General features: G+C 57.0%; 47 protein-coding genes and 1 pseudogene (1 of these 48 running past the window's edge). 23 read left to right on the top strand and 25 right to left on the bottom strand.

Annotation, left to right across the window (positions count from 1 at the left end; translation table 11 throughout):
• From JKL45_RS13340 to JKL45_RS13330, 3 genes are all read left to right on the top strand, one after another.
• A protein-coding gene (locus JKL45_RS13340; protein WP_201861603.1) for a hypothetical protein crosses the window boundary here: on the top strand, nt 1-417 show its 3' portion. The gene continues 87 nt to the left of window position 1, outside the view; 417 of the gene's 504 nt are visible here — the last part of the coding sequence; the start codon falls outside the window, past its left edge; the stop codon is at nt 415-417.
• Nucleotides 418-478: 61 nt separating this feature from the next.
• Nucleotides 479-910, top strand: a complete 432-nt coding sequence (locus JKL45_RS13335; protein WP_201861602.1) for an NUDIX hydrolase — start codon at nt 479-481, stop codon at nt 908-910.
• A gap of 319 nt (nt 911-1229) precedes the next feature.
• Nucleotides 1230-1937: an outer membrane protein gene (locus tag JKL45_RS13330; protein WP_201861601.1), complete on the top strand. Its 708-nt coding sequence runs from the start codon at nt 1230-1232 to the stop codon at nt 1935-1937.
• 80 nt (nt 1938-2017) lie between these two features.
• On the opposite strand, the gene JKL45_RS13325 is transcribed toward JKL45_RS13330, so the two are convergent.
• Complete coding sequence (locus tag JKL45_RS13325) at nt 2018-2239, bottom strand: hypothetical protein (RefSeq protein ID WP_201861600.1); 222 nt, start codon at nt 2237-2239, stop codon at nt 2018-2020.
• A gap of 364 nt (nt 2240-2603) precedes the next feature.
• On the opposite strand from JKL45_RS13325, the gene JKL45_RS13320 reads away from it, so the two are divergent.
• The 5 genes from JKL45_RS13320 to JKL45_RS30490 all read left to right on the top strand — a co-directional run bounded on the left by JKL45_RS13320 (nt 2604) and on the right by JKL45_RS30490 (nt 6973).
• Entirely contained in the window at nt 2604-2777 is a 174-nt protein-coding gene (locus tag JKL45_RS13320; RefSeq protein WP_201861599.1) for a hypothetical protein, read from the top strand.
• Nucleotides 2778-2992: 215 nt separating this feature from the next.
• Nucleotides 2993-3301, top strand: coding sequence for a hypothetical protein (locus JKL45_RS13315; RefSeq protein ID WP_201861598.1), 309 nt, complete (start codon nt 2993-2995; stop codon nt 3299-3301).
• A 383-nt stretch (nt 3302-3684) separates the two neighbouring features.
• Nucleotides 3685-4524 carry a phasin family protein gene (locus JKL45_RS13310; RefSeq protein ID WP_201861597.1) on the top strand — a complete coding sequence of 280 codons (840 nt, stop codon included), beginning with the start codon at nt 3685-3687 and terminating at the stop codon, nt 4522-4524.
• Nucleotides 4525-4694: 170 nt separating this feature from the next.
• Complete coding sequence (locus tag JKL45_RS13305; protein WP_201861596.1) at nt 4695-4946, top strand: hypothetical protein; 252 nt, start codon at nt 4695-4697, stop codon at nt 4944-4946.
• Nucleotides 4947-5677: 731 nt separating this feature from the next.
• Nucleotides 5678-6973, top strand: a complete 1296-nt coding sequence (locus JKL45_RS30490; protein ID WP_201861595.1) for a polysaccharide lyase family 7 protein — start codon at nt 5678-5680, stop codon at nt 6971-6973.
• 129 nt (nt 6974-7102) lie between these two features.
• Here the strand turns inward: JKL45_RS30490 and rarD are convergent, their stop codons facing one another.
• Nucleotides 7103-8011 (bottom strand): EamA family transporter RarD, encoded by a 909-nt coding sequence (gene rarD / locus JKL45_RS13295; protein ID WP_210345759.1) that lies wholly within the window; start codon nt 8009-8011, stop codon nt 7103-7105.
• Nucleotides 8012-8744: 733 nt separating this feature from the next.
• Here rarD and JKL45_RS13290 point away from each other — a divergent pair.
• The 5 genes from JKL45_RS13290 (at nt 8745) to JKL45_RS13270 (ending at nt 15631) form a co-directional block, all read left to right on the top strand.
• Entirely contained in the window at nt 8745-11804 is a 3060-nt protein-coding gene (locus tag JKL45_RS13290) for an ATP-binding protein (protein WP_281401763.1), read from the top strand.
• 109 nt (nt 11805-11913) lie between these two features.
• Nucleotides 11914-13023, top strand: coding sequence for a YcaO-like family protein (locus tag JKL45_RS13285; protein WP_201861593.1), 1110 nt, complete (start codon nt 11914-11916; stop codon nt 13021-13023).
• Nucleotides 13016-13801, top strand: coding sequence for a TfuA-like protein (locus JKL45_RS13280; RefSeq protein ID WP_201861592.1), 786 nt, complete (start codon nt 13016-13018; stop codon nt 13799-13801). Before JKL45_RS13285 ends, JKL45_RS13280 begins: the two co-directional genes overlap by 8 nt.
• A 54-nt stretch (nt 13802-13855) precedes the next feature.
• Nucleotides 13856-15055, top strand: a complete 1200-nt coding sequence (locus JKL45_RS13275) for a gluzincin family metallopeptidase (protein WP_201861591.1) — start codon at nt 13856-13858, stop codon at nt 15053-15055.
• Nucleotides 15056-15088: 33 nt separating this feature from the next.
• The gene (locus JKL45_RS13270; protein ID WP_201861590.1) at nt 15089-15631 is read left to right on the top strand and encodes a hypothetical protein; all 543 of its coding nucleotides are present in this window, start codon (nt 15089-15091) and stop codon (nt 15629-15631) included.
• 280 nt (nt 15632-15911) lie between these two features.
• Here JKL45_RS13270 and JKL45_RS13265 read toward each other — a convergent pair whose 3' ends face one another.
• The gene (locus JKL45_RS13265; RefSeq protein ID WP_201861589.1) at nt 15912-16355 is read right to left on the bottom strand and encodes a hypothetical protein; all 444 of its coding nucleotides are present in this window, start codon (nt 16353-16355) and stop codon (nt 15912-15914) included.
• Between the two features lie 326 nt (nt 16356-16681).
• Here JKL45_RS13265 and JKL45_RS13260 point away from each other — a divergent pair, with 326 nt between their 5' ends.
• A complete protein-coding gene (locus JKL45_RS13260; RefSeq protein ID WP_201861588.1) occupies nt 16682-17851 on the top strand; it encodes a tyrosine-type recombinase/integrase in 1170 nt (389 codons plus the stop codon).
• Between the two features lie 40 nt (nt 17852-17891).
• Here the strand turns inward: JKL45_RS13260 and JKL45_RS13255 are convergent, their stop codons facing one another.
• The 9 genes from JKL45_RS13255 to JKL45_RS13215 form a co-directional block, all read right to left on the bottom strand.
• On the bottom strand, nt 17892-20081 hold the full coding sequence (locus JKL45_RS13255; RefSeq protein WP_201861587.1) for a xanthine dehydrogenase family protein molybdopterin-binding subunit: 2190 nt from the start codon (nt 20079-20081) through the stop codon (nt 17892-17894).
• Nucleotides 20075-21052, bottom strand: coding sequence for an FAD binding domain-containing protein (locus tag JKL45_RS13250; protein ID WP_201861586.1), 978 nt, complete (start codon nt 21050-21052; stop codon nt 20075-20077). The genes JKL45_RS13255 and JKL45_RS13250 overlap by 7 nt, the downstream gene beginning before the upstream one ends.
• Entirely contained in the window at nt 21039-21497 is a 459-nt protein-coding gene (locus tag JKL45_RS13245; RefSeq protein ID WP_376771032.1) for a (2Fe-2S)-binding protein, read from the bottom strand. Before JKL45_RS13245 ends, JKL45_RS13250 begins: the two co-directional genes overlap by 14 nt.
• Nucleotides 21498-21741: 244 nt before the next feature.
• Nucleotides 21742-21996 carry a hypothetical protein gene (locus JKL45_RS13240; protein WP_201861584.1) on the bottom strand — a complete coding sequence of 85 codons (255 nt, stop codon included), beginning with the start codon at nt 21994-21996 and terminating at the stop codon, nt 21742-21744.
• A gap of 164 nt (nt 21997-22160) precedes the next feature.
• The gene (locus JKL45_RS13235) at nt 22161-23201 is read right to left on the bottom strand and encodes an ABC transporter ATP-binding protein (RefSeq protein WP_376771031.1); all 1041 of its coding nucleotides are present in this window, start codon (nt 23199-23201) and stop codon (nt 22161-22163) included.
• A 1-nt stretch (nt 23202) separates the two neighbouring features.
• On the bottom strand, nt 23203-24192 hold the full coding sequence (locus JKL45_RS13230; protein ID WP_376771034.1) for an ABC transporter ATP-binding protein: 990 nt from the start codon (nt 24190-24192) through the stop codon (nt 23203-23205).
• The gene (locus JKL45_RS13225) at nt 24192-25004 is read right to left on the bottom strand and encodes an ABC transporter permease (protein ID WP_201861716.1); all 813 of its coding nucleotides are present in this window, start codon (nt 25002-25004) and stop codon (nt 24192-24194) included. Before JKL45_RS13225 ends, JKL45_RS13230 begins: the two co-directional genes overlap by 1 nt.
• Nucleotides 25005-25029: 25 nt before the next feature.
• Nucleotides 25030-26028: an ABC transporter permease gene (locus JKL45_RS13220; protein WP_201861582.1), complete on the bottom strand. Its 999-nt coding sequence runs from the start codon at nt 26026-26028 to the stop codon at nt 25030-25032.
• A gap of 73 nt (nt 26029-26101) precedes the next feature.
• Nucleotides 26102-27715, bottom strand: a complete 1614-nt coding sequence (locus JKL45_RS13215) for an ABC transporter substrate-binding protein (protein WP_201861581.1) — start codon at nt 27713-27715, stop codon at nt 26102-26104.
• 339 nt (nt 27716-28054) lie between these two features.
• Here JKL45_RS13215 and JKL45_RS13210 point away from each other — a divergent pair, with 339 nt between their 5' ends.
• The 6 genes and pseudogenes from JKL45_RS13210 to JKL45_RS13190 form a co-directional block, all read left to right on the top strand.
• Complete coding sequence (locus JKL45_RS13210) at nt 28055-28648, top strand: helix-turn-helix domain-containing protein (protein ID WP_201861580.1); 594 nt, start codon at nt 28055-28057, stop codon at nt 28646-28648.
• Nucleotides 28649-29187: 539 nt separating this feature from the next.
• On the top strand, nt 29188-30006 hold the full coding sequence (locus tag JKL45_RS13205; protein ID WP_201861579.1) for a hypothetical protein: 819 nt from the start codon (nt 29188-29190) through the stop codon (nt 30004-30006).
• 118 nt (nt 30007-30124) lie between these two features.
• Nucleotides 30125-30346, top strand: a complete 222-nt coding sequence (locus tag JKL45_RS31115) for a helix-turn-helix transcriptional regulator (RefSeq protein WP_512699577.1) — start codon at nt 30125-30127, stop codon at nt 30344-30346.
• Nucleotides 30347-31057: 711 nt separating this feature from the next.
• Nucleotides 31058-32464, top strand: a complete 1407-nt coding sequence (locus JKL45_RS13200) for a primase-helicase family protein (protein WP_201861578.1) — start codon at nt 31058-31060, stop codon at nt 32462-32464.
• 2645 nt (nt 32465-35109) lie between these two features.
• Nucleotides 35110-38004: a UvrD-helicase domain-containing protein gene (locus tag JKL45_RS13195; RefSeq protein WP_201861577.1), complete on the top strand. Its 2895-nt coding sequence runs from the start codon at nt 35110-35112 to the stop codon at nt 38002-38004.
• Between the two features lie 200 nt (nt 38005-38204).
• A pseudogene (locus JKL45_RS13190) lies at nt 38205-38351 on the top strand (integrase core domain-containing protein); the annotation flags it as partial.
• 183 nt (nt 38352-38534) lie between these two features.
• On the opposite strand, the gene JKL45_RS13185 reads toward JKL45_RS13190, so the two are convergent.
• The 10 genes from JKL45_RS13185 to JKL45_RS13140 form a co-directional block, all read right to left on the bottom strand.
• Nucleotides 38535-39779, bottom strand: coding sequence for a CaiB/BaiF CoA transferase family protein (locus JKL45_RS13185; protein WP_201861576.1), 1245 nt, complete (start codon nt 39777-39779; stop codon nt 38535-38537).
• A 292-nt stretch (nt 39780-40071) separates the two neighbouring features.
• A complete protein-coding gene (leuD, locus tag JKL45_RS13180) occupies nt 40072-40746 on the bottom strand; it encodes a 3-isopropylmalate dehydratase small subunit (protein WP_201861575.1) in 675 nt (224 codons plus the stop codon).
• Entirely contained in the window at nt 40727-42115 is a 1389-nt protein-coding gene (leuC, locus tag JKL45_RS13175) for a 3-isopropylmalate dehydratase large subunit (RefSeq protein WP_201861574.1), read from the bottom strand. The genes leuD and leuC overlap by 20 nt, the downstream gene beginning before the upstream one ends.
• Before the next feature lie 189 nt (nt 42116-42304).
• Nucleotides 42305-43225 carry a polysaccharide deacetylase family protein gene (locus JKL45_RS13170; protein WP_201861573.1) on the bottom strand — a complete coding sequence of 307 codons (921 nt, stop codon included), beginning with the start codon at nt 43223-43225 and terminating at the stop codon, nt 42305-42307.
• A complete protein-coding gene (locus JKL45_RS13165; protein WP_201861572.1) occupies nt 43209-44138 on the bottom strand; it encodes a polysaccharide deacetylase family protein in 930 nt (309 codons plus the stop codon). The genes JKL45_RS13170 and JKL45_RS13165 overlap by 17 nt, the downstream gene beginning before the upstream one ends.
• 8 nt (nt 44139-44146) lie before the next feature.
• Nucleotides 44147-44824, bottom strand: coding sequence for an isochorismatase family protein (locus JKL45_RS13160; RefSeq protein ID WP_201861571.1), 678 nt, complete (start codon nt 44822-44824; stop codon nt 44147-44149).
• A 143-nt stretch (nt 44825-44967) separates the two neighbouring features.
• Entirely contained in the window at nt 44968-45669 is a 702-nt protein-coding gene (locus JKL45_RS13155; protein WP_376771033.1) for an ABC transporter ATP-binding protein, read from the bottom strand.
• Between the two features lie 11 nt (nt 45670-45680).
• Nucleotides 45681-46430, bottom strand: a complete 750-nt coding sequence (locus tag JKL45_RS13150; RefSeq protein WP_201861569.1) for an ABC transporter ATP-binding protein — start codon at nt 46428-46430, stop codon at nt 45681-45683.
• 4 nt (nt 46431-46434) lie between these two features.
• The gene (locus JKL45_RS13145) at nt 46435-47394 is read right to left on the bottom strand and encodes a branched-chain amino acid ABC transporter permease (RefSeq protein ID WP_201861568.1); all 960 of its coding nucleotides are present in this window, start codon (nt 47392-47394) and stop codon (nt 46435-46437) included.
• Nucleotides 47395-47404: 10 nt separating this feature from the next.
• A complete protein-coding gene (locus JKL45_RS13140) occupies nt 47405-48277 on the bottom strand; it encodes a branched-chain amino acid ABC transporter permease (RefSeq protein WP_201861567.1) in 873 nt (290 codons plus the stop codon).
• A 298-nt stretch (nt 48278-48575) separates the two neighbouring features.
• Here JKL45_RS13140 and JKL45_RS13135 point away from each other — a divergent pair, with 298 nt between their 5' ends.
• The 3 genes from JKL45_RS13135 (at nt 48576) to JKL45_RS13125 (ending at nt 51683) form a co-directional block, all read left to right on the top strand.
• A complete protein-coding gene (locus JKL45_RS13135) occupies nt 48576-49454 on the top strand; it encodes an isocitrate lyase/PEP mutase family protein (RefSeq protein ID WP_201861566.1) in 879 nt (292 codons plus the stop codon).
• A gap of 34 nt (nt 49455-49488) precedes the next feature.
• Complete coding sequence (locus tag JKL45_RS13130; RefSeq protein WP_201861565.1) at nt 49489-50721, top strand: ABC transporter substrate-binding protein; 1233 nt, start codon at nt 49489-49491, stop codon at nt 50719-50721.
• Nucleotides 50722-50846: 125 nt separating this feature from the next.
• Nucleotides 50847-51683 (top strand): IclR family transcriptional regulator, encoded by an 837-nt coding sequence (locus JKL45_RS13125; RefSeq protein ID WP_312896958.1) that lies wholly within the window; start codon nt 50847-50849, stop codon nt 51681-51683.
• Nucleotides 51684-51774: 91 nt separating this feature from the next.
• Here JKL45_RS13125 and JKL45_RS13120 read toward each other — a convergent pair whose 3' ends face one another.
• The 3 genes from JKL45_RS13120 to JKL45_RS13110 form a co-directional block, all read right to left on the bottom strand.
• Nucleotides 51775-54186, bottom strand: coding sequence for a hypothetical protein (locus JKL45_RS13120; RefSeq protein WP_201861564.1), 2412 nt, complete (start codon nt 54184-54186; stop codon nt 51775-51777).
• Nucleotides 54186-55268 carry a DUF2357 domain-containing protein gene (locus tag JKL45_RS13115; protein WP_201861563.1) on the bottom strand — a complete coding sequence of 361 codons (1083 nt, stop codon included), beginning with the start codon at nt 55266-55268 and terminating at the stop codon, nt 54186-54188. Before JKL45_RS13115 ends, JKL45_RS13120 begins: the two co-directional genes overlap by 1 nt.
• Nucleotides 55269-55775: 507 nt before the next feature.
• On the bottom strand, nt 55776-57671 hold a 1896-nt coding region (locus tag JKL45_RS13110; protein WP_210345758.1), incomplete at its 5' end, for a DUF8727 domain-containing protein.

Genomic DNA, 57671 nt, shown 5'->3' with positions numbered 1-57671 from the left:
GCTCCAGCCGCCGCGGTCTTGGAAGCGGTTCCGGCTGCCAAGCCTGCAAGGCAGGCGAAGGCCGTCGAGGTGAAGCCTGCCTCGGCTGAGGCTCTCTTCTCCTCGGCACAAAAGCAGAGCGACGCCTTCCGTCAAGCCGTCGGCGAGGCTGTGACGGTGTCCGCAAAAGGTGCCCTGGAGGTCAATGGCAAGATCATCGATGCCCTGACCATCCAAAGCAGCACGGCTCTCGACCTCTGGCGCTCGGCGATCAGCCCTGCCCCGTTGCCCGAGGCCCTCAAGGCGCATAGCCAAGCGACGCGTCTGGCCTACGAGGCCGCTTCCGCCCAGTGGAAGGACATCGCAGAGTCGACGGCGCTCTGGTTTACCAAGAGCCTGGAGCCTCTGCACTCGGCCTTCCAGCGGCCAGGGCGCTGAGCGGACTATTCCTCCGCATGATCATGCGTTAAGGCTCGGCCACATCGGCCGAGCCTTTTTCATGTCTTCATCTCCCACTCCAGCCGTCATTGCCGTCGTCATCCATGAGGAGCGAACCCTGCTGGTCCGCCGGGCCAATCCGCCCGATGCCGGACTGTGGGGCTTCCCCGGTGGAAAAATCGAATTCGGCGAGACGGTCCGCGCGGCAGCCATCCGGGAGTTGCTGGAAGAGACGGGCGTCCATGCGGAAGCCCAGGACGTCATCACCACGCTCGACATCCTGGTGCCGGATCCTTCCGGCGTGGTTCACCAGCACTACATCCTGATCGCCGTTCGTTGCCGGTGGATCTCCGGCGAGCCTATCGCGGGCGACGACGCACTTGAGGCCGGCTGGTTTCCAGTGATCGACCTTGAACATGACAGGCTTGCCATGAGCGCCGATGTGGACACGATCGTTCGGCGCGCTCAGGCGCTGGAGTCGAATTCGCTCTAAGGGTCTTCTGACTGTCGAACCGACGATCTCAGCTTTGGAGAAAAAGGCCTCACCCTTAAGGGGATGAGGCCAAGTTTTTGTCTCTTAACCTGAGGCTGGAAGGCCCGACGTTACGGTCCGATTTGCACATAATCGCCAGCCGATCTCAACCCGCACCCCCGCATCATGGTTGATGAAAAGTAAACGTTCACGAAGCATCAAGCATGTTTCAAACGGTTACATCCAAACATATTGCAACATTCTCTCATATTCTCTTATGAACCAAGCGACGGGCACTTCATGCCTAGCGATTTCTGGCTCACAAGTACGGAATACAATCATGCGTAAATCTGCTCTTGGACTGCTCGCTGCCACAGCGGCTCTCGGCCTTGCGGCTTCGAATGCCCAGGCGGCCGATCTTCCGTCCCGCTACTCCCCTGCCGCTTCCTACAATGCGCTCCCGGTTTTCACCTGGACCGGCTTCTATGCGGGCCTGAACGCCGGCTATGGCTGGAACATGGGCGATAGCCGCTTCTACGATCCGACCTTCGGCAGCATTCCCGGTCGGCGGCACAGTGGCTTCGTGGGCGGCGCACAGGGCGGGTACAATTATCAGTTCGGCATGTTCGTGGCTGGCGTGGAGACGGATCTCCAATATGCTGCTGTCGGCAACAAGGGTGCCTCCTACGGCACGACCTATTACCCGGGCGACTCGGGTGGCTTCTTCGGCACCATCCGCGCCCGCGCCGGCGTGGCCTTCGACCGCGCCCTGGTCTATGGCACAGGCGGTTTCGCCTATGGCGATGTCGGCGGCAACAGAGGCTACGACCCGGTTCTCGGGCATCATTCAGGCGATGAGGTCAACTGGGGCTGGACCATCGGCGGCGGTGTCGAATACGCGATCACCAACAATTTCACCGCCAAGGTCGAAGGCCTCTATGTGGATATCGATACCAAGGACAATTTCGACCAAGGCGGTCGCGTGAGCGTCAACCGCGATGCCGAGTTCGGCGTGCTGCGTGCGGGCGTGAACTACAAGTTCAACTGACCGTCCGACATTTCCGAAAACACGAAGGCCCGGTGCAGCAGCACTGGGCCTTTTCTTTTTTCTGTTGACCGGAAAGTGCGTCAGGGATCGTTGACGGCCCGAGGTGCTTGGAGCGTCTCTGTCTCACTGCGCTTGAGAGCAAGCAGCCGCTTGGCGGCGATCCCGCCCGGATCGGATGAGTAGAGCCTGTCGCTGAGCACTTCGATCTGCCAACGCTGCAATTCGAGCAATGCCCTCAAGGACCTCACCCGATGCTGGAGATCAAGAGCATCCCTCAAGGGATCAGGGTGGTGGCCTGTCATGGAACCATGACTGCCAGTGTTGCGATGAATCATGTCTGAACGCGCAATAGGGTGAACATCAATCGGATGGACCTGCCACGAACAGACCCGGCAGGAAGGGCCCTACGCATACCAAGACTTGTCACGGCCCCGGAACGGGGCTCGCGCATCGGCAATCATGAGAACTCAGCTTAATGGATGTAAGTGTCTTACAATTCCTGAAGGCTGACAAGGCTCACTGAGTGCATGTCACGCGACCTAAGGGCCAAGGTAGGCTCTTTTGAGGCTAGTGTGCTCGACCTTGGAAAAGGTCACTCGAAATCCGCTTGGAACCTGAGATGAAGTTCGGCAGTTCCACCGGCAGAGCTTGAAAAGAGAATGCCCCATGCCAGACACTCGCCACGAAACGGAAGCGGACAAAATTCTCTCGGCCTTGAGCCTCACCGTCCATGACGAGCAGGCCCTCCTCCAGGGTCGGCAGCTTTTGGCCGAAGCTTTGGAGCAGGCAGAGCGACGCGGACGCCAGATCCTTGGAAACCAAAAAGAATCGAGCGGCTGAAGCATCGCCAAGAACAAGGCGGCTCAGCTTTTCAGCGCCAAGATTCAGCCTCTGCTAACGGCCGTGGAATAGGATCCACCGCAACCGGCAGGCACCCCCTGCGACATCGACGGCGAGGAACGGCCCCATGCCACGGCACGTTCCCTCTCTGTGCGATAGAGCACAGCGGGCAAAGTCCGGGTGTGATGATCTTCCGGGCGTTGGAGAATAGGTTGATGCGCTCCTTTCTGATGATAATCTTGGCTGGCACCTTCGGTACGGCAGCAATGGGTGGCGCTCTGGCTCAGTCGGCCGATACCCGCATTGCCTCCATGCCCTTCGGCGAGTGCCTCTCGATCATCAGCGAAGCTGCGCAGGAGATGGGCGAGGAGCCGATCAAGCTCGTCAACACGAGCGATGTGGTGACAGCTCGTATCCAGGCCTCGGACGGTTTCGTCACCGTTTCGTGCGATCGGAGCGCCAGCAAGATCACTCTCACCAAGAGCCCCGTTCCGGAAGCTGCCGGAATGACGGCAGCGCGTTGATTGCGGTTGCCCTCAGGGCCGATCAAGAAATAAGCACCTGAGGCCCGTCATTAGCGGCGGATGATAAGTTCATAAAAGTACAAGATCCAAACGCCCTTCATGTGATTATAAGCAGCATGGGCTTTTGCCTCTGAGCGCGGCGGTCATGCATCGCGATACTCTTCTGCACCAATTGGAAATCCTCGACCGAAGAGACTGCAGCTTTCTCATGAGCCCTGTCGTACTCAGGTCATGGTTTTCTGGTGAAGTCGGCACGTGACTAAGGAGTTTCTGGCTCCGCTATGGAAATCTTGGGAACTTGGCGTGACGTCGGATGATTCCGCATGTGACGCATGAGCTGTGCGTATTTGAGTTGATCCATTTTCAGCCAATGAGGAAAGACAATGCCTTCAAAACATTTCAGCCAGACGCCGCCTGACAGGGCGAACGACCTTTTCGACAAAATCCTTGCAACCTCAGACAGCGCAACCAAAACACGCGAACGCCTCTTTGTGGACCTGAAGGATGAGTTGGAGCTTCTCGCCAGCCTGCAGGAGCAGCATCTCTTCCCCATCCTGCAAAGGCACGGGATGCAGGACCTGCTCAGCGCCTCCATCAACGATAACGAAGAGACGGCCTCTCTGCTGGCAGACCTCGAAACTATGCAGAAGAGCAGCGGCGAATTTCTTGGCAAGGTCGCTGAACTCCGTAAGGCATTCCAGCGACATATTCGGGATGACCGGAAACAGCTTCTCCCGGCTGTCCTCGAGGTGCTCAGCGATGAGGAGGCTCGAGCGGTCGCAGACCAGGTCGAGGACGAACTGGCGAGCCTCAACGACGCAAAGCAAGTCGAAGATCGCACGCCAACCGATATGCTCCCAGCGGTGCGAAGCAGCCTGGACGGCGTCGATGAAGTTGTTCGCATGGGAGCAGACGGCGCGCACACTGTCGCCACAGGCGTGCAGGATCTCTCGCAGGAATGCCTGAGCATGAGTCAGAAGCGGCTTCAGACGAACCTCGAGGGATGGACCAAGCTCACACAGTGCCGGTCCCTTCAGGACCTCACCAGAGCTCAGGTGTCGCTCATGCAGGACAATCTTGAGTTGACGCTCCAGAACAGCTTTCGCCTGGCTGACTTGGCCGTGAAGCTAGCCGAGAAGGCCACGTGGCACGGCGGCGGAAAAGGGAGCGTGGCTGCTCCATTTCTTCGGAGCCCGGCAGGAAGGAGTCTTCCTCTAGGCTAAGCTAGGACCGCAATAGAGCGAGGAACGGCATCGGACCACTTGGCCGGTGCCGTTTCTGTTTGTTTTGAAATCACCCTGTGAACCGCCCCGCAAGGCATCAACACCCCCGCCAGCGATGGACAGGCGGCTTGCGCGGCCTATATGTGGAGCATTCCTGACGAGGCGCCTTCATGCCTGAGACCGACCAGCAGACCGACAAGGAACTGGACGAGCTTGACCCCGCAAGCCGCGTCAATTTTCGGGATTATCCGAGTTCCGGTTTGGTCGTCGTTGCCGCCATCAGCTCGGGCTTGGGCTGGATGCTGTACAGATGGCTCGGCAGGAAGCGCAAGGCGCGCAGCAATGTGGCAGATGCGTCAGCCCATGCGAATGTCACCTCACAATCAACCGATCTGCCTGCCGATAAAAAACCCGAGCATTGACCCCGCGTTTGCTGCACGTGCTGCAGCACACGGCCCCCAGATAAGCCTTGGTTTACCTTTTGGAAACAGGAGGCTTTCATGGCTTACGGTGCTGTTTCATTCGTCCTTGGCATAGTCGCTCCCCTGGCTCTGGTGAGTTGGCTGCTTGTGCTGCATTGAAGCGGCAAAGATCAACCGCGCGGAATTGACAGCACGAGCCTGAATGAGCGCCCTGGCAAGCGGAGATCTCAATAGATAGAGGGCAATTCATTCCCTTGCGTAACCTGCCATTTACCTTTCAGGCGCAGGCTTCTTCAGTGCCTGACTGGCATGGTCCTCCCTCTCGGCCGCAAGAGCGGCCCTCCTAGAGCGCCATCCAAGAAGGCGCTCTTTCTTTGAGCCGCCAATGGGGAGAACAGACCGGATAGAACGCCCGCTTCCAAGAAGAAGCGAGCCGACTAAGCTCCCATCGAAAAGTCTTCTCTTAAAGCCATTACGCTTCGATACTTCGGAATAAAAACAAATTCCCCGCCACGATGTTGCCTTATTCGGCAATCAGAACATCCACAACGGATTGCAAGACAACGATTCTGAGATCCGAAATATTATGAGCAACGCGAGAAGTGCTCACTTGTATCTATGAATTTATAGCGTTTTCTTCCTGCGTAATCGCAACTAGTTCTCACGAGAACCGTGTAAATATTATTCAGAGACCTCGAAAAGAGGCTCACTGCATTTTTGGGGCAGACAATATGGCTTTGAATCCTTCGGTCGCACCTGGCGGCAACTTTGACTTGTCCAATTGGAAGATCACCCTTCCTGTCGATGCCAATGGCGGCCTCAGCGGCAATGCCATGGAAGTGAAAAACCTCTCCACATACCAAAACTCCAAGTACTTCTACACCGCTGCCGACGGCGCCATGACGTTTGTGGCTTCGGTCGATGGTGCCACGACCAGCGGCTCTTCCTATGCCCGTTCCGAGTTGCGCGAGATGAACGGCACGGCGAACGCCGCCTGGAACCTAAAGACCGGCGGCTTCATGAGCGCCACCCTTGAGGTCGATGCCGCCCCCATCCGCGACGGCATGGGCGGCCGCATCATCGTCGGCCAGATCCACGGCCAGAACGATGAGCTGGTCCGTCTCTATTGGGAAAACGGCAAGCTCTACTTCGCCAATGACCAGGCCGGCTCCAGCAACAGCGAGACAAAGTTCTATTTCGTGAATGCGTCCGGTCAGCAGCCGAACGTGTCGCTGGACGAGCGCTTCTCCTACACGATCGATGCCAAGGGCGACACGCTCGAGGTGACGGTCTTCGCCGATGGACAGATCTACAAGTCGGTCAGCAAGATCAACAGCGTGTGGCAGTCGGATACCTTCTACTTCAAGGCCGGCGCCTATCTCGGGGCAAACGAGACCAACGGCACAGGCTACGGCCAGACCTCCTTCTATGCCCTGAATTTCAACCACGACGGCACAGTCACGACGCCGACGCAGCCAAGCGAACCCGCGAAGCCTTCCGAGCCGGTCCCTTCACCGATAGAGCCTACGAAGCCCTCTGAGCCGGCTCCGACCGAGCCTACAACTCCGACTGCGCCGATAACCACCAAGACGCTATCCGGCACGAGCGGCGCCGACCGCCTGACGGGCACGTCCGGGAACGACAAGATCGACGGCAAGAGCGGCAACGACATGATCTGGGCCAAGAACGGCTCGGATGTGCTGAGCGGCGGTACGGGCAAGGACTCGTTCACCTTCGACACCAAGCCCGGCGGCAACAACGTGGATCTGATCCTCGACTTCAATGTGGCCGACGATACGATCCGCCTCAACGACTCCGCATTCACCAAGCTGAAGTGGGGCGCTCTGTCGGCCAGCAGCTTCGTGGTTGGCACGAAGGCGTTGGATTCCAACGACCGCATCATCTACGACAACAAGAGCGGCGCCCTGTCCTACGATGCGGACGGCTCGGGCTCGATCGCGGCGATCAAGTTCGCCCAGATCGATAATCTCGCCAAGCTCTCGGCGGCTGACTTCATCGTCATCTAAAGTCGGCTCAATCTATCAACCGCGAAGCGGCTCCGGGCAACCGGGGCCGCTTGTTTTTGCGCGTCATTCAATTTTCGCTGCTTTGGATTGATCGGACGTCTCAGGATCGGGAGAACAGCCCTCACGTCATTATTGGGCGGGAGCAGACCTCAAAGCGCTCACCGTATAGATGGCCAAGGCCATCCAGATCAGGCCGAAGGCGATGGCATCCACCCATCCGAAGGCTTCCCCATAGGCGAGGACGCCGAGTGCCAATTGCCCAGACGGCGCCAGATATTGCAGGAGGCCGATGGTGGACAGCTTCAACCGCTGCGCCCCGGCGGCAAACCAGATCAGCGGCGCCGCCGTGGTGAACCCGGTGAGCACAAGAAGAACGTCGAGACCGATCTGACCCTGGAATGCCGCAGCACTGCCGTCGGCAAAAGTCATTGCCAAGTAGCCAAGCGCCAGAGGTGTGAGCAGTAGGGATTCGATGCAGAAGCCCACGAGAGGCGCCACCTGCACGACCTTCCGGACCAGGCCATAGAAGCCGAAGCTGCATGCAAGGGCCAAGGCGACCCAGGGCATCTCACCAGAGGAGATCCCCAGAACAAGAACGCCCACACCTGCAAGGAGGCAAGCCGCCACCTGAGCCGGATGAAGCCGCTCGTGCAGGAAGAGCACCCCCAGCACCACGTTCAGAAGCGGGTTGATGAAGTAGCCGAGGCTTGTCTGGACCAAATGCCCGGAATTCACGGCCCAGATATAGATCAGCCAGTTGATTGCAATCAGGCCCGCCGAGAGGGCAAGTAGAAGCAGGCGCCGGCCGGAGAAGACGGCCTCGACGAGTTGCCGCCATTGCCTGAAGGCGAAGATCAGACCAAGCGCGAACAGGCTCGCCCACACGATGCGATGAGCGAGGATCTGAAGCGGCGGTATGGATGAAAGGAGCTTGAAGTGCAGCGGCACCACCAAGCCCCACATGAAGAATGCCGCAAGCGCGTAAAGAACGCCGATCCGAGTGCGATGCGCCTCGGAGGTCTTATGTTCCGGTTCCATTGATACCGACCTGTTGGACAATGTAAGCGCAGCAACCTGCGACAATGCTGGCCGGTGTCGTATGCCAAATCCCGGAAACGGTATAGTCGCCTGGGAAGCGTGCTCTTGTTCGAAAGCGGCATACAACGAGCCGCAATGCCTTTGGCAGGCGCAGCAGACTGAATTATAGGGGGAGCAACGCCTCGAACCTGCGAGGTCCAAATAGGCCGATTTTGAAGTGGTACAGCCGCCCCGGCTCGAACGGGGGACCCCCAGATCCACAATCTGGCAGCCATAGTGATCATACGGGATCAGTAAGCATCACAAGTGCCAAATACCCTTGCATTTCAATAGGGACCACCAGATTATGTAATCCCAGATAATCATTGGTAAGCATCAGGCTGCTTACCAGCTGCTTACCAGCAGGGCCCATGCGCTTCTCGCAGCAATCGGCCTCTGGCCTCACAACGACGTGGCATTGTTACGGAAATACCTGGCGGCTCGGATTGATGCGCGGCAGCGTGGGAACTGTAGAACACTTCCTATGCTGACCATCAGTTGCCGTCGGAGATCAAATGGCACGCCATTTGGCTTTTCTCAGCTCCAAACCCAGCTACTGAGATGTGGAAGAGCTTCTGGCATGACGATGCCAAGGCTCCTTCCCTCCAAGGCGTTTTGACCCTGCTGGTTCGGCAAGTTCGTTGTTGGGTGCTTGGCCCTACGTTATAGTTCCCTGTGCTTTATTGGGGACATCATGATAGGCAATCCGGTGAATATCGGATCTGCGGATCCCAAGCTCTCTAATTCTTTCGGGGAGCGCCGACAGGTTACGGCGATGTTCTATGACATCGTCGGCTCGACCTCGCTTCTGAGTATGCTAGACCCCGAGGAGTTTGCGGATACTCAAAGAGCAATTCATACGACTGTTGCATCCATCATCCAGCGTCACGATGGATACCTTGAGCAAATTGCGGGGGACGGTGGTTGTGCCTTCTTCGGCTATCCCATAGCTACAGAAGACGCAGCGGAGTTGGCTGTCAGCGCAGCTCTTGAGATGATCCAACGCTGCAAGGCCCTGAAACGGCTAAGCGACGTTATTCCAGTGGTGCCGCTGAGAATAGGGCTCGCAACTGGCACCGTTGTGGTCAATCCTTCCTCACAAGTGGGGCTTCCTGGGCGGGTCGAGATCATCGGGCTAGCCGTCAATCTCGCTGCCCGTCTTCAGGCGTTGGCGGCTCCGGATACAGTCCTCGTGTCGGAGGCGACGCATCGGCTCACTCATAGCGCTTTCCACTACAGGTTCATCGACAAGATCGCTGTGAAGGGCTTTACCGAGCTGCAACCTGTCTGGCAGCCGCTTGAAAAGCGGGAGCTGGATTCGAGGTTCGAAACGCGGCGCCGCGCGGATACACCCCTCGTGGCGCGCGCGCAGGAGATTGAACAAGGACTGCACTGCTGGAGCGAAGCCGAGAACGGCTCAGGGAGGATTTTGTTCCTCACGGGTGAAGCTGGTATCGGCAAGTCGCGGCTTTTGTCCGAACTGTCCCGGCACATCGATCGTGCAAGGTGCAACCGACGTGTGTTCCAGTGCCAGCCGCGAGGGAACCGGCGTCCGTTTTATCCGATCATTAATCGCTTCGTCCGTGAGATCCGGCATTTCAATGGCTCGGAAGACTTGGACGACGTCGCCGTTTATGCCTATCTCGCGCAGCTTGCTCCCGGTGTAAAGCAGGAGAGCATCGACGCTATGCGTCTTCTGGTTGACACGCCCAGCAGCAGTCCGAGAAGCGAAATGGGCCTGCCGGACGTTCCAAGCCAGGACTTCGGCCACACTGCGGTCGCAGCGATGATCGAGATCCTGTCCGCCTGGTCGAAGGACAAACCGCAATTCATTATTCTCGAGGATTATCAGTGGGCAGACGCGCTGACAAAGTTGCTGGTCGCGGAACTGGCACGAGAGATCAGCCAAATGCGGGTGCTGCTCGCCATCTCGTGCAGAGAACTGGTCGATCGAGAGCTGAGCGGTTGTTCGCCGGTTATTGTGCAGGACCTCGCACGATTGTCGTCAGGCGACATTGCTGAGCTTGTTGAAGAAATCTGGACACCGGATCCCGTTCCCAGGGGCCTTTCACGCTTCATCGAAAAGCGGAGCGAGGGCGTTCCACTTTTTGCCGAGGAATTAGCTCTCCTTCTTAAGGATAAGTTTGGCACGGTGCTCAGTGATCAAAGCTCCTGGGAAGCTCTCCTTGCTCACGATGGAGTCTCGACGCTTAAGGATCTCCTTCTGGCACGCCTCGCAGGCCTAAATGATGCACGGCGCATTGCCCAGATGGCCAGCGTCATCGGGCGGGAGTTCCTTCTGCGCGAACTGCAGGCAATTGCAGGTGGCATACCTCATGAGACGATCGCCCACCATCTTGAGTGCCTGATGGACAATAACGTGGTGCATCCTGCAGGCAGCGGAGGAGAGGCCGCCTTCCGTTTCCGGCATGTGCTTTTTCAGGAAGCAGCTTACGACAGTTTGCTGAAGTCGGAGCAGCGCGAGCTTCATCGCCGGATCGTCAACGCTTCTGGAGGCGGGAGTTCGCCACAGCTCTCCGACGATGCTCTAGCTTGGCATTGCGAACGAGCCGGCCTGTTCCAGGAGGCTGCGCAATATGCTGTTAGGGCTGCCGAAGGCTGTGCCATCCGCTCCGCTATGCATGAGGCCTATCATCTTCTGGAGTCGGCTGAAACCTCCCTATCCCGTGTTGAGCAATTCTCCTCGATGGACGATCTGATGCTGCGTCTGTTGGCCATAAGGGGGCCGGTCGAGATGGCTTTGTTCGGGAGCGGATCCCGCGAGGCCCGCCGCACCTACGAAAAGGCTGTCGCCATCTGCCGGGGTAAAGGCCCAACGGATCGGGAGCAGTGGTTTCCGCTGTATTGGGGCTGGTGGATCACTTCGCCGAATTCCGAAGCAGTTGCACGCTCGCAAGTTATCGTCTCCGATCTGGAGAAGACGTCTGATCCCGAGATTAGGCTGCAGGCGCTGCACTGTTCCTGGGCAACCCATTTCCATGCAGGCAATCATGTTGAATGTCTTCGGTGCATCGATCAGGGCCTGCGGCTTTACGATCAAGAGCGCGCTATCATCAGCCGAACAAAGTATGGAGGTCATGACGCCAAAGTTTGCGGCCTCGCGGAGCAGGGGCAATCTCTCTGGTTTCGAGGAGATCATGAGGCTGCTGCCAAGAACATTGAAGCGGCGCTCGGCTGGGCGGAGGAGATCAATCATCTCGGCAGCATCTGTCATGCCTTGGATGTGGCACTCATCTTCAACCATTTCGAGAAGAACCGCTCTGAGGTTCTGCGGCTCTCCGCCAGAATGCGAGAACTCGCCGAGCAGCATGACCTTCCCAATTGCGAAGCGAAAAGTGACATCTTCGCCGGGTGGGCCCTTACCCTGCAAGGTCAAGTCACCGACGGGCGTAGCATGTTCGAACGGGGCCTGAAGCACCAACTTGAAATAGGCACGGAAGAGGATCTTCCCCTCTACATGGACATGAGAGCAGCGACGCTCCAATGCGAGGGCCACGACAGTCTCGCTCTTCAGGCCCTGGAGGAAGCGCTCAACCATGCGAACCAGACGAGCGATGTGTTCTGGCTGCCAGAGCTCTATCGACGCCGTGCCGAACTTAGCGGCCGGTGCGGACGCCCCACGATGCTCAGGTGCCGTGATCTGGAGTATGCGCTCGCGCTCGCTGTAAAGCAGGGGGCGGAAATGATCGCCCAGCGCGCACGCGATGATCTCCAGCGCTTGAACCATGGCTGACGCCATGGTCGGAACCCTCGCGCCCGACGCTCGTCGTGTTCCTGATCTGCTCACAGCCGAAGTGGATGCGCTGGATGATGATACCGGTGTAGAGGATTTGAACTCATGGTTGAGCTCTCTTCTACGCAACCGCCATCTCTTTGGCATCACGCGGGTCGGCAGCTTGACGCGGCTCGACCGCATCGGTGTGCCAATCGTGCAGGTCGCGAGACCACTTGCGCTCTCCAATGCAGTCTCCCAGGGAAAAGGTCTGAGTATGGCCGATGCGGCCGCATCAGGCCTGATGGAGACCCTTGAAACATGGGCCGCAGAGCGCATTCCGAGTGCGGCCGCGCGCATAGCTGAGCCAACCGCCCTGGGCTTGGATTGGATGGAGTTGTACGCCTCATGGATTGACCCTGCTGCGGGGGCGGAATGGGCGTCGCATGAGATTCCGTTGGTTCATGGCTGGAATCTTATGTCCTCTGCTCTCGGCGCCGTACCGCTTGCTCTCGTCGACACGGTTTACACCTGTCCCGATCCTCATCAGGCGGTTTTTCCGCGGGTAACAACCGGGCTGGGTGCAGGAAGGAGCCTGACGGCCGCGATCCTTCAAGCGGGTCTCGAGATTCTGGAACGACACGCCTTGGTCGGAACACGCCGCACGCCGTACTTCTACGAACGGTTCCAGGTCGATCTGACGACCGTTGGCCAAGGCGCTGTCGCGTCCCTGCTGCGCAGACTGCAGGAAGCAAGGCTCGTTGTGGCGGCTTGGCGGGCGTCGGAGGTGCATGCTCTACCGGTCTATCGCTGTCATGTGATGGAGGACGAATGGCCATTGGAACTGGCTCCAATGCCCGCTGAAGGATCCGCCTGCCGCTTCGATGCTGACGACGCTCTCCTCGGTGCACTTCTAGAGGCATGCCAAGCCAGAGCAGCCGTCATAGCTGGGGCGCGGGAGGACCTGACCCGTCGAATGTATCCGTCCTCACATGAGCGAGAGCATTTGGCCGAATGGCGCGCCCAACTCCGCTCAAAGGGGTCATTGGCTCACGACACGGATACGCCTACTCTTAAAGAGAACATCAGGAAGGTGCACACGCTCGTTGAGGCACTGCAACAGGCTGGAGCCCGGGCAATTATGGTGATTCCCTTGTTTGTCTCTGAAGCGCTGAATACTTACGTGGTCCGCGTCGTCGCTCCGCCCTTGCGCCTATGGCCGGGAGGCAATCATGGATGACCGGATTGTTGCCTTTCTAGGACCGACCCTGCCGCGGGAGCAGGCGCAGAAACTGCTTCAGGCTCACTATGCCGCCCCAGCAGAGCAAGGGGATATCGTTAAGACTATAGACTCGTTGCGACCGCGGATTATCGTTCTCATCGATGGCGCGTTTGGGTCGGTTCCGACTGTGCGCCATAAGGAGATCCTATGGGCTCTCGCTCAGGGCGTCGAGATCTTCGGGGCAGCAAGCCTTGGCGCGCTACGGGCCGCAGAACTCACAGGGTGCGGCATGAAAGGCTACGGCCTTATATACCGCTGGTATAGGTCTGTTCCCTTCGCGGACGATGATGAAGTTGCCGTCGCTATGGCACCATCCGAACTCGGCGCAGGAGCCTTGAGCGATGCTCTCATTGACATGAGGATTACGTTCAATCGGGCAGCGCACGCCGGAATCGTTTCGCCGAACCTTCGTGATCAACTGGTGCGGATTGCCCGCACCACTCACTTTCTCGAGCGCAGCTATTCTCACGTTTTAACGAGAGCAGAGGCTGAAGGTTCTGAGCGGTACGCCCCATCCCTGCGCAACCTGCAAGTTTGGCTCCGCGATCATGCTATCAATCAGAAACGTACCGACGCCATCGAGCTGCTGCGCCAACTGAGCACCCGAGAAGCGCTTTCCATGACGGGTACCGTCTCTCATCCTTCATTCCAGCTGACAGAAGCCCTGGTTCGGGATCTTGAAGACGCTGGCTTCGATATCAGTCGGATTGATGCGCAAAGGAGGTACCAGCGGTGACCCGTTTGCGAAGATGTGCCAAGTTTGGAGCGGCGTTGGACATTGGGTCTGCTCATGAACGCTTCACCTGCCGACTGGCGCGCCATTTCATCGGAAGCCCCGTCACTGGGTACCCGGTTCCGCGTCCATCCGCAGGCACCCTTCATCCCGGGCTATGAGGAGCCGGAAACCGTCTGGATATCAACACCGCCTGGACGCGTCGGGATAGGCCCCGAAGACCACCGGATGTACGTGGTTGACCCACTAATCCCGAAGGCGCCATATCAGAGACCTTACTTCCCCCCCTATACAGGCGACTCGTACCCTCCGGCAGAGCCGGGCCCGGATGGGCATTTCGATCACATCCCCAATCACACCCGTGAGTTCATGGCCGCTCATGCCTTTGCATGCGTGAGGAGAGTCCTGGACATCTGTGAGAGCTATCTCGGCCGCGAGGTTCCATGGTTCTTCTTTCCGACCTACGAACGGCTGGAGATCGTTCCACACCTTGGTTGGACCAATGCTCAGTCAGGCTACGGCTTCTTAGAGCTTGGGGAGGATGACAGCCGGGACGAGCCTGTTCCCTATGCTCTCAATTTCGATGTGATCGCGCATGAAACCGGACATCTCGTTCTATTCGGCACTTTAGGGGTGCCGGAGCGCGGGAGCCCTTCTGTCGAGTATCTCGCTTATCACGAGTTCGCGGCAGACTTCATTTCGCTGATCGGTCTCATGCATTTCGATACGGCTCTAGACCGAATGCTGCGGCGCACCAAGGGCAACCTGTTCGTCTCGAACGAGCTTGACCGCGTGGCCGAGTTGATCGATGAGCATCAGATCCGAAAGGCTAGCAATTCCCTCAAGCTGTCTGATGTTGGAAGAGAGGTGCACGACCTGTCGAGGCCTTTCACGGGCGCGATGTTCGATTCACTCCTTGAGATCTTCCAGCTTATTCTTCTGGAACGCGGTCTTGCGTCACTGGACACGCGAAGGATCAGGTCTGTTCGTGAAAGTCTTACACAAGCCGACGTTGAGCGGGAACTCACCGGCTCGAAGCAGGACTATCAGATCCGGCACTTCGCTGTGAAGTCGGCTCTGCAGGAGGCGCGCGACATTGTCGGCGATGCCTTTCTGCGATCCTGGGAAGCCCTCAGTCCTGACACTGTCTCTTTCCGATATGCGGCAAGTGCCATCGTGAACCGGGTAGAGCAAGGCCGGGGCCAGCGATTTGCCGACAGGGTTCACGACAATTTTGTCTGGCGGGAAATTCTCTAGCGCATCACACCTTCAACGCCATGGAGAGAGCGAATGCCTTATGCTTCCGATGTTCCGGCCCCTGGCAGCACTGCTCAGTTCGCAACAGATGAAATCATCCTCTACGGCGTCAAGCTCAACGCCGTTGAGGACTACGCTCGCCTCGATCTGACAGAGCATGTTCATTTTCGTCCTGCGGAGGAGACGATCGTGCTGCAGTTGGAGCTTCGCTCTCGGGAGGGCGGAGGAGACTTCGACCCCCTTCAAAATGATACTGTCGTCATCGCGGCCATTTACGGGTACGCGTTCGAGGGGCATTGCTTTAGGCCCGATAAAACCCGAATCTACGCGTTCTATTATGATGGACCGGATCTGCCCGCCGTCGGGTGCGGGTTTGACGAAGCAACTCCCCTCGCCTCGAATAGCTATCGCATGTGGCGCCTGAAGATGCGCACGCCATTGATGGAAATCAGTGCAGCAGTCGATACAGCCGAAACTCTCATTCTCGAAGCCAACCTCCCTGGGAAACGCGCGCCCAACACGTATGACAGCCGCATGCAGATGTCCCATAGAGGCGGCCGCCTGACCAATTCCTAGTCGGTGCGGCGGGCATGCAGAGGCACTTGAACGGCTCTTCCGGACCTTCATGCTCGGAGCAAAAAATCACTCTTGAAAGTGGTCCGCTGCTCGACTCCGGGTTGAGCAGATTGTCAGGTGCGAGCCGCAGGTCTGCCTCGGATATAAACCGGGTTTGTTTCTCCGCAATTGGCTGTTAGCTGTGGGTCGCATCCGCTCCAGCATCGACTTGCGACTGCTTGACCTTTGTCTCGTCAGGCCGCCCTGCCTTATCAGGCTGCTTGTCCTTCTTCTCAGGAGGCTAGACTCTTCTGCACTGGCATTCGATGAGACCCGGGTTGTTCTCACCTCGAGGTCTGAGATCCTCGTCTCCTATTCTAAGGATCGAGGGCTGCTGGAGGTTCTCGCACAGGAACTTGGCTGATCGGTCATTCTCGTGTCGTCCGGCATAAACAACGGCACGCCCGGGACGTGATGTGGTAGAGTGGATATCTACCACAACATCATTGTCATCATTGTCAGACTCCCCACCATTTTCATCGTTATCAGACTGCCCATCATTTTCATCGTTATCAGACTGCCCATCATTATCGTCGTTATCAGACTGCTCATCGTTTTCATCATTATCAGGCTTCTCAGCGGGTTGAGCTTTGACGAGGCCGTTGAACCTAATCACAGGACCGCTCAGATCCTCGACTGTCACCCACTTGTCTGAACCGACTACTCTGATAACGAGGTGGACCATGAGATCCTCCTAGCTGGCTCTCACCATGGACTGAAGCCAGTATACGTCTGGACGACGCCCAGAACGTCACAGGTCTCGGGAGCAGCGTGACATATCGGATTGTACAGGTCGACTCACCCAAAAGAGTTGCCGAATGGCCCAGCCGCTCCGGCTCGGTAGCCAGACCACCAGACTAGAATTCTGGTAGTCGCAATGACTGTGAGGATCAGTAAACAACATACCACCAAATTCCGCTGGCATTTCAATGTAGAACACCAAATCATGTGATCTGAGATGATTACTGGTAAGCATCAGGCTGCTTACCAGCCGCTTACCAACAGGATCCCATGCGCCTCTCAAAGCAGTCCGTTGCCTGTCTCCAGATCCCCGCCGGAAAGCCCTACCACATCGAATGGGATGAGGTGCTCCCGGGCTTTGGAGTCCGCATCAACCCGACCGGTAAAGTCTGGGTGGTGCAGTACCGCGCCGGTGGGAAATCCCGCCGCGAAACCATCGGTCGTGTGGATACTGTTCCCCTCGATGCGGCTCGCGAGAAGGCGAAGAAGACACTTGCGAAGGTGCAGCTGGGGTCGGACCCTCATGCCGAGAAGGCACAAGCCAAGGCGCGCGCGAAGATCACCTTTGAGGCTGTCGCTGAGCGGTACCTGAAGCATGCGCAGGACCGCCTGAAGCCGCGCAGCTTCGAGGAGGTCGAGCGTCACCTGAAGAAGCATTGGCAGCCCTTTCAGGGACTGCCCATCAGTGAAATCAGACGGGCTCTGGTCGCGAACCGCCTCGAGGAGATCGCCGAGCAGAGCGGGCCTATTGCGTCCAACCGTGCCCGTGCCGCCCTGTCTGCGCTTTTCGCCTGGGCAGTGGCAGTTGGGCTCGCTGAGTCCAATCCAGTGATAGGCACCATGAGGGTGGCCGCCGAAGTTTCCCGCGAGCACGTCATCGCGGACGAGGAGTTGGCAGCAATCTGGAGGGCCTGCCGAGATGATGATTATGGCCGTATTGTTCGGCTCCTGATACTAACGGCCCAGCGGCGCGACGAAGTTGGCGATATGCGGTGGTCGGAGGTGGACCTCATTAGGGGTCTCTGGACCATTCCCCGCGAGCGCACCAAAAATGGCCTGACGCATGAGGTGCCGCTTAGTCACGTGGCCTTAGAGATTCTGCAGAGCATTCCACGTCGCGCTGGACGTGAGTTCGTGTTTGGGGAGGGTCGAGGCGGCTTCAGTGGATGGTCAAAGTCGAAAACTCGTCTGGACGCGCGAATCGCGAAAGCCGGGGCAGTGATGCGCCCTTGGCGGCTTCATGACTTGCGGCGGACAACAGCCACACGCCTAGCGGAGATGGGCACCCTCCCCCATGTGGTCGAGGCAATCCTCAACCACGTTTCTGGCCACAAAGCCGGCGTGGCCGGAATTTATAACCGTGCGACTTATACCAAAGAAAAGCGCGAAGCTCTCGAACAATGGGCTACGCATATGAACGCTCCGCAACCAAACAGCTAGGCGGCAAATGGGTCGCTCACGTCATCCTTTTCAGCTGGAACTATAGAATGGCTGCCGCCGTCGCAGGAAGGCTTCTGATACGTCTCCCTGTCGCGCTATACAGAGCGTTGGTGATTGCCGCTGCCGTTCCTGGCACTCCGATTTCGCCAAGGCCGCGCGCACCAAACTCATTGAAGCGCATATCCGGCTTGTCGATGAAGATTACGTCGATGTCGCCAATATCCGCGTTCACTGGTATATGGTAATCCGCAAGATTATCATTGATCAATCGACTGTAAACTGGATCGAATTCACCCTGCTCCATCAGGGCCATGCCGATGCCGAACACAATCCCACCTTTGATCTGGCTCGTCGCTGTTTTGGGGTTGATGATCCGGCCACAGTCAAAAGCACTGACCACGCGCGATACACGAATGCGCCCGAGTTCTTCATCTACACGTACCTCAACGAAGTGCGCCCCGAAGGAGTAGAAGCTTAAATTATGTTCGCGCGGCATTCCGGCGGACGTCCCCTCAGCTACCAACTCAGGGATCGCCTGGCGTTCGAGAAGCGAGAAAATTGACTCATTCGACTGGGGCATCGGCGAGTGCGGCGCCCCTATTGATGCTAGTTTCTCTCTAAGTGAGAAACAGGCCTGCCGCGCCGCTGGCAGGACGCTTGCTGTCGACTTCGAGCGTCCGGCCGTAGGCGCGTTCGGGAAAGTGCTATCGCCCAGCCGTACCTCAAGCTGGGAGACCGGTAGACCCAGCTCATCCGCCACGGTCTGCGCAAGAATCGTATACATGCCGGTGCCAATGTCGGTCGCGGACGTTTCGACGATTGCAAGACCTTGAACTTGAAGTCTTAGTCTCACGGTGGCAGGCAGCGCGGGGGCTGGATACGCAGTCGTGGCCATGCCGTATCCTACCATCTCGCTGCCCTCGCGAATGGATCGTGGTGGGACATAGCGCCCGGGCCAATTGAACGCGGCCGCGCCGAGCCGATAACATTCCAGGAGATGATTAGAAGACCAGTCACGATCGTGATAGCTGTCACGTGAAGGGAAGTTTCGCCGCCGCAATTCGAGCGGATCCACCTTCAGGGTATGAGCGAGCTCATCCAAGGCTGACTCCAAGGCAAACGAGCCCGGGGTCTCTCCCGGTGCCCTAAAAGGGGTTGGAGTCGGGATGTTTTTGCGGGTGACACGGTGACGTACGTCGAGTGTTTCGGCACCATAAAGCAATAAGGAATTGAGGCCGCAGGGCTCGAAGAAGCCACCTTGGATGGATGTAGGGACACGCGAAACATGCTGCAGCAACCGGATCTTACCATCCCGATCAGCAACCAGCCTAACATCTTGCTCGGTGTAGGATCGATGCCCCGATGCCAGGGCCATATCCGAACGTGTCAGTTGAAGACGTACCGGCCGCCCCAGCGCGCGAGCCATATGAGCCGCCAGAGCCTGATGAGGCCACACCTGGTTCTTGCTGCCAAAGCCTCCTCCAACATAGGCGGAGATAACGCGGACCTTTTCCGTTGGTACCTTTAGCGACTGGGCGACATATTCTCGCGTGGCCAAGACTCCTTGCGTAGAGTCAAACAGTGTAACTTCATCGCCATCCCAAGAGGCAGTTGTCGCAGAAGGCTCCATGGGCTGATGCAGTTGCATGGGCGTTGCATAGGTTTCCTGAACGAGGACTTCTCCATGCCTTGTGTTAGGAGCATTGCCTCGTTGAACCTGCATGTCCGCCCCGAAGAAGAACGTCGGCTCAATCCAGTCATCCTTCTCGTCGTTCATTACGACCGACGCTGCGTCTACTTCGTAGCGAACTTTGATCCGTCCAACACCGTGCCGCGCCGCTTCAATAGACTCAGCCACAACAACCGCAATCCACTGGCCAGCGAAGTATATTTCCGGGGACGTCAAAGGAAGATAACCCACGGGTCTACTGCTCCCAGAGGGCAATGCCGATAGGCCGAGGGCTTCCGCGCTAAGAGCAAGCAGCTCGTCCGAATGTATCCAGGTTAGCGCTTTGCGGGCATTTAGATGACTATAGACTGCAACAACACCTGGTGTTGCTTCTGCGGATGCGCTCTCTAGCGTAACAATCTTTCCGGCCGCTATGGTGCTCTGAACAGCAATTGCATAGAGTTGCCCTTCCAGCTTCACATCGGCAGCATAGGTAGCACCACCTGTGACTTTCGGGATACCGTCGATCCTATCGTGGGGCGCCCCAATCGACTTTACCATTCTGCACCTCCACGCAGGGTACGGTGGATTGCACCCCGAGCAAGAGCAAGCTTGTAGGCATTAGACGGTGTTGCAGATGCAGGCGCAAATAACGCATCGCAGAAAGCTAAGATGCTCTCTTGGGTCAGTTGTTTCCCGATCAGAAGCTTCTCGGCAGTCCGGTTTCGCCATGGAACGGTCCCCAGCCCACCAACAGCTACCGCAGCATCGATAACGATATCTCCGTCACGCAAGATAGCTGTCGCGACGGACGCACTCGCAAACTCATAAGATGCTCTACCGCGAAGCTTGAGGTACGACGATGTCGCGTTCAAGTTAGTGATCGGAATCTCGACTTTTGTGATGAGCTCGTCGGGGCCGATCACCGTTTCACGACTCGGTATATCACCAGGCTGGCAATAGAACTCCCCAATTGCAATCCGCCGCTCGCCCGCCACGCTCGCAAGATGAACATAGGCATCAACGGCCAATAGGGCGACGGCGAGATCAGATGGATGCACAGCTATGCAAGATCGACTGGTGCCAAGGACGGCATGGCCCATGTTGATGCCGTCGATTGCCGCACAGCCAGATCCCGGTTCGCGCTTATTACAGGGCCAGTCCCTGGCACGAAAATAGGTGCAGCGCGTACGTTGCAACAGGTTTCCACCCACAGTCGCTGCATTTCGGATCTGACCCGAAGCGCCAGATAGCAAAGCCTGTCCAACGGCGGGCGCGTGCTGCTCGATGGCAGGGTGGACGGCTACGTCGCTATTGCTGGCCAATGCCCCAATCGTCAGAGCATCACCTTCAACTGAAATCATAGAGAGAGGCAAAGCGTTGATATCGACAACGGTCGACGGAGTCTCAACACCAAGCTTCATGAGATCGACAAGCGACGTTCCACCGGCCAGAATCCTAGATCCTGGTCGTCTTATCGCAACGAGAACATCCTGGATACCTGCAGCTCGAACGAACTCAAACGGTTCCATTCGATTTGACCTCCATGATCGCGGATACGATGTTTGGATACGCGCCACATCGGCAGAGATTACCACTCATTTTCTCGCGGACCGCCTCACGAGTATTTGCAAGTGGATCACCGATAACCTCCAGCGCGGACATGATCTGACCGGACGTACAGAAACCGCACTGAAATGCATCATGCTTAATGAAAGCTGCTTGGAGTGGGTGCAGCGCATCGGGTTTGCCGATACCCTCAACGGTTAGAACGGCGCACCCTTCGAGCGATGCCGCAAACTTGAGACATGAGAGCGTCCGCTTCCCATCAACCAGGACTGTGCAGGCACCGCACTGGCCGTGATCGCAGCCCTTCTTTGTGCCTGTTAAACGCAGTTCCTCACGAAGCACGTCAAGCAGCGTCGCACGCACATCTATGGCCGTATCAATCGTGTCGCCGTTGACCGTGAAGCTCACACGCGTTTTCATCCCAGATAGAGTCCCTCTGTATAAGGATGCTCTTAAGCACGTCAAAGCTTAGGGACATAGCGACTAACGCAGCATGCCTCGCGAATGTTTCAGATCGTTGAATATCGCCAGAGCAGTATTGATCGTCCTCTGGCGATATTCCACCAACTTTGCAGGTTCTGATACGTTTCGCGCGTCGAAACTGAATGCCACTAAGCTGTTGTGCCCTCTTCGAGCACTAGACGGGCTATCGTCAGTCGATCAGCATACCTGCTTCACGGAGGCGCCCTTTGATGTCTGCGAGACCACCTTCGTACTCCCAGGTCTGCACCGTGTTATGGGGGCATTCGATGAAGATGTAGTTCTCCGTGAAAGAGAGAATACGATCGATCTTGATGACCTTCTCCACAAATTCCTGATTTGGAAGTTCGTCAGTAACGATCTTCCGATCGGAATCATAGCCGTGGAAGACTTTCTCTGGCCTAATCCGGGCGGTGATGTACTTCATTATTTTCCCCTTTTGTTTGCAAATATAGAAGGCGGCATTTGCCGTCTCGAACACTGACAGGCAGGCGACCGCTAGCGCACATTCTGTTGGATGCAGACTTTTGGTCCGCATCACATAGCATTGGTTCGGCTCATATGTTTGTTTACCGACATAGCAGCGCCGCGTTAAGTCGCAGGAATGGGCGAACCGCTCAGGAGTGAAGGCCGTGCAGCGGCTTCCGGAGTGTCGCTATACAGATGACAAGCCACACGGCGGGCGTCTGTGGTACCCGCCTGAACCTTGGCAAGCGCGGGCGCGACCTCCCGGCACTTCGGCATCACGAATGGACACCGAGTGTGAAACCGGCACCCCGACGGTGGGTGCATAGGGCTTGGCAGATCTCCTGTCAGCGTAGACCGCTTGCGTCGCGGGACACTGGGAGGCAAAGGTTCTGCAATCGCCGAGAAGAGCGCCTGGGTATAAGGGTGCAGCGGTTCGGTCCACAGTGCTCGCTTGGGGGCAATCTCGACGATTTCGCCCAGGTACATCACAGCAATTCTATCGGCCAAGTACCCAACGACCGACAGGTCATGCGAGATGAACAGATAAGCGGCGCCACTCTCTTCTTGAAGTCGTCGTAACAGGTTGATGATTTGAGCTTGAATCGAGACATCAAGGGCCGAAACTGGCTCATCGCAAACGACGAGGCTGGGCTCAAGGGCGATTGCACGCGCGATCGCGATACGCTGACGCTGACCGCCTGAAAGCTCATGGGGGTACCGGCTCGCGTGGTCGGAATGGAGACCAACCCTGCTAACGAGCTCATTGACCCTATTGATCTGCTCCCTTCTCGAACCGACACCATGGACTGAGAAAGGCTCAGTCAGGATCTGCTGGATCGTCCGCCGTGGGTTCAGTGACGCGAACGGATCCTGAAACACCATCTGCAGATGCCGTCGCACGGGGCGCAGCGCCTTGCGCGAGAGATGACTAATGTCATTCGACTGGAACAGGATGGAGCCATCATCCGGCTCATGAAGTCGAACGATCGTGCGTCCGAGGGTCGATTTCCCGCAGCCAGACTCTCCGACGAGACCTAACGTCTCCCCGGGCATAACCTCGAAACTTACCTTATCGACTGCGCGAACGGTTCCAGCCGGGGTGGCATGATACTTTACTAGGCGATCTACCCCCAGCAGAGGCTGGGGCTTCATCGGCAAGGTCATTTCAATTTCCTGCATGGATGCACGCTACCCCGCTTGACGGCGTCAACAAGCGGAACGCCGGACTACCGGATCGACAGGCATCAGTCCCCATGGTGCAGCGGTCGGCGAAAGCGCATCCACCACCAAGCCGGTCCAGCGGCGGAACGGTACCCGTGATCTCTGCCAAGGGCTTGACGACCCCATTCATAACGTCGTTGGGACGGGGTACACTCGCCAGCAAGGCTCGGCTGTAAGGGTGCCTTGGTGACGTGAAGAAGGTCTCAGCGTCGGCTTCCTCCACTTTACGGCCTGCATACATGACCATGATCCGCTGGGCCCACTCCGCGACAACACCCAGATCATGTGTGATCAGGATGACGCCCATCCCCAGCTCACGCTTGAGCTTGTCTATGAGTGCAAGCACTTGCGCCTGGATCGTCACATCGAGTGCAGTCGTCGGCTCATCTGCAATCAGCACTTTTGGCCTGCACGCGAGGGCGATCGCGATCACAATGCGCTGCCGCATTCCACCAGAAAGATGGTGGGGGTACTGATGGAAGCGGGCCCTAGGCTCTGGAATGCCAACGAGCTCCATAAGGTCAAGCGTCCGCCGGGCAGCGACTTGCACGCTACATTGTTCATGCTCAAGAATACTTTCAGCGATCTGCTGTCCGACCGTCATGAGCGGGTTCAGACTCGTCATCGGCTCCTGGAAGATCATCGAGATGTCTTTTCCACGCACCCCGCGCATCTCATCCTCTGACAGAGCGAGAAGATCGCGCCCCTCAAGGAGGACCCTTCCGCCAGCATTGCGTGCTATGCGCCTCGGCAGCAGTCGCAGGATTGAGTGCGCCAGCATACTCTTACCGCAGCCCGACTCGCCAACGACCGCCAATGTTTCGCCGACAGTGACCTGCAGATCGATCCGGTTCACAACCGGGAACCACTGCTTATGCGGCGAGCGGAACTCGGTAGAAAGACCCTCAATGGTCAAGAGGTTTGTTGAATTCATCATCGTTTGAGCCTCGGGTTCAGAGCCTCATTCAGCGCATCCCCCAGAAGATTAATCGCAAGAACCGTCAGTAGCACTGCAACACCCGGCATGGTGACCATCCACCAAGCGGTTCGAATTGCGGAACGTCCTGCACCAATCATGAAGCCCCAGGTCATGATGTTCGGGTCGCCTAATCCGAGAAATGACAGGCCGGACTCAAAGAGGATGGAAGTCGCGACCATCAAAGATCCAGCAACGATGATGGTGGAGAGTACGTTGGGAAGGATCTGCACCACCATGATCCGCAAGTCGCTCATTCCCAGTGCCAAGCAAGCAGAGGTAAACTCGCGGTTCTTTACACTGATGACTTCCGCCCGAACAAGGCGAGCGAGTGGGGCCCATGAGACAATGGAGATTGCGCCGATCACATTAACGAGCGTCGGCCCCAGGATTGCGACGATTACGATAGCACCAATAAAAGACGGGATCGTCTGGAAGAACTCAGTGATCCGCATAACCGCCGAGTCAATCCGCCCGCCATAGTATCCCGCGACACCGCCAACCAACGTTCCGAGGACCACGATGAACATCGTTGCGATGACACCGACGATGAGCGATATCCGCGCTCCATAGGCGATGCCGGCGGCTATGTTGCGACCGAGCATGTCCGTGCCAAGCAGGTACTCATCGAGGGGCTTGCTGAATGGCATCCCTACCATTTCAAAGGGGCCTTCAGGGTATAACCACGGCGCAGCAACGGCTAGCAGAACGACGCACGACAGGAGGGACAACCCTATGATGCCAGAAGGACTGGAAACCACGCGTCTCATAACACCCGGGCCGCTTGCATGTGTCTCAGCCATGAGCGAGCTTTCCCTTCAGTTCGATGCGAGGGTCCACGATCGTGTAAACCACGTCGACGATAGCGTTGGTCACGACCACTAGGATTGAACTCAGGAAGAATATGCCAAGCAAAAGGTTGAGGTCGCGAGCAAACAACGACTCAAAAGCGAGCAAGCCCAATCCTGGCCACCCAAATACCGACTCGATGATCACTGAACCACCCAACATGCTAGACACCTGCACACCAGCCATCGTGAGAACGGGCAGGATCGCGTTTCGTAGGGCATGTCTGGAGACAATCTTCCGGTCAGAAAGTCCTTTCGCTCGAGCGGTTTTGATGAAGTCGAGACCAAGCGTCTCGAGCATCGAGGCCCGCATTAGACGTGTATAGAGCGCCATGTAAAAGAACGACAGCGTCACCGCCGGCAAGACGAGGTGGTGCGCGATATCAAGTGCGTATTGCCAACCGGTCATTGTAGAACCGACAGTCGCGATCCCACTTGTCGGAAACCAGCCGAGATGAATTGAGAACACGATGATCAGCATCAGGCCAACCCAGAAGAGCGGCGTCGCATAGGAAATGATCGAGAATATCACGATGACGTTGCTAAGGATCGTTCGATCTTTGATGGCCGCCACTGCTCCAAGAAGGACACCTACTCCGACAGAGATGACCATGGAGGCGAACATGAGCAGCGCGGTGGCTCCAACCCGCTCGAAAATCAGCGAGGAGACATCTCTCCCATGGCGAAATGAATAGCCCATGTCGAACATAAGAATATTCTTCATGTAACTAATGAACTGGATATAGAGAGGCTGATCTAATCCGAACTGCTGACGGATTTGGCGCATATATTCTTCGCTCGCAGCACCGGCTTCGCCGGCCAGAACCTGCGCTGCATCGCCAGGGGCGAGACGGATGAGAAAGAAGTTCGCGATTACGATCGCGAAAATAATCGGCAGGCCGTGAATTAGCCGATTCAGAACATACTTGGCCCGAGAGCTCCACATAAGCTCTTCCCTCTTCTGCTGTAGTTTCGGAGGAGCAGATCAAAGCTCATCTGCTCCTCCTGCATGAAGCCTGTTACTGCTTGACCCAGGTGTCGTACAATCCACCTCGGACGCCGAGTGGCGATGTAATCAGGTCCTGAACCTTGTCGTTCTGAACGGCGACCAAATCCATTTCCATGAGCCAAATCAGCGGACTATCCGCAACCAGGAGCTCTTGCAGCTTGTGAAAATGCTGCGAACGCTTGGCTTGGTCCATTTCGGTCTGCGCTGCTTCCCAGAGTTTATCAACTTCCGGGTTCGAGTACTGAGACACGTTCGCGAACGGCACCTCTGGATTGATGTTTTTCGACCAAGTCTGGCGCTGAACACCAAGAATCGGATCGGCCATGCCGATCGACCACGTTGAGGTCATGTCAAAGTCGTACTTGTTATGAACTTCGCGCACGAAGGTCGGGTAATCGCGATTGCGGAGTTCAACTTCAATACCAACCCGCGCAAGGGCTTGCTTGATGTACTCACCCATACGGCGCCAGTCCTCACCGAATGGGGCGACGTCATGAACGATCTTCGTCCGCATGCCGTTGGCCCCACGCTTCAAACCAGCCTCGTCGAGAAGGCGATTGGCGATATCCAGGCGATCCTTGACATCAAACTTGAGGATACCTTGATCGGTGAAGGCGCCACTCCCTTTTACAAACGAGGAGATCGGACCGACAGCTGGCTTGCCAAAACCATACCATATGTTCTTGGTGATGAAATTCCGGTCCAAAGCGTAGGCCACAGCCTGACGGACACGCTTATCATCGAACGGAGCACGCTTGGTATTAAGCTCCAGCATCATCACAGGCGCGATGGCCTCATAGCCACCCTTCGCGATCGAGATGTTGGGCAGCTCCTCGAGGCGCCGCATCTCGACGGGGTTGATCGTTCCAAACGTGGCGACATCAATCTCGCCTCGCTCGACGCCAGCAGCACGCGTTGAGCTGTCTGCAATGAACCGGAAGATCAGGCGGTCGAGGTAGGGCTTTCCTTCGCGCCAGTACTTCTCGTTACGTTGAAGCTCGATGAAGTTTCCTTTTTCCCACTTCGCGAACTTGAACGGGCCAGTGCCGATCGGATTATTCACGGCCGGATTGTTTCGGAAATCCGTACCTTCGTAGACATGCTTAGGAACGATGGGTGTTTCGAGGCTCGAAAGCCCCTTCATAAGCGGCGCATAAGGATGAGCCAGATTCAACACGACAGTATGAGCATCAGGAGCGTCAATTGACGTCACCGGCCCAAGATTACCCTTGCCGCGAGGGTGATATTCCTTGACGACCTTCATCAGTGAGAACTGAACGTCCGCGCTGGTGAAAGGCTTACCATCATGCCAAACTACCCCCTGGCGCAGCTTGAAGGTGATCGTCTTGCCATCGGGGCTGATCTCCCATGACTCTGCCAACGAAGGCTTAGGATTGAGATCAAAGTCGTACTCAAGCAGACCATCAAAGATCTTCGTTGCCAGTTCGGCGGTAGTCGGAGCAGAGCTTAGAGCATTGGTAATGATCGCCGGCTCAGGCGTTGTCGTGACGACAAGAGTTCCACCTCGCTGGGGCGCAGCCATTGCGGCGCCGGCAGCAAGTGACACCGCACTTGCGAGCGCTAAAGCGCGCACTCCGTTCTTCCAACTCTTGATCAGCAGCACTGGTATGTCCTCCCTATTAGAACTTGCTGTCAGCGAAAGCGGAAACGTTTGATTTCATTCTCATCAAAAGCTCGCACAGACGGTTATCGCATTAAAGTTACATACCGCCACGCACTTTAGCCGCTCAGACGAAGCTATTCCCTCATTTCGGCTCAAGGCACAGGCTGGTGCGCTTGATCCTTCCTTAGGCTCAATCTATATGGAGCCGAAGCCAGGTTATCTTCTGATTATAATTCTGCAAGCCGATAATGAAAAAGCTCGGCAAAAATTTTCAGGACGCTATAATCTTTGGGGCAAGCGCGAGCTTCCCCATGCCACTTCCAGCCGGTTAGCCAACAAATGACGATCAATGACGACGAGGTCGACTTCGAAACGCTCCGCGGGTTGGGGGAGCGCATACGGACTTTGCGCACCGAACGCGACCTGACCCTCACTGCTCTGTCCGCGATGAGCCAGATTTCGGTGGCAATGCTCAGTCACATCGAGCGCGGGAAGACCTCGCCTTCCCTGAAGCTGCTCAACCGTCTGCGTGTTGCACTTGGCGTCCCTCTGGCTAGTTTCTTCGATCCGAACACGGATCGAAGTGGCGAGGAGAGTGTCGTCACACGCGTTGAAAAGCGTTCGAAACTATCCTTCGCGCAAATGGGCCTCACTAAAGAACTGTTGTCTCCCCCTGGACGGTCTGATTTGGAATTGCTCATCCTCGCTATAGAAGTGGGCGGAGGCTCGGGTCCTGATCCATGGCGCCGCGTAGGGGAGAAGGGTGGGATCGTTTTGGAAGGTCGCTTCGAGCTTCAGATCGGCGAGAAGACCTACGTACTTGAAGAGGGCGACGCCTTCCAATTCGACAGCACCCAGCCACATAGCTTCCGCAATCTGGCGCAAAAGGAGACACGTGTCATCTGGGTAATACGGTCCAACGAAGTTAGCTGAGCTCAGACTTGTTGCCGTCTTTCTCTAGCTCCGTTGAAGATACTCAAGACCTCGATTGGGGCCTCTGGATGAGCTCGCGCGAGCACACAATGAATAGCTTGCCGTATGAGGTTCCGCACAACGATGCAGTCCTGGAAGTCTTGCGGCGCCTTCCCCACTGCTAGGGCGGTATGTTCGTTCTCGGCGAGGGGCGGGGCGGCTACAGCGGATGGTCAAAGTCGAAGACTCGTCTTGACGCCCGAATCGCGAAAGCCGTGGCAGTGATGCGCCCCTAGCGTCTACATGACCTGCGGCGGACGACGGCCACACGCTTGAGTGAAATAGGCACACTCCCTCATGTGGTCGAGGCAGTTCTAAACAATATCTCGGTTCACAAAGCAGGTGTGGCCGGATTCTATAACCGCGCGACCTACAGGACTGAGAAGCGACAAAGCCTTTAGCTTTGGAGCGCTCGCTTCCAAACAATCTCCTAGCTTAGACAATGATCCGAATCGGAATTTTGTCATTGCTGGACCAATTATCAGTAGCAGGTCTGACAAATGATGACACTTGATAAGCTGCGCTCCGACTACCAAGGATACGTAGCTCCTGACGACGCAGATGCAATCGAAAGGGTTCTTGCTGCTGTAGGGCTGCCTCTTTCAACTAAGAAAGGAGACTTCGAGCGCGACCTTGCAATAATAGCAACCTGGTACCAGAACCCGCTGCTGCACAGGAGATCTGACTTAAGTCAGGATCAAACCCGGTGGATAATGAGATTTAGGAGCCGGATTGACAAGTTCCTGACGAACTTGCCGCTCCCAAGCAACCAAAATGACCCTCGTCTTGAACTACTCTGGGTAGCCGCCGGCGGAGCCCGCTATGAGATAGCGTTGATGGCCTTGCGTGAGGAGCTAGGTGACATAATTCCTGGGTTACGCGGTGACGATGAGGAATTCTCCAGATTAATTACGCCAGTGCTGAACCGGATCCGAAAACATGGCTCTGTCTCAGATACCCTCGAACGTCTTCACGGTTGCTTATTGGACATGAAGGCACTCCTCTCCGATATGGATGACGTTCCCAGCCAGGAGTTCCAACCTGCCGTACGTGACCCTAGTAGAGATAGAGAAATCATGTTGTTGCTAGCCGTAGAGGTTTACGAATTTCACTTTCAACGCGACTTTGGAATATCGCGACATACGAAAACGGGAGAAATCTCCGGTCCAGACGTTCGGTTTGTTGCAGCTCTTTTACGGGAGCTCGGCGTTCGAGGTCCGAACGGCAAGGAGTTGAGCTCAGAAACAATAGTCCGATCTTGGCAGCAGATTAAATCTAGCGTGAGAGAGCGCCGACAGACCGACCTCTTTGAAGGCTAATTGTATTTTTTCAGCCAAAATTTCTCTCGTGACAATTTTGTCCACAGCTCGCATATCCATCAAGATAGCTCCTGAGCCAGCAAGCTTATTACTGCTTATCAAGGCACAGGAGATAGGAATGGACCCACTAGATCATCTCCCAACAGACATTGCTCGGCACCGCGTCTTGGACACTTTTGAGGCGGCAGCACTCTGCGGGTTCTCGGTAGCTCACTGGCGGCGGTTGTACAGAAGTGGGAAGGTGCCCGCTCCCATGAAGCTCTCGGAACGCAAGCTCGGCTGGAGAGGCGGCGACTTGGTTGAATGGCTAGCCTCTCGCACGGCTAAATCCGGGACATAAACCATAGTGCAGAAGCGGAAGGTAGGGCCCGTACCGAGGTCCACGCGTCACGCCTAGGCGCTGAGCTGTTCCCCAAAAACCGCACCGGTGACTGCTTCCAAGCGCCCTTCCCTCTTCATTATTCTAAGGGACCTTTGGCATGAGTATTGCGGAACTTCTCGCTGAACACTCCAGGTGTGGCTGCCTGACCCGTGCTGAAATCGAGTGGTTTCGGTCTCGGGGTGTAGAACGTGGAGCACTGGCCTACAGCTTTCACGACGGTCAATTTGCCGTGAAGAAAGACCGGGTAACATTTCCTGGCGGGCCCTGGTTCGAATTCGCGCGCTACAGTCGGGGTCACCCCTCCCCTGTAACCGCCTGCATCATGATTGCACGGAATTGCTGTGGCACAGCGGAGGATATGGTCGCATGGTGCCCTCGTACGGGGCAACTCGCTACTTGGCTTGATCGTGTATCCATGCTCGGCGAAGAGCAGGCACTAGCCCCTCGCATCCACGATACACTGGTTGTTCATCCTGACCCGCTGAGCTGGCTGCGAGATAATCGCCGTGGCATCGTCATTGTTACCCCTTATAGGGCCGGTTCGATATTGCGTGATGCTGGGCCCTTACAAGCCAAATCAATCGAGCAGGGACGGGAACTGTACACATTGCTCAGCACAGCTGATGTGCCACCCATTCTTGTGCCAGATCCTACTGAGGAGGTTCGCGGATGAACCGCCTCATCGACATTCGAGCTATCGATCGACAAAAGCACAGGCGAAGCCACGGCACTAATGCACCCACGACTTGGAACTTCGACATTAGGGAATTAAACCGCGAGTTCGCGCTTGTCCTTATGGGCTCGAAGGCCGTGGTAATCTATGAGCAATCGACTGCCCCGATTGAGGACCGCGTTCGTATCCTGTCGCTACCGGCCTTTCGTTCTTGGTTCCTCAACCGCTTCACGGAAATTCGCGATCGCGACGGTCGGGTTAAGTCTGTGACTTGGGCGAGTGCTTGGCTAGCAGACGACAGGCGCCGGCAGTATCGAGGAATTGAGTTCTACCCCGATCCCGCGGGAAAGACAGGCACGGACGGCTACTTCAACCTGTGGCGCGGCTTCTCGGTCGTGCCAAACCACCAGGCTGGTCACTATACGATTTTCAAGGACCACTTGTTGAACAACCTCTGTAGTGGCGACAAAGACCTGTACCATTGGGTATTTGGCTGGTTTTCACACATGGTTCAGCGGCCGCGCGAGCGCATAGGCACGGCTCTTGTTTGCCGAGGAAAGATGGGTACCGGCAAGACCAAGATCGGTGAGGTTTTCGGCTCGCTGTTTCCGCAGCATTATTTCCTCATGGACGACCCACGCTACCTCGTCGGCCAATTCAATGCTCACATGGCTTCCTGTCTGCTTCTGCAGGCCGATGAGGGCTTCTGGGCCGGCGAAAAGGCTGCCGAGGGTCGCCTCAAAGGATTGATCACGGCCGACTACCAGATGATCGAGGCCAAAGGGATCGATCCTATCCGGCTCAAGAACTATTTACGCCTACTGATCACCTCGAATGAGGATTGGGTTATTCCAGCTGGTAAGGATGAGCGCCGCTTCTGCGTGCTCGATATTTCCCCTCGCTGCGCCCAAAACCATGGCTACTTTCGTGAGATGGAAGAAGAGCTTGCCAGTGGGGGCCGCGAGGCATTACTCGCGGATCTGTTGGCGTTTGACCTCACTACCATAAACCTACGCCAGATCCCCCGCACTGAGGCCTTGCTCGAGCAAAAGCTTCGATCTCTTGACTCGATTGAGAGTTGGTGGCTTGAGCGCCTACGTGCTGGCACCAGTACTCGCTCGGGTGAGACTTGGGCTAGATTAATCCCATGCTCAACGCTACTCGATGACTATATTGCGACTGCTGATCGGACTGGCATCAAGCGAAAGGCGGAGGAGACGTCCTTTGGCATCAAGATCGGCCACTTGATCCCTGGCATTCGAAGAGTACGTCGTTCCGTTGGCATGGAATATCCTACGACGCGCGTCTGGTGCTACCACCTGCCAGATCTCGAAAAGTGCCGTGAAGCCTTTGAAGCCGAACTCAGCCAGGCAGTGTCTTGGGATGAAGCCGATGAGGAATAAGAACGAAGCGCGCCATTCGTTAGTTTGGTGCCTGCGGTGTCCCACCTTTGGCTCCTGCTCTGACCTAGGTAGGACGTGCTAACTACCTAAACCCGGAGCGAATGTCTCACCTGTCCTACATGCCTCACCTTCCTCACGTGTGTACGAGCAAGCCACGGCGTGAGCCTACCTTGAGACGGGACACGTAGGGCAAGTGGGACGGACACAACGTACTCAGGGGCTTCGCTGTCTCACCTCTGGGATCGGGATGAATAGAGTAGGACATGTATGACAATCACTCTCAGGATCACCATGACCTTGCGAACTGTGTCAGCCAGAGGCGGCATGGGAATGAGGTTTATTTATCTCGAGAGCTGTCTTCCCTTGTTTCATATGGCGGCTTGATTGACTCGCATGCGTATAACCTCAGCTCGGACACACGAACGGCACTAGGCGGATTATTGCTCACTGTCCCATTAAGGCATCAGAAATGCTCTACCATCATTACGATATGGCCGTTCTCGCACGAGAAATGGCTGCGGGCCGCGACGTGCTCTACCATGGAACTCAGTCCTCGAAAGCGATCCTGAAAGCCGGAAAGCTCTTCTTCGCGGCCATCGGGCAACCCGTTGTGTGCTTCACCCGGTGTCCTGACGAGGCCGCTCGCTGGGCAAGGTTGAAGAGCGACGGCGACGGACGGCCCGCAATCCTCATCTTCGACCGTCGATCGCTCGCGAGCCGCTACCGCGTTGAGCCCTATTGCGACTTCCCTCAGAAGGCTGACCCATCTCGCCGGAGGGAGATGGAGGAGAGGGTCTGGTGCACTGATATTGACATCGGCGCACATCTGATTGGCTACGTCTCGGAAGAAAAGGTGGATCAGACGCCTGACGAGAGAAGGAGAACTCATGATCACTGGACCCGCTTCAAGAGCCACCCGGGACGCTCCGTACGAACCTTGCCGTTGGAACAATGCTACGCTTGGGCAGATCAAGCGCGAGACCCAGCTATTATCGCTCGTTTCGAAGCTTTGTTTGACTCCGATGAGTTCTTGGCATGGCGGGCAAAGTTAGAAGCGGGGCTGGCTCCAGGTGACCGAAGTACGGAGTAACGTTAAGGAGTTAACGTACGTGTGGCACACCGCATCACGGCTTATCAGCTGTGCCTGATCCTCAAGGAGAGAGGAGATGCCTGCCAAGTGGTGTCTTGATTGACTCGGAAAACGCCTCCTGACTCGTCTCAAGACAGGGGCCTGTCTTCCTGCCTTGAGAGGTGCTTTTTGAGCAGAAAGTTGACGTAAATTGCAGGCTGCGTCAGCCAAAGGTGGCTTCGGGACGGTCTTTGGATGTCTTGGGGGCTGTCTCCCCCTGTCTTGAGAGGCGGCTTGACTGACTCGTCTGTCTTTGTGCCTGAGAGGAGGGCTCAGGTAGCTCACCGAAGCTCGTCAGCTGGTGTTCTAGGACCGCAGGACCGTGCAATGGCTCACTTGGTTGGTGCATAAACGAGTTGACGGAGAGTTAAGACAGCGTCAACTCGTTTCCGAAGTGACGCTCCCAGGGAAAGCCTACGGGTGTCAGGTTGGCACGTCAGAAGGGAAGCGTACTCCGGTTTGAGATCGGCAGCGCTGATGGTGAGCGGCGCTCGGCGCTTTCAGCGGCCGAAGCAGTTTACTTCCAGCTCCTGCGTTCAGTTGAGACATTGTCTTGGTTCGTTGTCTTACTAGTTCCAGAGATCGTGTCGCGGCTTCGCTACCCAACGCGCTGGAGCCTGAGGCGCAGCCAGCCTTTTGCTCCATCAGAGACGGGCCTATTGCTCCCGATAACAAGCTGGCGAAGCCTGTTTCAACCTGCCTTGGAGTGCTGTCTTGGGCAGTAGCCAAACACTCTACTATTTGCGAGGCCATTGCTTCCGAGAAGTTTCCATTATCGGAACGAAAAAGCCGGCCTGAGGAATAACCCCTCTCGCGGTTATCGGAAGTATCACCGCCTTCAATCGACTGCGCCCAAATCTTCCGAACTTCCGCTTAGCGGCCCGGAGTCGACCATCCCGCAATGTCCCAGTTGTGCAAGAAGCAGCCCTTACGGGTATTGTTGGTGGCGCGAGGAGCTGTCCATGGAACGCAGCTTACTAGCGCAGTGCCTTCAGCGCCAGGCGGATAAGCTCGAATTCAAAGTCGAGGTCGTCGATGGTGGCCTTGTCAGCAACCAGGATGGCCTCGCCCTCGGGGGCGGACTTACGCAAGACAGCCTTCCAGGTAGAGGGGCGCGTCGACGTAGCCGACGGAACCATCAGCCACGAGCATGACTTTGGCCGGATCGACCACCTCGATCCCATGCCCCCTTGCCTTCTCGACGAATATTGCGGCCTTGTTTCCACCAAGCCCGTGAGGCTGAGGGCGTGGATCACGTTACCTGACACGGATACAGGCGCCTGCAACTAGGGAACGGCGGGACATAGACGCTCCCCTTTTCGACTGGATGGAGGGATGGCGCTGACTGGATCGAGATGCCGTTGGCGTATCCATGTGTGCTTATATTGTTACCTCGCCTTGGCATTGATTAACCGGCTTATGATAAATGGTTCTCAATCGCCTAGCTTGGTGGTAGGTCGGACAAGCTGTGCAGGAATTGTATGGAAAAGGTCCCGCAAGCGAGTTGTCTGTTCTGATGCGCGTTCAACCTAAGCCGTTATTATCTTTTCTTCTAAATCCGTTCGGCATCCATGCCCGAGGTATTGAGTATCGGGACGGTGGGCTGATCATCGACGCGCGGCGCGGTCGAACCGTCCACCTACAGGACCTTGCAGATCCCCCCTCTTTGAAAAGAGGCTTGCTGGGAACTACGGTCCGTATCCGAACCGACGATGGCATCGGAATTTCTCTCAAGGGGGCCAACTACCAGAATGCGGATACCTTCGCGCGAGAAGTCCGAAAGGCATGGACGACCTTTAATCTAGGTCGCTTCGAGGAAAAGCGCGGTACGATTGACGACATATTGGACGCCATAGATAAACTTGGCGAGCCAACCCGGTATCCGGCCGCCTGTGTTCTTTCGCCAATTCTTGACGAGGCTCGCTCGCTTGAGACCACTCTGTTCTCAAAACTTCCGACGGAAGCAATTGGAGAGAACAACCTCGGGCAAATCCGGAAGATCCAGAGTTTCATTCACAACGCCAGCCGTTGGCGAGATCAGGCGATCGCTCGATTCGAAAAAGAGGAGCTTGCGCGGTGGGAAAACTTCTTCGACACCTTCGAGAAGAATCCCCTCACGCCAGAACAGCGACTTTCTATCGTTGCGGATGAAGACGCAACACTCGTGCTGGCCGGTGCTGGCTCGGGAAAGACAAGTGTCATAACGGCGAAGGCGGGATATCTGGTGAAGGCCGGCATCCAACTGCCCGACCAGATCCTATTGCTGGCTTTCGCCAGGGATGCCGCGCGAGAGATGTCCGAGCGCATTGAGGAGCGTTGCGGTGAGCCACTGGAGGCTCGAACCTTCCATGCTCTGGCGTATGACATCATCGGAGCGGTTGAAGGCACCAAGCCCGCGCTGGCCGCTCACGCGACAGATGACAAGGCGTTTCTGGCACTGATCAAGGATATCTTGAGAGCACTCGTTGCAACAGACTCCGATGCCTCGCGGGCGATCATCCGTTGGTTTTCTTACACGCACCTCGAAGACAAAAGCGAGTGGGACTTCGAAAAGAAGCACGAATACTACACCTTTATCGAAAAGGCAGACCTGCGAACCCTGCAGGGTGAGAAAGTGAAGAGTTTTGAAGAGTTGATGATAGCAAACTGGCTCTTCGAAAACGATATTGAGTATGAGTACGAGCCGGATTACGAACACGATCTCCCTCACACAGGGCGACGGCGCTACTGCCCGGATTTCCGGCTCAAGAACAGTGGCGTCTACATTGAGCACTTCGGTGTGCGGCGGAAGAAGATTGGCGACGGAAGTGATGAGTTGCTGACAGCGCCTTTTGTTGATCGGGAAGAGTATCTAGCGGGTATGGCATGGAAGCGGGAGGTTCACTCAGCCTATAGCACGACACTGATTGAAACGTTCAGCTATGAGCGTGAGGAGGGCCGCCTCCTCGAGGCACTCGCAGAGAAAATTGCACCTTTCGAAACATGCCAGCCTCGCCCTCGGGAGACGCTGTTCGATCGTGTGGTCGAGCTGAATCAGGTCGACAGTTTTGTGCAGTTGCTCGGGACGTTTTTGCGCCACTACAAAGGTGGCGGCTACAACCTTGCTGACTGTGAGGCCAAGGGGCGCAAGCTGAAGCTCGGTCGTCGAGCGCAAGCTTTTCTTTCGATCTTCGGGCCGGTCTATGCCGAGTATCAGAGACAGCTTGGAAGCCGCATCGACTTCGAGGACATGATCCTGCGTGCATCAGAATACGCTGAGAATGGACAATATCGCAGCCCATATCGACACATTTTGGTAGACGAGTTTCAGGATATTTCACGCAGCCGAGGTCGTCTCGTTCGGGCGCTGAAATCCCAGCATCAAGACGCCCGCGTTTTTGCTGTTGGAGATGACTGGCAGTCAATTTATCGATTTGCTGGGTCTGATATCAATCTCATGCGCGACTTTGGTAGCGAGTTCGGCGGCACTTTTGATGGCCGCTCTGGCGTCTATCGGACGGTTGATCTGGGGAGAACCTTTCGGTCTGTCGACAAGATCGCATACGCAGCCCGCAAATTTGTTCTAAAGAACCCTGCGCAGTTACCTAAAACGATCATTCCGGCTGGAAGGGCTATCCATCCTGCGATCCAGGTGATTTCAACATTCCGACACGACTCCGAAGAGAAACTCCGGCACGTGCTTCAGGCCCTTTCGAACCTCGCCTCTCCGGGGAACCAGAGGTCAAGCGTCCTTTTACTTGGCCGGTATAGGCATGTAGCTCCGGCAGGCCTGCCTAAGTTGAAGAGGGAATTTTCGAACCTCGATCTGTCATTCCGAACCATCCACTCGTCTAAAGGACTGGAGGCAGATCATGTCGTCGTGTTGAACCTTTTTAGGGGTCGTACCGGATTCCCTTCAGAAATAGTCGACGATCCGCTTCTCAGCTTGGTATCGCCTGATGCCGAACCATTTGATAATGCCGAAGAGCGCCGCGTTATGTATGTCGCCATGACACGTGCCCGTCGCACGTTGACGCTCATGGGATCGGCATCCAAACAGTCAGCCTTCGTCTGCGAGCTGCTGGCTGATCCAGAGTACGAAATTGTTACCAAAGACGAAGGTCCGGCGCGTGATGAGGTCTGCACCGAATGTGGCGGCCAGCTTCTGGCATTTCCAACGAAAGACGGGCGAACACAATATCGATGCGAGCATGCGGAGCTCTGCGGGTACTCGCTGCCGGCATGCTCTGAGTGCGGAACAGGGCTACCCAAGCGGCAGCACACTTCTGGCGAGGCCAGATGTTCGTGCGGGGGCACGTTCTGTGCCTGTCCGGAGTGTCAGGACGGATGGCTGGTCGAACGGTCAAGCCGCTACGGCCCGTTCTTGGGATGCGTCACCTATCCAATCTGTAAGGGAAGAAAGCGACTGTGATAGATGGTGTGACTCGCCTGACCTTTCTCCTCAGAAATAATTCTCCGTGAAGTACGACTTCGAACCGCAGGATGACTGAAGATGAGCAAGAACCACACGGCCGGAGAGATAATTTCCAAGCCGCAGTAGGCAGGTGTGCGGGTGGCGCAAGGCCGGACGGCGGCAGATGTCATCGTGCACGTCGGCGTAACGTATGTCACCTCCGGGACGAACTGCTGAACGGGGTAATCGTCTACACGCTCGAGGAGGCACGGGGTATCCCCGAGAGCTGGCGCCGGCACTATAACACAGTGCGCCCGCACCCATCCTTGGGCTACCGGTCACCAGTACCAGAGGTTCTGATCCCGGCGTCCAAGCTGGCGCCTAGACCAACCTCGAATTAACGTCATCCTGGATCCCTCATGTGGCTAAGTAAGCGACATTAGAGAAGGCCGCTTCGGCAGGAACATCGCGTATAGGTACTTCTGAGACAAGCTCATCGGGGCAGAAGAGCCTGCAAATTGGTACAGATGCCACTTCGGCCCTCACCTTCACGAAGTCTGGGATGGCTGAGGAGTCGGCTCGTTGATCATGTTGACTGTAGCGATGCCGGATACTTTCAAGCGGCTAATTTCTTCTGCGGACCAACCGAGGACTGTGCGCAAAACCTCTTCGGTATGTTGCCCCAGCCGCGGAGGCGCCACTGGAGACACGGGGGGCGTGTCGGACAATCGGAGTGGACTACGCACCATCCGAATCGTGCCAAGGAGGGGATCCTCCACACTCACTATCGCATCTCTTGAGTGAGCCTCGGCCGAGGTAAGAGCCTCGCCCACCGTCCGAACCTCGCCAACCGGAATATTGTGCTTCTTCAGATGTTCTAGCCAATAGGACTGGGTCTCGCGTCTAAAAATCTCGGCAAGAACAGGCACCAGGATGTCTCGATTTGTGGTCCTCCCAAGGTTTGTCCGAAAACGCTCGTCCTCCCACAAAGACAGTACCTGAAGTGCATCACAGCACAGACGCCTGTACTGCTCGTCATTTCCAACTGCCAGTGCAATAAACCGACCATCGCCGCAAAGGAACGTCTGATACGGAACGATGCTTGGATGAGCGTTGCCGTACCGGCCTGGCTCGACACCTGTATTAAGATATCCAGAAGCCACATTGGCCAGGAATTGAAGGCCGCTGTCCCACAATGCAATGTCAATGGACTGTCCCTGACCAGTCTGCGCACGCACATGAAGGGCGGCCAAAATCGCCTGAACGGCGTTCATCCCTGTGACCAAATCGATGAAAGCGACGCCTAGCCGCATCGGTGGGCCCTGCGCTTCGCCTGTGATCGCCATGAAGCCGCACTCAGCTTGAAGTACGAAATCGTAACCGGGGCGGTGAGCAAAATCGCTGTCCCGGCCATATCCTGTGACTGAGCAACAGATTAATCGCGGGTTCGTTTCTCGCAGCTTACGGTGATCAAGTCCGAACTTGGCGGCCGTCGCAGGCAGAAAATTCTCAACTAGGATGTCGGCGTTTCTTGCGAGCTCATGTACGACAGCTTGGCCCTCAGGCGACCCGAGATCCAAAGCCACGCTTTTCTTGTTGCGGTTCGCGGTAAGGTAATATGTCGAAACATCCTTCAATGCGGGCGGCACCCAATGCCGGGTGTCATCACCTCGATCTGGATGCTCAATCTTCCAAACCTCTGCACCGAGATCCGCGAGGGTCATCGTACACCACGGGCCTGCAAGGACCCGGGTTAGGTCAAGCACTTTAATACCAGCGAGCGGCGCTTTCATACTGTATTCACTCCGTTCCTAAGAAGGTCCGCCGCAATGGCGCCGAACTGTGAGGTGGACGATCGCCGGAGCGAAACCGAAACTGTCACAAGTTAATACGCTCTGCCAGAGACCGTATACCAAGACGCGCCGCACCAAGCTTCTCGTCCGGCGAGTGCACCTTGTCCGCTTTGGTGCAAGTCCTTTGTCACTATGTAGGCGAAAGCATCAATCACACATGTCAATCATACTTTGCGCCATGCCATTCGCACACATGTCCCGCGCAACAGATGCGCGCCAAAGAAAGGCGTCACTACTCGGGATCTTGACTCTCTGCCGTTCTTTTCCTGTCGTCCAGCCACGGCATTCGCTCAAAATGCCGCCTCTCGAAAGCTTCAATTTCATCTGTGTGCGTGCGGGTGAGTGCAATGTCGTCGAGACCTTCCAGCAGGCACCGCCGCTTCAAGCCATCGATGTGGAATCGATAGGTCTTTCCGCCTGCTTCAAGGGACAGTTTTTCGAGGTCAATTCGGATCGTGTTGTCGCCCGCATCGGAACTGATGACACCCACGATCTCGGCGACCTCCTCTTCAGGGAGCCGGACAGGGAGGAATCCGTTGATCAGAGCGTTGTTGAAAAAAATGTCTCCGAACGATGGTGCCACGACGGCTCGAAATCCATAATCAGCGAGCGCGTAGACCGCAGCTTCGCGTGACGACCCAGAGCCGAAGTTCCGACCCGTTACGAGGATCTGCGCGTCGGCGTAGCGCTCCTGATTCAACACGTGGCCTGGCCGCTCTCTGCCTGCCTCATCGAAGCGAGCATCATATAACAGGCAGTCGCCATAGCCTTCTTTGCGCGGCCGGCGCAGGAAGCGGGCGGGAATGATTTGATCAGTGTCGATATTGGCGGCGGGCATCGGGGCCGCTTTCGCCGTGACGGTTACAAACTGTCTCAAAACGCGGTCCTCAGAAAAGGGATCGAACATCGGCAATGTGCCCACAGAGCGCAGATGCCGCGGCGGATGCCGGACTGGCGAGATGGGTACGAGCACCAACGCCCTGGCGGCCGACAAAGTTACGATTAGATGTCGACACTGAGCGCTTCTGAAATCCCACTAGATCGCCATTCATACCGACGCACATCGAGCAGCCAGCACCACGCCATTCGAACCCGGCCTCCCTGAATATACGATCTAAACCTTCTGCCTCCGCCTGCGCTCGGACGCTCATTGAACCAGGACTGACAAGCACCGGCACCCGCGCCCTCCCCTTCTTGGCGACCTCGGCGGCAGCCCGGAGATCCTCGATGCGGCCGTTTGTGCACGATCCTATGAAGACCTGGTCGATCTGAACGTCCTGAAGCCTTTCACCAGCCGCTAGTCCCATGTAGTCGAGGGCGCGCTGCCATTCGTCCCGGCGCTCCGGGGAACCAGCACTCTCTGGATCTGGGATTGTACCATCGACCGGGATCGCTGTTTCGGGAGTTGTGCCCCAGGTGATCATCGGGGCATGCAGTTCCTGGTCGATGGTTATCTCCGCGTCGAAACGGGCATCCGTGTCCGTCCTGAGGCTGCGCCAATACGCAATGGCCTGTTCTAGCATCTCGCCGGTTGGGGCAAAGGGCCGATCCCGGACGTAGGCGAATGTCGTCTCGTCCGGGGCGACGAGACCAGCTCGGGCGCCTGCCTCAATTGACATGTTGCAGACTGTCAACCGCTCTTCGATCGACATTGCCTCAATTACCGGCCCCGCATACTCGATCACATGGCCGGTGGCACCGCCCGTACCAATCTTGGCGATGATAGCAAGTATCACATCTTTCGCGAAAACCCCGGGGGCGAGCCGGCCGTTGACCGAGACGCGCATTGCCTTTGGCTTCCGCTGCCAAATCGCCTGGGTTGCGAGTACATGTGCGACTTCGCTGGCGCCGATCCCAAACGCTAGCGCGCCAAGGGCGCCATGTGTGGATGTATGACTGTCGCCGCAGACGAGGACCATCCCGGGCAACGTCAGACCGAGTTCGGGACCGATAACATGGACGATGCCCTGACGGCGGGTACCGAGCCCCCAGGCCTCAATGCCGAACCGGCTCATGTTCGCATCGAACGTCTCAACCATCTTGCGCTGGTCGACTGCAAGAGAATCGAGCCCCCCCTGGGTCGGAACGTAGTGGTCAGCTGTGCCGAAGGTCTGATGGCGCCGTGCTACCCCCAGCTGATTGTCATCGAGCTTGTCAATTGCCGTCCGTGACCCCTCATGGACCAAATGACGATCAACATAGAGTAGGGAGTCGCCGCCTTCGGTCCTGAGGATCTCGTGGCTTGACCAAACCTTCTCGAACAGCGTCTGCGACATGGAGACCTCCGAACTTAACAGCGGTTGTGACAGCGCACGCCCGCCATCGGCCTTGGTGAGCGGATTGGCACAGGCCCGCTCACATGGGCCTGCCGAAACGGTGCCTCGCCACACACCAACCGAGACTGTGCCCTTGGTCTGAGGCACCCAGAATGGCGATCAGCCGTGGTGAAGGTGCCTCGCGCGAGCTCACGGTTGTGACCGGACGGCTTGCAGGATTGCACCCGGCTTAGCTGACCAGACACCCTCGTGTTTCATGATCGCAGAGAGCGCTTCCCGAATTGGCTTCACACGATAGGGCTGGCCGCTGATCGAGGCATGGAGTGTTAAAGCCAGAACACGACCACTCTCTTTTGTTGCCTCTGCGTTCAAGGCGTGAAACCCATCCAGGATCTGCTCTGCGAACTCCACTGCTGTCTGATGCCATAGGCCCATGCAGTAGACGTCGCTCAACTCGAACGGATAGGGCAAGCTGACAAGACCCGATGCCGGACCCGTGAACGGGTAAGGCATATCGTCATTGGACCAATCGCAGCAATATTCAAGGCCTGCCTCAGCGAGCAGCTTCGGTGTATGGTCGGACTGCGATTGCCCAGGCGACAACCAGCCAGTCGGGTTGGCGCCGGCTTGGCGCAACATCTCCAGCGATCGGCGGATCCACTCGCGTTCGTCTTCCTCCGAGGTCGCGTTCGTGTGGAGATGCGCCATATCGAGACCATGCGCAATGACCTCGTATCCACGAGCTATGATATCCTGCATCAAGAACGGTGTCGATTGCGCAAGGGCTGCATTCATGGCCACTGACGTCTTGATGCCAAGATTGTCCAGCATGCGAAACAGACGGTAGCAACCGACCCGATTGCCGTAGTCGCGCAGTGTGTAATTCCAATAATCAGGGTACGGACGCTCCAAACCCAGCGGAACTGGGAATGGTGTTTTTTCAGTATCGAGTGGGAATTGCTCGAGTACCACGTTAACCCAGAGCGCAACCCGCGCTCCGTCCGGCCACGTGATCTTCGGGCGCTGCGACCATGCCGACCACTCATAGAAGTCGTGATCCATACCGTAGCCACGGCGGGGATAAACGAGATACTCATCCGGCAGGGGCATGGCTTGTCCTCAGCATCTTCGCATGGGCAACAGCATCGTCATAGTAGTGATCGCGGTACCAGTGGGCGATCTCTCGACCCGTCGTTAGCCAGACCTTGTCATGGCTTTTAATATAGTCGAGCGCCTCAAGAAGCGGCTCCAGGCGGTGGGGCTGTCCGATAAGGTATGGATGCAGCGGAACGCACATGACCATGCCGCTCTCCTCACCTTCCGCATAGAGCTGGTCAAACTGTGCCTTGATCATACGGCCGTATTCACGTGGGGTTTTCATGGCTCGCGTATAAGCGATCACGTCATTCATTTCGAGTGAATAGGGAATACTGCACAGGCGCCCCGTCTCAGTCCTCACCGGCATTGGCTGGTCGTCGTGGAACAGGTCGCATGTATAGGTAACACCGTTCTCTGCGAGCAAATCCATCGTCCAGGGATTGTTGGACACGGAGGGGGAGAGCCATCCGTCAACCTTCTGCCCGCTCGCCTGATAGATGGTGTCAATCACATCCCGGATGAAGATCTGCTCCTGCTCTATCGACATATTGAGAACGAAGCGAGTGTTATAGATACCGTGCGAAAACAACTCCCAATCGAGCTCGACGCATCGTCGTATAATCTCGGGGTGGTGATCACATACTGCGACGTTGAGCGATACTGAGCCACGTATGCCCAACTCCTTCATGGCATCAATCATACGCCATACACCGGCACGGTTTCCGTAATCACGCCAGGAATAGTTGAGGACGTCCGGATTTGGCCGTACCCAGGCATTCTTGCTCATGTTCGGCGGCGGATGTAGCTCGTAGAACTCAATGTTTGGAGCCACCCAAAAGGCGACGCGGGCACCATTGGGCCAACGGATTGCAGGGCGTGAGGTTAGAGGCAGATAGTCGTAGAGCCCCGGCTCGGAGCGTTTCATCTGTTCACTCATCGCTCAGCCCCATTGCAGGTTTCGAGCCACACCCGGACCTTCTCGAAGGCGACCACGTCAGCGTATTTCAGCGCCATGTCATACAGATTTGCGAAGTGAGGACTCTCGTGCTTGTCTGATACGCATTCCTCGGGAACGACGACGCGGTATCCATGCGAAAGTGCGTCGACGACCGTCGCGCGGACGCAGCCCGATGTCGAACCGCCAGTGACGATGACCGTATCAGCCTGATGCCAGGTGAGATATGAGCCTACGGGGGACTCGTGGAAGGCAGACGCCATGCGCTTGTTGACGATGAAATCGCGTTCCCGGTCGATTTGCAGCCGAGCATCAAGCGTCGCCCTGTCGGAGCCCTCGCGGATGTTCTGCAGGCTGTCGGGTGTGTTGGTGCGAATCCCCCAGGCGCAGGCATCAGCCCCGCTCGGGGAAAATGCCACATAAGTCCAGATGACGGGCATTCTGAGGTCGCGCACCATGCTCGACAGTACGTTGACATACTCGCATTGGCGCGGATTGGTCTCATAGGCAGTGACGTATGTGTCGACCCGTGTGTAGGCATTTTGAAGGTCGACGTTGATAATGGCTGGCCTCTTGCCAAACCCGAACGGGGGTCGGGGCGGCTTTGCCTTGATGGCCTCATAAAGCTGCCTCGCCGTTTGATCTGAGCGCTCCATCTGCCTTCTCTCCCTTATTCTAACCTCTCTGCGCTGGGCAAAAGCCCCGACGCCAAAGGATTTGCCCCTTTATTCACGACCGCTGGAGGTTCGATCGGTATCAGTACCCGATCAGCCCGAGCAGCGTCTTGGCGTCGGTGCGCCTACATGCCGAGATAGGCCTTACGGACATCGGCGCTGTCCAGGAGATCTTTAGCCGTACCCGAAATCGCATTTCGACCGTTCTCAAGAACGTAGGCCCGATCAGCGATCTCCAGCGACTGGGCCAAGTTCTGTTCCACCAGCAGTATTGTTAGTCCGTCCTTTCGCAGTCGGCTGAACAACTCGAACATTTCAGCGACTAGAAGTGGCGACAGCCCAAGTGATGGTTCGTCGAACATGATCATCTTAGGCTCGCTCATCAGACCCCGCCCGATCGCTAGCATCTGCTGCTCACCGCCGGATAGCGTTCCCGCCAACTGCTCGTGACGCAGCTTCAGTTTCGGGAAGTATCTGTACACACGCTCGATATTGGCAACGATGTTCTTGCCACCGCGCCGGTAGGCGCCGAGGGTCAGGTTCTCCTGCACAGAAAGGTTTGGAAAGATGCGGCGGCCTTCCGGGACCTGAATCAAGCCCCGACCAACAATCGCGTCGGCTTTCTCCTGGGTGATATCCTCACCTTCAAAGAGCACCCGTCCAGCGTTCGGACGGTACATGCCGACAACATGATTAATTAACGTCGACTTACCGACACCGTTGCTCCCGAGGACCGCCACGATTTCTCCCGGGAACACGTTGAGCGAGACATTGAACAGAACCGGGAGCATGGCATAACCAGCCTCCAGACCGACAACGCTCAGTATTGCCTCCTTGCTCATGACGCGTTCCTGCTTGCAAAACTCTGCGCTCGGGTAGCCGCGCCGGGTCCAAGATAGGCCTCGATCACTGCCGGCTCCCGAACAACCTCTTGCGGGGTCCCCTCGGCAATGAGGTGGCCTTCATTAAGAACGTAGGCGCGGTCCGAGAGACGCATCACGGCCTGCATGACGTGCTCGATAAGGAGGATCGTTACGCCCGTATCGCGGATACCAAAGATGATTGGCACGATCTCATCGATCTCGGTCGGCGTTAGACCGGCCATGACCTCGTCAAGCAGCAGGAGACGTGGGCTGGTCGCCAGGGCACGGGCCACCTCAAGTCGCTTGCGCCCGGCGACGGTTAGTCCAGCAGCGATCTTCTCGAGCTGCCCCCCGAGACCCACCTGACGTCCTATCGCAGCGGCATGAGCCAGAGCGTCCTGCCGCCGCGGAAAACGGGCATATGCGCCGACCGCAATGTTATCGAGCACTGACAATTTTCCGAACGGCTTGACGATCTGGAAAGTCCGAACCATTCCGAGATCGCAGATCTGGTGCGGCTTCATGCCAGTGATGTCGCGGCCGCCGAAGGTGACACTGCCAGCGTCTGGCTTTAGGAAGCCCGCCACAGTCGCGAAAAGCGTCGTCTTGCCTGCTCCGTTGGGCCCGATGAGTGCAGTAATGTCGCCCGCGTTTGCGCTGATGCTGGCGTCACGCACTGCCACGAGGCCCCCGAACCGCTTAGTTAATCCCTGAGTGGTCAGCATCGGTTCATCCTGCAGTGGCCGTAGGCCGACGGCGCATGAGCGCCCATGGGCGCCTCAAGCCGCCGATCAGACCATCTGGCATATAGCGGACGATCAGGATCACCATGATGCCATAGAGGATCAGATTGAATCCGGGCACTCCACCGGTCAGGGACTGGCCGAGCTCGGCGGCAACCCGAAGCACAACTGCACCGACGATCGGGCCGAACAGCGTTCCTGCGCCTCCGATGATTGGCGCCAGCAGCATTTCGATAGAGACCGCGGCCCCAAAGGCAATGTGTGGGTCGGTATAGAAATAGTACTGGCCGTAGAAGCAGCCTCCAACGCCGGCGACGGCACTGGAGATGAGGATGGCAATCATCTTATATCGGAAAACATCGACGCCTAGGGCAGAGGCCGCCTCCTCATCCTCCCGGATCGCTGCGAACCGCGCGCCGAGGCGCGAATTCTGAATCGCGAGCACCAGGAGATGCACGAGAACGAAAAGAACAAGAATGAAATAGAAGTAGCCGGATTTTGAGAACTGCAGATGCTCAATCCCAAGGCGCGTGGGCAAGTATTTACCTGAACCGGCACCAGTGAAGCTGACAACGCTCGCCGTCATCCGCAGGATCTCCGCGAAGGCCAAGGTCACCAGCGCAAAATAGCTACCGCGCAGCCCATAACGAAAGCTGACAAAGCCGACGAATAGCCCGGTAACTGCTCCAGCAACGGCCGCACTGACGAGCGCGAGCGGAGCCGGCCAGCCGAAATCGACCTGCAAGATTAGGCTTGAATAGAGGCCAACCCCGAAGAATGCGGCGTGGCCGAAGGAGAACTGCCCGCACAAACCGCCGAGAATGTTCCAGGACTGTGCGAGGTACGCCGAGAAGAGCACAGCGATAAAGAGGCCAAGGAGGTGGTTTGACTGGACAAATAGCGGCACTGCCGCGAGCAGCAATGCAAGGGTGGTGATCCGAACCATCTGCCCTCCCCTATACGCGCGCCGAAAACAGCCCTTGAGGGCGGAATGTCAGGATCAAAATGAAGATGACGAAGATACCAACCTGGCCCAACCGATCGCCGAGAAAGAAACCGCCAACTGATTCCACAAGGCCAACGAGTAGGCCGCCTACCAAGGCACCTACGATATTGCCCATGCTCCCGAGCACGACGATGGTAAAGGCGAGCAGGACGAAAACGTTGCCGATTTGAGGATTGACATAAAAGATCGGCAACAGCAGCGCGGCTGCCGCACCCAAACAGGCCGTACCGATACCCATCGTTTGTGCATAGACGCGATCTACATCAATACCAACAACGCGCGCGCCAAAGGGCTCTTTGGCAACGGCGCGCATCGCTCGCCCAAAATTCGTTCGCTCAATGACCAGCCACATGGCAACGAAGAGTGCACAGGCTGCGACAAAGGCAATAATACGAGTCACCGGGATCAGTGCAAAACCGAGGTCTACGACCGTCATCATGTAGTCGAGCTGGAGCTGGCGTGTATCCCCCGTCCAAAGATAAAGTGCGAGATTATCCATCACCACGGCAGCGCCAAGCGTGATCAGGAGAATATTAGTATCGCGCCCCTGCCCGGCGTTCCCGATGACATAGCGCTGCAGCCCATAACCCGCGAAGTACATCAGTGCCATCATGAACGGGATGGTTACATAGGGATCGATCCCGAGAAGGGTAACGGCGAAGAAGACCCCATACATCGCTACCATCAGCAAGCTGCCATGCGCGAAGTTGATAATGTGGAGCACGCCGAAAATCAGCGTCAGCCCCATAGCCACGAGAGCGTAGACCGCGCCATTCATGAGGCCGGTCACAACGGAATGCAGAAGGATTTCGAGGCTTAGCATCGATGATGTGGCTCCTTCCCAAGGTCACTGAAAGTCATGGCCTGCACCACAATCTGTTCCACAATACAGAACTGCGGTCCGAAGTGCGTTACAGGCTCCGCCGGGCTCAGACGCTTGTCAAGAGGTTAGGCTTAGGGACTACGGAGTAGACGTATCCATCCTCGCCTATTGACAAGGTCACGATAGCCGATCTTACTGTTCCGCATTGTGTGTTCCCATTCCGTATTGCAGAACAATGATAGCTGTAGCGCTACAGAATTACTTACGCTAGGAATCGAGGAGTCGCATGAGCGTACGATTGACGACACAGTTTCGGCGGCTCCTGGCGGAGCCAGGCCTCCGAGTGGTACCAGGTGTAGCCGACGCGCTGTTCGCACGGATTGTGGCGGAGGTCGGATTTCCAATCGTCTACATGTCTGGCGCCGGCACCACCGCCGTCAGGCTCGGCACACCCGACATTGGCCTGTTGAGTATGACCGAGATGGCCGACAACGCTGGCCGCATCGTAGACGCAAGCGGTCTCCCGCTGATCGCGGATGCTGATAACGGTTATGGTGGCCCTCTGAACGTCAGGCGTACGATTCAATGCTTTGAGAAAGCCGGCGCCGCTGCAATTCACCTCGAAGACCAAGTCTTCCCCAAGCGCTGTGGTCACATGGATGGCAAGCTGCTCATCAGTCAGGCTGATATGGTGGCAAAGGTCAAGGCAGCCGTTGATGCCCGGCGCGACCCGGATTTCACAATTATTGCGAGAACCGATGCGATCGCTGTCGAGGGCCTCGAGAAAGCGATCGAGCGCGCCAACGCCTATCGCGAGGCTGGCGCGGATATCATCTTTATAGAGGCACCGGCTGAAGAGCATCTAGGCGCGATTATTGGCGCGGTTTCTGGACCTCATCTTTACAACATGGCATCGAGCGGCAAGACGCCCTTCCTGAAGGCCTCAGAAATCGAGGCGCATGGATTTAAGGTCGCGATCTATCCGAACTGGGCGATGTTTGGGGCGATCCGCGCCGCACGCGAAATCCTACGACATCTTAAGGACACCGGCGATATCGCTGCCATTCGGGAGGATGTTGTCAGCTTTAAAGAGTTTTTCGACCTGCTGGGCATGCAGGAGGTGCGGAAGCTCGATGCGCTCTATGCCTCAAGCGACGTTGGTCGTCTCAACTACTGAGCGCTTGTCCAGAACAGAAGCCAGGAGGGAACACATGACCAAGACTATAGTCAGCGGCACAAACGGCATCTCACGCCGGAACCTACTGATAACGGGCGCAGCCGGCGTCGCTAGCATCGGTTTCCCAGCCGTGCTGCGTGCGCAACCTGCCACGATCCGCATCGGCGTTCAGCATCCCGTGACTGGCTTTCTTGCCTATTCGGGCGGCCAGTGCCGTACTGGGGCGACCATGGCGATTGACGCGATCAATGCAGCTGGAGGAATCAAGTCGCTGGGCGGCGCGAAGCTGGAAGCGGTTCTCTCGGACAACCAGAGTAAGGTCGATGTCGGCCTCTCCGAATTCGAAAAGCTGGCCGAGTCGGGCGTCTCAGCCTTCGTGGGCCCCTACGCGAGCGCCATCGGCATCGCCACGTCTCAAGCCGCGACCCGCTACAATCTTCCGCATGTCTGTGACCTGACAACCTCGGACCTCGTCATTTCCAAGGACAAGCCGTCGACCTTTCGATTCTCGCCTGGATACGGGCAGATCGCCAGGGAGGCTGTCGAGCGCCTAGTCAAGATTAACGATGCAGCTGGAAAACCTGTCAAAACAGTCATGCTGGTGCATGAGGAGTCGGAGACCGGATCCGGCGCGCAAAAGCGTCTGATTGAGGAGTTGCCTAAGCATAATTTCGAGATCGTCGACACAATTCTGCACCCAAATCCGATGCGTGACTTTACCAACATCGTTTTGCGCATCAAACAGCGACAGCCCGACCTTCTAATGATCGGCAATTTCTACAATGAATATGTGCTGCTCGTCCGCACGCTTCACCAGCAGAAGGTCCAGCTGAAGGGCATCTACTCGGTGATTGGCGGCGGAGCCACGAGCTTCCGCTTCCTGCGCGAGTCCCCAGAAGCTGCGCAGTACGCCATGGATTGTAATCACTGGTACAATCCGAAAAGCCAGAAGGCACTCGACCTGCGCAAGAAGGTAGAGGCCGCGGGGCTCGATTTCTCCTACGAGCTCTGGTTGAACTACAACGCTATTGAGCTTCTGGCAGACGCGCTTGAGCGCGCTGGATCTGACAAGCGCGACGCGATCGTTGCCGCGCTGGCCTCAAGCACCTTCAAAGACCATATGCTACCCTACGGTCCGACGAAGTTCGTGAATGGACAGAACACCGGTGCTTTGTCGTCCAACCTTCAGGTTCTGGGCAACAACATTGAACTCATCTTGCCAGAGGAGTTCTCATCGGCCAAGCCGGTCTTCCCTCGGCCAGCCTGATCAGGTACGTCCGGGTCGAAGGCTTGGGTTTGTCTGGCCGCTTCGCAAAGGTTTCCCTGCGAACGGTCGCGACGCCCCCGCCCTTTGACCCGATTTCTACGGAACCACAAGCGAGGAAGCGAGAGGTGGACAAAAGCGTCACGAAAATGTTCGCTCTTATCGAAGCCCTGGCGGGGAGCGAGCAACCGCGAGGAGTGACCGAATTGGCGCGAGAGCTTGCTCTCACCAAGACCAACGTCCACCGGCTCCTGCGCACACTGGAAGCCAACGGCTTTGCGCGCCGTGTCGGTGAACTCGGCCGGTATGAGCTAACACTTAAACTATGGGAGTTGAGTTCTCAGGTCGTCGCACGGCTCGATGTCAAGAAGGAGAGCGCGGGCTTCCTGGCGCGCCTTTCGGAAATGACGCAAGAGACCGTGCATCTTTCCGTCCGCGATGGGTTCGACGTCGTCTACATCGACAAAATCGAAAGTGCTGAGCCCGTCCGAGCTTTCACAAAGGTCGGCTCCCGAGCGCCACTATACTGCGTTGGCACTGGCAAGGCGATGCTGGCCTTCCTCCCACCTGAGCAGATTGCAAGCCTTGAAGGCCGGCTCGAGCGCTATACCGACACGACCATCACAGATTTTGGGGCACTCCAAGAGGAACTGGCTCAAGTCCGCATCCAGGGCTTCGCTGTATACCGGGCCGAGTGGCGCGACGGAGTCAACAGCATTGCCGCACCAATCCGCGATCATAGCGGGTCTGTTATCGCTGCCGTCGGGATCGCCGGACCAGCAACCCGACTGCAACCCAACGCCTTTCCACGGCTCGCTCCGTTGGTGGTTGACACTGCGGCTGCCATCTCGCGTCGACTTGGGTATCATCCCGTTGAAGATGCACCAGGCTCACACGCTAGTCGATCAGGCGGGGGTACAAGAGGAGATCATCTGCAATACCCGTCTGCGCTAGGGCACACTTGAGCAGTTCGGGAGATCACTAGGGGCGCCAGATTATCCACTAGCCCCTTCATGATGCTAAGCCAGAGCGACCTATCTACGGCGTGGGGACCCCTTAGTCATCATTCACATCGTCGCCTGTCATATCTTCGATCAGCAAAAGAATGTTCGGATCGCCCTGCCCGTCGAGGAACTCTCGGATACTGGCAATCGTACGTTTCTTTTCTGGGTACTGCCGAACGGCTCGCCGATGGCTGTCAAGAAGCCGGCTCACTTCATCAAGGTTCGTGCGGATAGTCTGTGCTAAAGGGTCCCTCCCAGCCAGCAACGCATATCTCTCAACCTCGCGGTAGCGAAATAGCCCCGCCAATGCCAGCAATGCGTTCCTGAACCTCATGCTGAAGGATCTCTGGCTTGTGAGCTGGACAAGTTCTTGCGACAGCATTTTGACCAACTTATCGACCAAGGATCCCGTTAGAGCCTTTGGTGCCTCCTCGCGACGTGACAGGATCATGGCGAGCGCATTCAGAGTGTCCGTATTGGCTGCGCGGGAAGCAAGAACTGTAAGCACCCTCTTTAGATTCTCCACTCCAGTGATGCTGCGGCCTGCTCCTTGCGTCAAAACAGTCCGGGCGCGATTCGGCATCAGGAGAGGATGGCGCTTCCTTGCTGTATCAGCCTCCAGTGCTTCTACGATCGCTTGCTTTGTGGCCTCGGGGCAGAGAGTGAATGTCCAAGTGAGACATCGAAGGCGATGGTTGTCAGCAGGTGGGTTCTGGAGGGAGGCTCTCTGAATCTGCACGTCTAGAGCGTCTAGGATAGATGTGAAATCCGCTTTTTCTTCGGGGGAAAGCGTATCAGGCAGTGTGCCATCCGTTCCAACCGGCCAGAATCGCGTTCCTGTTACTGGATCACGCAGTGAACGCGACAGCAGCTTTGCAAGCCGATCGGGATCAAGTCTCCCACTGCGCGTCATCTGCCTTACGACAGTTGAGATGCCCTCGAACCGATTGCTTCCCCTCCAAAACTCATCATGAGGCCGTTCGACGACCCGTTCTGGAATGGTTGGAGGTGGAGTTCTGAGCTCCTCCAGAACCTCCGCAGGGGTCCTAGCGTCGGGTGTCAGCTTCGCCCAATCCAGAAAGATCGGATTCCGCTGCAGCGGTTCCCAGTCAGGCGAGGTCAGAGACAGCTTTGCCCAGCTCTGCCCTGGTGTCTGCCGTAGGCGAAGTTCGACAGCGAGATCGCGAGGAGGCGCACTCTCCAATTCCACCTGCCAATGCCGAACTTCTGTGTCCCCTTTCAACACATAGAAATCGATTTCGGTTTTTCCGCGGAGCCACCTTAGATCGTGGTATGGAGGGGAGACATACTCTCTGTTGGCCGGAAGGGTCGCTTCACTTCCAACAAGATCTTCAAATCCTGGCTCATCCCCTCTAAGCACAGCAAGGCCAATGGGTGTAAGATGGTCAAAGTAGTGCGGCAGACCGCGTTCGATCAGACGCCCGGCAAAAAGGGCTCCGCGTGCCGTCCCACTCCAGTCGAGCGTCTCCAGTCGACCAAAGTACTGTTCAAGGGTCTTGACGAGTGGGTGTGCGAAGCGGTCAGCCAAAGGGGTTACGAAGAAGGTTCCAGAAACTGGTTCGCCATCTTCAAAGGCCGGGACATGATCAATATGCTCCAGTTTGAGGAGCGTCTGAGGCGAAATATCGGGTGCGATCACGTCGAACCAGTTGCCATTGTCGTGCCGCAGGATCTGTGTGTCGCCAGGCCTCTTCCTTCCAAAAAGGAGTTCAATGGCGAGCGTACTTTGCTCACATCGCCCATCAGCCAGCAGGGGGTTTGCCTTTAGGACGGCAGCGTGGACACGATCGTCGAATTGCCTGAGCCCAAACTGCGAAAGGATCTTCGATCCATATCCATCCCGCTCTGGCGCTACATGGCCATGGTGTTCTTTGTCCTTTCGGAGGCGGAGCGTTTGGACTTCGATGCCATCATCGCAATGGATCAGGAACCGGAACTTCGCACCATCTGCGTCAGCTGGAATAATTTGACGTTCCAGCGCATCGAGGAAAAGCGCCACTGGTCGCCAGAGGAGACGGTGAGCACGTCGGACACGGCGAAAGAGCGCCAGTACTCTTCCCTGTGCAGCCTCATCGAAGCTCGGATGGTCCGGAACCGCAATGATCACATCTTCGGCGTCGCGCGTGAGGGCGTCTACTGCCGCTGCATAAGCTCCGATGTCCACGTCTGGTGCGCCGGTCGCAATGGCATCACAGATTTCCGCAATGGACACACGTCGATTTTCAGCTCCGATCAGTCCCCACCCCTTTCCTCGTCCGTGCGGAGCCAACGAAGCCTGAGGACCACCGATGCACTCCCCGGACAGCTGGCTAACGGCCACGCTTCTAACACCACCGTCTAGGATTAAAGGTTCGGGGAGCCGCTCATCCGGCTCCTCAGGATCCCAATCGCGCGCAGCGACATCCTGCCAGCCATTCAGATCAATACCAGACACGCGCCGCATCAGTGGTCACCCGCCATGATCCTCGATGAGAGGAAGCGGCCGAGGGCTGCAATTCCTTCCCAGAGGGCGGGTCCATCAACACCAATCGTCGAGACAAGGGCATGGGCCGTCTCCACCGCGATCGCTTCTCCTTCGTCGCTGACTGGACGTAAGACGATCCCTGCTGTGATCCGAGCGCGACGTCCCTGCTGGACAATTTCTGTAATTTCAGCCGCTTCGTCCTTTACAAGGCCACCGGCCGCATCCCAGATCGGCCAGATGGCAACGTTGTTGAGGAACCCCCCGACGTCCCCCGTTCTCCCGAAGCGAATCCAGATCGGAGCGGCGTAGTCAGACAGGCGCGGATCGGGACTCTTCATTCGGTAGCGCACTTCTACCACTATCCCCTGTTCCGGCAGGTGAACCACGGCCAGAGGATTATCGTGCTGAACCCATGACCCGCGGCTCTGCTCCTGCAGGAAGGTCAGCGGCGCGGAGGCAATGATCCGGGCTCCAGGCACGCTCACCAAGGCCACCATGACTGTGAGGGTGCAGAACTCTTCCCAGGAGCGGGCCTGCCAGCGCCAAAGTTCGTCGAGAACCTTATTGTGATCCAAGAGTTCCAGCCAAGCATTCCAGACCCTGTGGTACTTGACGTTCTGCTGCAAAACAAAGTTCGGTGTCACGCCTGGTTCTGCGAGTCGCACGCCCTGATCAGCGAAATCGCGCGCCAACCGTCGGCAGCGGCGACCGAATTCTTCAACCTTCCGTGCTCGACTGGTGAGGCGCTTCCGCTGGTTGCGCTCCAGATAGTCACGAGTGACCTGCCGGGCGAGCTCGGCGTAGGTACGCAGGACCCGGTTCTCAAGGGTGTCGAAATTCTCCTCTCGCGCTACAGCCAGGATTCGTTGCCTGTCACCTGCTCGTTCGGCAAGGGTCTCCCCCGGCTGCCGCACGAGCCAAGTCATGGCTCTGCGATCCAGCTCCTGAACGCGGGAGATGGGCACCTGCTGATGTGTCCGCCGCAGGATGCGTCGCGGGGCACGGTCGAGCTCATCAAGTGTGCGTGACAGCGCCGCAGCGTGGCGAACGATGATGTCCATCTTGGGCGGACTGTTGTCATCCTCCTCGGTCCAACGTCGGCGAAGCTCATCCCATAGTCGCGCAGGATCAGCTAGTGCGGTGTCAACGTCGCGTAGCCTGTCCCAAACAGCCTCCGCCCTTAGCAGCAAACGATGGGCGGCGATCTCCTCCTCAGTTTGAGGGTCGCTCTTGACGGGCGGGCGTTCAAGCACGGATCGCCAAAGAAGCCGAACATCGCTGCTGCCACTCCTAACTGTTGGGCTCGGAGCGCGCCTGAGCGGGAGCGGCAGTTGCGCGAGCACACGAGAATCGCCGTTGATCGCGAAGCCAAGTACCGGCTCCGCAGCATCGCTACGGCCGTCTACCACCAAGCGGCCGCCCTCTTTTGCATAGATCCAGAGGGGACCTGAGTGGTCACGATCTACTTCGACCTGCGGCTGCCCGTCTCCTAAACTCGTGCGGTGGCGTCGGGTGCGTTCAGCAAGAGCCCATGGGCGTCGCCAGATTTCGACTGTAACCACCTTTCACTACCTCTCGCGCGTCAGTCCACGCCACACAAATAGACCGCTGCCTCTGGTCTGCTTTTCCCGGAGATCCGCGATTCGTTCAGCAAACACATGATCGGCCAAGTCATCGCGGATAAGCGTTTCAAGCCGGTCGAAGGCATCGCGATGGCTGTCGATTTCGAGACCGCGCAGCTTCGGCAAAATCCGGAATTCGACCTGGTCGGCAAGGGGCTCCCGTACATCCAAGCCACCGTTGCCTGGAGCGGGGTAGTTGGCCGTATACGCCAGAATCGCGTCGCGCAGACGGTGCCCGAACGGACGCCCACAGTCTTCCATGATGTCAGCGAGCTTACTGATGACATCGTCCGCTTTCTCACGGTGCGCTAGAGCAAGGCTGTCGACTGGATGAACCCATGTTCGCCACGACTTGAACGACTGCGCCTCGTCCGGACGCTCAGCGTTCTGAATTCCAGTAGGTTTGTGGAACTCACGAGGAGCAGCAAACTGCAGGACGTTACCACGATCCAGTACTTTGTCCGACAAAGCCTGGGTGCTCTCGTCATCGTTCATCGTGCCCGCGAAGAGGATATTGTGCGCGGGAAAGAGCGACAACGACTTCTTCAAGCCGCGGATATCGATCGGGATCATCGAGTCCTTGCGCTTGCGCTCGTCCCCGGCTTCGGCGTAGCGGGGACGGACTTCCAATCGGCTCAAAAACTCAGAGAAGTAGTACTCGACACGGGCCAAATTCATCTCGTCCAGGAGAACGAGGCTCATATGGTCACTCCGTGGATGGGTCATGTCGCGGAGGCTATTAGATGTATAGGGATCCATGTGGACCAACAGGCGAGCCAATTCTGTCGCCCGGTACTTCTTCTCAATGTAATTATAGAATCCTAGGAGATCCTGCGGGCTGTCCCAGCGCGGCTCCACCGCAATCTGCAGGAAGTGGATACCCATCGCTTCAGCGTAGCGGCGCGGGAGTAGACTTTTGCCGGTGCCTGAGACACCTGCGAGCACGGTCAGCTGAGTGCTGTCATTGATCTTGAGCGCCGTATGGAAGGCACGAACGGTGCGTGCACCATACTCCAGACGATGATCCTTGAGGTAATTCGTAACAACGTGCAATGCCTCATGCTCAGTTCGCGTGCTTCCACGGAGCGTCGCAGGGGCCTCAAGGCATGCCGGCAGTCGAGTGAGATCCTCAAGGAGCACGGCCGAGTCTGTGCCTCCAGTCTCCGCAGCTTCTGCGATAAGGCGTTCTCGGCGCGCTACGAGGCGCTCGAATTCATCGGCGAGTTCGTCTCGCCGCGCACGCTGCTGGACAACTTCGGCCATGATCGCCTGGCGCTGGTCCTCCTGATCCTCAAAGCTCGCGGTGCGCTTCTCGAGATCTTCGATTTCGGACAGGAGTGCGTTGCGTCGCGTCGCATTTCTGGCGAGCTCGTCGGCTAGCCGTGATGCCTCCTCACGGGCGTTGCGAAGCCTCGCCTCGGCCTCCAGCAGCTCTTCTTTCTTGTCGGCAAGGCCGCCAATCTCTCCTTCCAAGCGACTGAGCTCCAGCTCAAGCGCGGCTTGACGCGCCTGAAAGGCTCGCGCTGTTTCAAGAGTACGCATGGCAGAATCGCGTTCAGCGCGCAGCCCTGGAAGAGTAGCCTCAAGCGAAGCCCGCTCATCCTCAGAACTCGCTTTACGCTTTTCGAGTTCTTCAATTTCAGACAGGAGTGCATTGCGACGCATGGCATTCCTGCCGAGCTCGTCGGCCAGCCGCGACGCCTCATCGCGTGTGTTGCGGAGAGATGCTTCAATCTCCAGAAGCTCTCCCTTCTTACTCGCTAGGTGTGACTTCTGATCAGGTTGTTCCGGCGAGAGCCTGAGCCGGTGTTCGTCGCCCGAGGCTACCATGTGGGCGCTGCT

The sequence above is a fragment of the Microvirga soli genome (assembly GCF_016734765.1).
Classification (GTDB): Bacteria; Pseudomonadota; Alphaproteobacteria; order Rhizobiales; family Beijerinckiaceae; genus Microvirga; species Microvirga soli.
The sequence above is the reverse complement of the archived record's forward strand: the minus strand, read 5'-3'. Positions and strand labels throughout refer to the sequence as shown.

Bases quoted from the DNA above. Each gene is read 5' to 3' on its own strand.
- JKL45_RS13275 (WP_201861591.1), top strand. From the start codon at position 13,856: ATGAACGCTTCACCTGCCGACTGGCGCGCCATTTCATCGGAAGCCCCG.
- JKL45_RS13305 (WP_201861596.1), top strand. From the start codon at position 4,695: ATGCCTGAGACCGACCAGCAGACCGACAAGGAACTGGACGAGCTTGAC.
- JKL45_RS13150 (WP_201861569.1), bottom strand. From the start codon at position 46,430: ATGCTGACCACTCAGGGATTAACTAAGCGGTTCGGGGGCCTCGTGGCA.
- JKL45_RS13115 (WP_201861563.1), bottom strand. From the start codon at position 55,268: ATGGACATCATCGTTCGCCACGCTGCGGCGCTGTCACGCACACTTGAT.
- JKL45_RS13330 (WP_201861601.1), top strand. From the start codon at position 1,230: ATGCGTAAATCTGCTCTTGGACTGCTCGCTGCCACAGCGGCTCTCGGC.
- JKL45_RS13230 (WP_376771034.1), bottom strand. From the start codon at position 24,192: ATGAATTCAACAAACCTCTTGACCATTGAGGGTCTTTCTACCGAGTTC.
- JKL45_RS13265 (WP_201861589.1), bottom strand. From the start codon at position 16,355: ATGGTCCACCTCGTTATCAGAGTAGTCGGTTCAGACAAGTGGGTGACA.
- JKL45_RS13270 (WP_201861590.1), top strand. From the start codon at position 15,089: ATGCCTTATGCTTCCGATGTTCCGGCCCCTGGCAGCACTGCTCAGTTC.
- JKL45_RS13140 (WP_201861567.1), bottom strand. From the start codon at position 48,277: ATGCTAAGCCTCGAAATCCTTCTGCATTCCGTTGTGACCGGCCTCATG.
- JKL45_RS13170 (WP_201861573.1), bottom strand. From the start codon at position 43,225: ATGCCCCTGCCGGATGAGTATCTCGTTTATCCCCGCCGTGGCTACGGT.
- JKL45_RS13255 (WP_201861587.1), bottom strand. From the start codon at position 20,081: ATGGTAAAGTCGATTGGGGCGCCCCACGATAGGATCGACGGTATCCCG.
- rarD (WP_210345759.1), bottom strand. From the start codon at position 8,011: ATGGAACCGGAACATAAGACCTCCGAGGCGCATCGCACTCGGATCGGC.
- JKL45_RS13210 (WP_201861580.1), top strand. From the start codon at position 28,055: ATGACGATCAATGACGACGAGGTCGACTTCGAAACGCTCCGCGGGTTG.
- JKL45_RS13315 (WP_201861598.1), top strand. From the start codon at position 2,993: ATGCGCTCCTTTCTGATGATAATCTTGGCTGGCACCTTCGGTACGGCA.
- leuD (WP_201861575.1), bottom strand. From the start codon at position 40,746: ATGTTCGATCCCTTTTCTGAGGACCGCGTTTTGAGACAGTTTGTAACC.
- JKL45_RS13250 (WP_201861586.1), bottom strand. From the start codon at position 21,052: ATGGAACCGTTTGAGTTCGTTCGAGCTGCAGGTATCCAGGATGTTCTC.
- JKL45_RS13185 (WP_201861576.1), bottom strand. From the start codon at position 39,779: ATGAAAGCGCCGCTCGCTGGTATTAAAGTGCTTGACCTAACCCGGGTC.
- JKL45_RS13235 (WP_376771031.1), bottom strand. From the start codon at position 23,201: ATGACCTTGCCGATGAAGCCCCAGCCTCTGCTGGGGGTAGATCGCCTA.
- JKL45_RS13160 (WP_201861571.1), bottom strand. From the start codon at position 44,824: ATGGAGCGCTCAGATCAAACGGCGAGGCAGCTTTATGAGGCCATCAAG.
- JKL45_RS13120 (WP_201861564.1), bottom strand. From the start codon at position 54,186: ATGCGGCGCGTGTCTGGTATTGATCTGAATGGCTGGCAGGATGTCGCT.
- JKL45_RS13240 (WP_201861584.1), bottom strand. From the start codon at position 21,996: ATGAAGTACATCACCGCCCGGATTAGGCCAGAGAAAGTCTTCCACGGC.
- JKL45_RS13130 (WP_201861565.1), top strand. From the start codon at position 49,489: ATGACCAAGACTATAGTCAGCGGCACAAACGGCATCTCACGCCGGAAC.
- JKL45_RS13165 (WP_201861572.1), bottom strand. From the start codon at position 44,138: ATGAAACGCTCCGAGCCGGGGCTCTACGACTATCTGCCTCTAACCTCA.
- JKL45_RS30490 (WP_201861595.1), top strand. From the start codon at position 5,678: ATGGCTTTGAATCCTTCGGTCGCACCTGGCGGCAACTTTGACTTGTCC.
- JKL45_RS13195 (WP_201861577.1), top strand. From the start codon at position 35,110: ATGCGCGTTCAACCTAAGCCGTTATTATCTTTTCTTCTAAATCCGTTC.
- JKL45_RS13225 (WP_201861716.1), bottom strand. From the start codon at position 25,004: ATGAGACGCGTGGTTTCCAGTCCTTCTGGCATCATAGGGTTGTCCCTC.
- JKL45_RS13280 (WP_201861592.1), top strand. From the start codon at position 13,016: ATGGATGACCGGATTGTTGCCTTTCTAGGACCGACCCTGCCGCGGGAG.
- JKL45_RS13145 (WP_201861568.1), bottom strand. From the start codon at position 47,394: ATGGTTCGGATCACCACCCTTGCATTGCTGCTCGCGGCAGTGCCGCTA.
- JKL45_RS13320 (WP_201861599.1), top strand. From the start codon at position 2,604: ATGCCAGACACTCGCCACGAAACGGAAGCGGACAAAATTCTCTCGGCC.
- JKL45_RS13220 (WP_201861582.1), bottom strand. From the start codon at position 26,028: ATGTGGAGCTCTCGGGCCAAGTATGTTCTGAATCGGCTAATTCACGGC.
- JKL45_RS13325 (WP_201861600.1), bottom strand. From the start codon at position 2,239: ATGACAGGCCACCACCCTGATCCCTTGAGGGATGCTCTTGATCTCCAG.
- JKL45_RS13310 (WP_201861597.1), top strand. From the start codon at position 3,685: ATGCCTTCAAAACATTTCAGCCAGACGCCGCCTGACAGGGCGAACGAC.
- JKL45_RS13290 (WP_281401763.1), top strand. From the start codon at position 8,745: ATGATAGGCAATCCGGTGAATATCGGATCTGCGGATCCCAAGCTCTCT.
- JKL45_RS31115 (WP_512699577.1), top strand. From the start codon at position 30,125: ATGGACCCACTAGATCATCTCCCAACAGACATTGCTCGGCACCGCGTC.
- JKL45_RS13260 (WP_201861588.1), top strand. From the start codon at position 16,682: ATGCGCCTCTCAAAGCAGTCCGTTGCCTGTCTCCAGATCCCCGCCGGA.
- JKL45_RS13335 (WP_201861602.1), top strand. From the start codon at position 479: ATGTCTTCATCTCCCACTCCAGCCGTCATTGCCGTCGTCATCCATGAG.
- leuC (WP_201861574.1), bottom strand. From the start codon at position 42,115: ATGTCGCAGACGCTGTTCGAGAAGGTTTGGTCAAGCCACGAGATCCTC.
- JKL45_RS13200 (WP_201861578.1), top strand. From the start codon at position 31,058: ATGAACCGCCTCATCGACATTCGAGCTATCGATCGACAAAAGCACAGG.
- JKL45_RS13205 (WP_201861579.1), top strand. From the start codon at position 29,188: ATGATGACACTTGATAAGCTGCGCTCCGACTACCAAGGATACGTAGCT.